General features: G+C 60.1%; 41 protein-coding genes. 12 read left to right on the top strand and 29 right to left on the bottom strand.

All coding sequences use genetic code 11. The features are described from left to right. The first annotated feature begins 10 nt into the window (after positions 1-10). From hisB to hisH, 3 genes are read left to right on the top strand one after another with little or no spacing between them, the layout of a single operon-like run. Positions 11-604 carry an imidazoleglycerol-phosphate dehydratase HisB gene (gene hisB / locus ABIZ35_RS14490; RefSeq protein WP_348220629.1) on the top strand — a complete coding sequence of 198 codons (594 nt, stop codon included), beginning with the start codon at positions 11-13 and terminating at the stop codon, positions 602-604. Positions 605-609: 5 nt separating this feature from the next. After that, positions 610-1,074 carry a hypothetical protein gene (locus tag ABIZ35_RS14485; RefSeq protein WP_348220628.1) on the top strand — a complete coding sequence of 155 codons (465 nt, stop codon included), beginning with the start codon at positions 610-612 and terminating at the stop codon, positions 1,072-1,074. After that, complete coding sequence (gene hisH / locus ABIZ35_RS14480) at positions 1,074-1,688, top strand: imidazole glycerol phosphate synthase subunit HisH (RefSeq protein ID WP_348220627.1); 615 nt, start codon at positions 1,074-1,076, stop codon at positions 1,686-1,688. Before ABIZ35_RS14485 ends, hisH begins: the two co-directional genes overlap by 1 nt. A gap of 299 nt (positions 1,689-1,987) precedes the next feature. On the opposite strand, the gene ftsZ is transcribed toward hisH, so the two are convergent. From ftsZ to ABIZ35_RS14375, 21 genes are all read right to left on the bottom strand, one after another. Continuing rightward, on the bottom strand, positions 1,988-3,154 hold the full coding sequence (gene ftsZ / locus ABIZ35_RS14475) for a cell division protein FtsZ (protein ID WP_348220626.1): 1,167 nt from the start codon (positions 3,152-3,154) through the stop codon (positions 1,988-1,990). A gap of 55 nt (positions 3,155-3,209) precedes the next feature. Beyond that, positions 3,210-4,442, bottom strand: a complete 1,233-nt coding sequence (ftsA, locus tag ABIZ35_RS14470) for a cell division protein FtsA (RefSeq protein ID WP_348220625.1) — start codon at positions 4,440-4,442, stop codon at positions 3,210-3,212. Positions 4,443-4,519: 77 nt separating this feature from the next. Further along, on the bottom strand, positions 4,520-4,954 hold the full coding sequence (locus tag ABIZ35_RS14465) for a small basic family protein (RefSeq protein WP_348220624.1): 435 nt from the start codon (positions 4,952-4,954) through the stop codon (positions 4,520-4,522). Between the two features lie 9 nt (positions 4,955-4,963). After that, a complete protein-coding gene (locus ABIZ35_RS14460; protein ID WP_348220623.1) occupies positions 4,964-5,770 on the bottom strand; it encodes a DUF881 domain-containing protein in 807 nt (268 codons plus the stop codon). 35 nt (positions 5,771-5,805) lie between these two features. Next, positions 5,806-6,633: an FtsQ-type POTRA domain-containing protein gene (locus tag ABIZ35_RS14455; protein WP_348220622.1), complete on the bottom strand. Its 828-nt coding sequence runs from the start codon at positions 6,631-6,633 to the stop codon at positions 5,806-5,808. 29 nt (positions 6,634-6,662) lie between these two features. Next, on the bottom strand, positions 6,663-7,709 hold the full coding sequence (locus ABIZ35_RS14450; RefSeq protein WP_348220621.1) for a D-alanine--D-alanine ligase: 1,047 nt from the start codon (positions 7,707-7,709) through the stop codon (positions 6,663-6,665). After that, entirely contained in the window at positions 7,706-9,100 is a 1,395-nt protein-coding gene (gene murC / locus ABIZ35_RS14445; RefSeq protein ID WP_348220620.1) for a UDP-N-acetylmuramate--L-alanine ligase, read from the bottom strand. Before murC ends, ABIZ35_RS14450 begins: the two co-directional genes overlap by 4 nt. Positions 9,101-9,281: 181 nt before the next feature. After that, positions 9,282-10,472 carry a UDP-N-acetylglucosamine--N-acetylmuramyl-(pentapeptide) pyrophosphoryl-undecaprenol N-acetylglucosamine transferase gene (locus tag ABIZ35_RS14440; RefSeq protein WP_348220619.1) on the bottom strand — a complete coding sequence of 397 codons (1,191 nt, stop codon included), beginning with the start codon at positions 10,470-10,472 and terminating at the stop codon, positions 9,282-9,284. Continuing rightward, complete coding sequence (gene ftsW, locus ABIZ35_RS14435) at positions 10,469-11,839, bottom strand: putative lipid II flippase FtsW (protein WP_348220618.1); 1,371 nt, start codon at positions 11,837-11,839, stop codon at positions 10,469-10,471. Before ftsW ends, ABIZ35_RS14440 begins: the two co-directional genes overlap by 4 nt. Next, the gene (gene murD, locus ABIZ35_RS14430; RefSeq protein WP_348220617.1) at positions 11,839-13,170 is read right to left on the bottom strand and encodes a UDP-N-acetylmuramoyl-L-alanine--D-glutamate ligase; all 1,332 of its coding nucleotides are present in this window, start codon (positions 13,168-13,170) and stop codon (positions 11,839-11,841) included. Before murD ends, ftsW begins: the two co-directional genes overlap by 1 nt. 188 nt (positions 13,171-13,358) lie before the next feature. Then, positions 13,359-14,390, bottom strand: a complete 1,032-nt coding sequence (mraY, locus tag ABIZ35_RS14425) for a phospho-N-acetylmuramoyl-pentapeptide-transferase (RefSeq protein WP_348220616.1) — start codon at positions 14,388-14,390, stop codon at positions 13,359-13,361. After that, complete coding sequence (gene murF / locus ABIZ35_RS14420; protein WP_348220615.1) at positions 14,383-15,747, bottom strand: UDP-N-acetylmuramoyl-tripeptide--D-alanyl-D-alanine ligase; 1,365 nt, start codon at positions 15,745-15,747, stop codon at positions 14,383-14,385. Before murF ends, mraY begins: the two co-directional genes overlap by 8 nt. After that, positions 15,738-17,300, bottom strand: coding sequence for a UDP-N-acetylmuramoyl-L-alanyl-D-glutamate--2,6-diaminopimelate ligase (locus ABIZ35_RS14415; RefSeq protein ID WP_348220614.1), 1,563 nt, complete (start codon positions 17,298-17,300; stop codon positions 15,738-15,740). Before ABIZ35_RS14415 ends, murF begins: the two co-directional genes overlap by 10 nt. Before the next feature lie 56 nt (positions 17,301-17,356). Then, complete coding sequence (locus tag ABIZ35_RS14410) at positions 17,357-19,243, bottom strand: penicillin-binding protein 2 (protein WP_348220613.1); 1,887 nt, start codon at positions 19,241-19,243, stop codon at positions 17,357-17,359. Further along, positions 19,197-19,748 carry a hypothetical protein gene (locus tag ABIZ35_RS14405; protein WP_348220612.1) on the bottom strand — a complete coding sequence of 184 codons (552 nt, stop codon included), beginning with the start codon at positions 19,746-19,748 and terminating at the stop codon, positions 19,197-19,199. The genes ABIZ35_RS14410 and ABIZ35_RS14405 overlap by 47 nt, the downstream gene beginning before the upstream one ends. Before the next feature lie 61 nt (positions 19,749-19,809). After that, a complete protein-coding gene (gene rsmH, locus ABIZ35_RS14400; RefSeq protein WP_348220611.1) occupies positions 19,810-20,745 on the bottom strand; it encodes a 16S rRNA (cytosine(1402)-N(4))-methyltransferase RsmH in 936 nt (311 codons plus the stop codon). Further along, the gene (mraZ, locus tag ABIZ35_RS14395) at positions 20,745-21,173 is read right to left on the bottom strand and encodes a division/cell wall cluster transcriptional repressor MraZ (protein WP_348220610.1); all 429 of its coding nucleotides are present in this window, start codon (positions 21,171-21,173) and stop codon (positions 20,745-20,747) included. Before mraZ ends, rsmH begins: the two co-directional genes overlap by 1 nt. A gap of 615 nt (positions 21,174-21,788) precedes the next feature. After that, complete coding sequence (locus ABIZ35_RS14390; RefSeq protein WP_348220609.1) at positions 21,789-22,160, bottom strand: hypothetical protein; 372 nt, start codon at positions 22,158-22,160, stop codon at positions 21,789-21,791. A 70-nt stretch (positions 22,161-22,230) separates the two neighbouring features. Continuing rightward, positions 22,231-23,097, bottom strand: coding sequence for a 16S rRNA (cytidine(1402)-2'-O)-methyltransferase (rsmI, locus tag ABIZ35_RS14385; RefSeq protein ID WP_348220608.1), 867 nt, complete (start codon positions 23,095-23,097; stop codon positions 22,231-22,233). A gap of 4 nt (positions 23,098-23,101) precedes the next feature. Further along, positions 23,102-24,721, bottom strand: a complete 1,620-nt coding sequence (locus ABIZ35_RS14380; RefSeq protein ID WP_348220607.1) for a peptidylprolyl isomerase — start codon at positions 24,719-24,721, stop codon at positions 23,102-23,104. A gap of 40 nt (positions 24,722-24,761) precedes the next feature. After that, entirely contained in the window at positions 24,762-25,613 is an 852-nt protein-coding gene (locus ABIZ35_RS14375) for a sugar phosphate isomerase/epimerase (protein WP_348220606.1), read from the bottom strand. Between the two features lie 165 nt (positions 25,614-25,778). On the opposite strand from ABIZ35_RS14375, the gene ABIZ35_RS14370 reads away from it, so the two are divergent. From ABIZ35_RS14370 to ABIZ35_RS14360, 3 genes are all read left to right on the top strand, one after another. Then, a complete protein-coding gene (locus ABIZ35_RS14370; RefSeq protein WP_348220605.1) occupies positions 25,779-26,387 on the top strand; it encodes a hypothetical protein in 609 nt (202 codons plus the stop codon). Between the two features lie 591 nt (positions 26,388-26,978). Beyond that, entirely contained in the window at positions 26,979-27,869 is an 891-nt protein-coding gene (locus tag ABIZ35_RS14365) for a DUF1559 domain-containing protein (protein WP_348220604.1), read from the top strand. 140 nt (positions 27,870-28,009) lie between these two features. After that, positions 28,010-29,020 (top strand): glycoside hydrolase, encoded by a 1,011-nt coding sequence (locus ABIZ35_RS14360; protein WP_348220603.1) that lies wholly within the window; start codon positions 28,010-28,012, stop codon positions 29,018-29,020. A 31-nt stretch (positions 29,021-29,051) separates the two neighbouring features. Here ABIZ35_RS14360 and ABIZ35_RS14355 read toward each other — a convergent pair whose 3' ends face one another. After that, on the bottom strand, positions 29,052-29,633 hold the full coding sequence (locus tag ABIZ35_RS14355; protein ID WP_348220602.1) for a Uma2 family endonuclease: 582 nt from the start codon (positions 29,631-29,633) through the stop codon (positions 29,052-29,054). Positions 29,634-29,642: 9 nt separating this feature from the next. After that, positions 29,643-30,629 (bottom strand): aldo/keto reductase, encoded by a 987-nt coding sequence (locus ABIZ35_RS14350; RefSeq protein WP_348220601.1) that lies wholly within the window; start codon positions 30,627-30,629, stop codon positions 29,643-29,645. Positions 30,630-30,773: 144 nt separating this feature from the next. Here ABIZ35_RS14350 and ABIZ35_RS14345 point away from each other — a divergent pair, with 144 nt between their 5' ends. Further along, a complete protein-coding gene (locus tag ABIZ35_RS14345; RefSeq protein WP_348220600.1) occupies positions 30,774-32,948 on the top strand; it encodes a 3'-5' exonuclease in 2,175 nt (724 codons plus the stop codon). Positions 32,949-32,991: 43 nt separating this feature from the next. Here the strand turns inward: ABIZ35_RS14345 and ABIZ35_RS14340 are convergent, their stop codons facing one another. Next, a complete protein-coding gene (locus tag ABIZ35_RS14340; RefSeq protein ID WP_348220599.1) occupies positions 32,992-34,029 on the bottom strand; it encodes an alpha/beta hydrolase in 1,038 nt (345 codons plus the stop codon). A gap of 111 nt (positions 34,030-34,140) precedes the next feature. Here ABIZ35_RS14340 and ABIZ35_RS14335 point away from each other — a divergent pair, with 111 nt between their 5' ends. After that, a complete protein-coding gene (locus ABIZ35_RS14335; RefSeq protein ID WP_348220598.1) occupies positions 34,141-37,236 on the top strand; it encodes a tetratricopeptide repeat protein in 3,096 nt (1,031 codons plus the stop codon). 75 nt (positions 37,237-37,311) lie between these two features. Here ABIZ35_RS14335 and ABIZ35_RS14330 read toward each other — a convergent pair whose 3' ends face one another. The 4 genes from ABIZ35_RS14330 to ABIZ35_RS14315 all read right to left on the bottom strand — a co-directional run bounded on the left by ABIZ35_RS14330 (position 37,312) and on the right by ABIZ35_RS14315 (position 41,314). Beyond that, entirely contained in the window at positions 37,312-38,538 is a 1,227-nt protein-coding gene (locus tag ABIZ35_RS14330) for a hypothetical protein (RefSeq protein ID WP_348220597.1), read from the bottom strand. A gap of 82 nt (positions 38,539-38,620) precedes the next feature. Then, a complete protein-coding gene (locus tag ABIZ35_RS14325; RefSeq protein ID WP_348220596.1) occupies positions 38,621-39,529 on the bottom strand; it encodes an alpha/beta hydrolase in 909 nt (302 codons plus the stop codon). Between the two features lie 50 nt (positions 39,530-39,579). Then, positions 39,580-40,050, bottom strand: a complete 471-nt coding sequence (locus tag ABIZ35_RS14320) for a GNAT family N-acetyltransferase (RefSeq protein WP_348220595.1) — start codon at positions 40,048-40,050, stop codon at positions 39,580-39,582. Between the two features lie 22 nt (positions 40,051-40,072). Beyond that, positions 40,073-41,314, bottom strand: coding sequence for a 1-acyl-sn-glycerol-3-phosphate acyltransferase (locus ABIZ35_RS14315; RefSeq protein ID WP_348220594.1), 1,242 nt, complete (start codon positions 41,312-41,314; stop codon positions 40,073-40,075). Between the two features lie 200 nt (positions 41,315-41,514). Between ABIZ35_RS14315 and ABIZ35_RS14310 the strand changes: the two genes are divergently transcribed. Then, entirely contained in the window at positions 41,515-42,192 is a 678-nt protein-coding gene (locus tag ABIZ35_RS14310; protein WP_348220593.1) for a DUF1559 domain-containing protein, read from the top strand. Here ABIZ35_RS14310 and ABIZ35_RS14305 read toward each other — a convergent pair. Then, positions 42,182-43,474: a M48 family metallopeptidase gene (locus ABIZ35_RS14305; RefSeq protein WP_348220592.1), complete on the bottom strand. Its 1,293-nt coding sequence runs from the start codon at positions 43,472-43,474 to the stop codon at positions 42,182-42,184. The genes ABIZ35_RS14310 and ABIZ35_RS14305 overlap by 11 nt on opposite strands. Before the next feature lie 48 nt (positions 43,475-43,522). Between ABIZ35_RS14305 and ABIZ35_RS14300 the strand changes: the two genes are divergently transcribed. The 3 genes from ABIZ35_RS14300 (at position 43,523) to ABIZ35_RS14290 (ending at position 46,320) form a co-directional block, all read left to right on the top strand. Then, entirely contained in the window at positions 43,523-44,773 is a 1,251-nt protein-coding gene (locus ABIZ35_RS14300) for a tetratricopeptide repeat protein (protein WP_348220591.1), read from the top strand. Positions 44,774-44,857: 84 nt separating this feature from the next. Continuing rightward, positions 44,858-45,172, top strand: coding sequence for a hypothetical protein (locus ABIZ35_RS14295; protein WP_348220590.1), 315 nt, complete (start codon positions 44,858-44,860; stop codon positions 45,170-45,172). Between the two features lie 41 nt (positions 45,173-45,213). Further along, complete coding sequence (locus ABIZ35_RS14290; RefSeq protein ID WP_348220589.1) at positions 45,214-46,320, top strand: hypothetical protein; 1,107 nt, start codon at positions 45,214-45,216, stop codon at positions 46,318-46,320. Positions 46,321-46,389: the final 69 nt, after the last annotated feature.

Below are 46,389 nucleotides of genomic sequence, written 5' to 3'. Positions count from 1 at the left end.
AATCCAAGGCATGACACAGGCACGCACCGCCGCTATCGCGCGCAAAACGCGCGAGACGGACATACAGTTATCGGTCACGCTGGACGGGGACGGCGAGAGCGAGATCGTCACCGGCGTAGGCTTCTTCGACCACATGCTCACCCACATCGCACGGCACGGATTGCTGCACCTATCGGTGCGGGCCGAAGGCGATCTGCACATCGACGATCACCACACCGTGGAAGACATCGGCATTGCGCTGGGAACGGCCCTGCGCGAAGCGTCCGGGGATAAAAAGGGCATCGTACGCTATGGACACGCCGTGGTGCCCATGGACGAGGCGCTTGTGACCTGCGCTCTGGACTGGAGCGGACGCGGGCTGCTCGTGTCCGACTTTGTCTTTCCCTCGGATAAGATCGGGACGTTCGACACAGAGCTCGTCGCCGAGTTCTTTCGGGCGGTCGCCGCGAACGCCGGTCTGACACTGCACTTCGAGCAGCGCCGAGGCGCAAACTCGCATCACATCGCCGAAGCGGCGTTCAAAGCCTTTGGGCGCGCCCTGGACGCCGCCAAGCAGCACGACGCCCGTGTACACGGCATCCCCAGCACGAAGGGGAGCCTGTAAAACCCATGGCTGTCAAAGAACTTCCGGCCATCACCTTCCCGCACTCATTCGGCGCTGGGAACACCTTCCGAATAGGAATGGGGATATTCTCGGTCGTAGGCCTGTACGCGACCGGCGTTTCGCTGAAACACCACGAGTTCAACAATGCCTTCGTGGCGGGCGTGCTCACCGCAGGCTTTGTATTTCTTCTGTTCGCGGTTCTCTCGTTTCGGGTCCGGGTGGACGACACGGGGATCACGCAGAACTGGCTGATTGGCAAATCGTCGGTGACATGGCCGCAAGTCTCTCGGGTGGACCGTTCACGCCGGATGTACTCCATCCACATCAACGACGGCAGCGAACCGATTACGATCTCTTTCTTGTCAACGCCCGCGCAGATCGCGGTCGCGCAGGAAGCGATCCGCTGCGCGGGTCTCAGCCCGACGCGCGGTAAGATCGAATATCCTGCAGTGGAGCGTTGGGACCGGTAATGAAAATCGCGATTATCGATTACGGAATGGGCAATCTGCGCAGCGTCGAAAAGGCGTTTCACAAAATCGGCGCGAACGGCGCGTTTGTGACCTCTGACCCTGCGGAGATCTTCGCCTCCGACAAAGCCGTCCTGCCCGGCGACGGGGCGTTCGACTCGACCATGCAGTCCCTTCGGGACTCGGGCATCGACAAAATCTCGCTCGACTTCATCGCCTCCGGCCGCCCCTTCCTAGGCATCTGCGTCGGCATGCAAGTGCTGCTCACGACCAGCGAGGAAGGCGAGCCCGGCGTGCGCGGCCTCGACGTCGTTCCCGGCCAGGTCAAGCGCTTCATGGGCGAGGGCCTTAAAGTCCCCCAAATCGGCTGGAACAACATCGCATTCACCCCCGGAACCCCGCTCGCCCACGGTCAGCCGGTCGGCGACCCGATGGCCTACTTCCTGAACTCCTACTACTGCGCCCCCGACAATCCCGCCGACATCGCCGCGACGACTGATTATGGCGTGACATTCTGCTCCGCGATCCATCGCGGCAATGTGTGGGCGACACAGTTTCATCCGGAAAAGTCGGGATTGGTGGGATTGGCGATCTTGGAGAGCTTTTCGGGGGTGTGAGGGACCTATTCCCCCGGCGCTTTAGCGCGCTTCCCCCTTTTCCCGGCAAGGCCCTTCGGGCGGGAAAAGGGGTGTTGATAACTATGGGCCAGGCGAATCTTGTCGTGGCCCGCAAAGAATAAGGCCCATCCCCATTTGACTAAACCAAATAGGAATGGGCCTTTATTTTCATTTTACACTGCCGAACACTCGCCTGGATTGCAGTAACTAGCACCCCTTTTCCCGCCCGAAGGGCCTTGCTGGGAAAAGGGGGAAGCGCGCTAAAGCGCCGGGGGAATAGGTCACGAAAGAATAGGTCTCTACCGACGCCGCAGGAACGCCGGGATATCCACGTCCTGGTCCGGCGAGGGGCGCGGCGCGGGGGCCGGGGCGGCAGGCGCGGGAGCGGGCTGCTGGGGCTGCGTCTGAGCGGCCGGCTGTGTCGGCTGAGCGTATGCAGCGGTTTGTGACGGCGGCGGCGGCGCGGACTGCGTGTTGATCGCCTGGCGGGCGTTCACGGAGACGGGCAGGCGCTGGTCGAATCCGGTCGCGAGGACCGTGATGCGCACTTCGTTCTCCATGCGCAGATCCTGGACGACGCCGAAGATGATGTTCGCATCCTCGTGGTCCGTCGCCTGCTGGATCAGTTCGGTGGCCTCGGTCACTTCGGCGAGGGTCAGATCGGCGCCGCCGGTGATGTTGATCAATGCGGCGCGGGCGCCTTCGATGCTGGTCTCCAGCAGCGGGGAGGCGATGGCGGCCTGAGCGGCGTCCACGGCCCGGTTCTCGCCGCTGGCGACGCCGATACCCATCAGGGCCGTGCCGGCGTTCAGCATGATCGCGCGGACGTCGGCGAAGTCCACGTTGATGATGCCGGGGATCGTGATGATGTCGGAGATGCCCTGCACGCCCTGGCGCAGAACGTCGTCGGCTTCACGGAAGGCGTCCACCAGAGTGGCGCGCTTCTCGACGACGCCGAGCAGACGGTCGTTCGGGATGATAATCACCGTGTCGACTTTGTCGCGCAGCGCATCGACGCCCTCTTCGGCCAGACGGAACCGGCGCGGGCCTTCGAATTTAAAGGGCTTGGTGACCACCGCGACCGTGAGTATGCCAAGGTCTTTGGCGATCTCGGCGATCACGGGAGCGGAGCCGGTGCCGGTGCCGCCGCCCATGCCGGCGGTGATGAACACCATGTCGGCGCCTTCCAGCGCCTTCTTGATATCGCCCTTAGATTCTTCCGCCGCCGCTTTGCCGACTTCCGGGTTACCGCCGGCGCCAAGGCCGCGCGTCAGGTTCTCACCCAGCTGCAGCTTGTAATCGGCCGCGCTGATATCGAGGACCTGGCTGTCGGTGTTCATCGCGATGAACTCGACTCCCGTCAGGCCGGCGTCAATCATCCGGTTGACGGCGTTCGTGCCGCCGCCGCCGCATCCGATCACCTTGATGCGGGCGAACGGGGTTTCGTCGCGTATTCCGAGCGCCATATGTGAAACCATCTCCTATAAAAAATATTAAACCGCCGTATCAATAAACACGGCGTTAATGGTCGAAAATCGAACCGGTGATTCGGGCGAAGAACTTTTGGATCTTCTTCATGTACTTACCCATCGGCGCTTGCTCGTGAACGATCTCACGGTGCTGCTGATGGTAGTGCGCCCCGTACTGCACTAATCCCACGGCGGTTGAATAAATCGGTGAGCGCAGCGTGTCGGCCACGCCGCCCACATCGCGCGGGCTGCCCACCCGCGTCGGCATTCCCGTCACCTGACGGCACAGCTCCGTCGCCCCGCGCATCTGTGCGCCCCCGCCAGACAAAATGATCCCCGCCGGAAGCATATTGTAATAGCCCGACCGCATGATCTCCTGCTTCACCATTGTGAACAGCTCATGCATGCGCGGCTCAACAATCTCAGCCAGAATACGGTTCGGTAGGATCCGTGGTTCATCGCTTCCCAGACTGATCACTTCGAACAGCTCATCGCCGGCGGTCATACTCACCATCGCGACGGCCTCGGCGAGCTTAATCCGCTCCGACTCGTCGTGCGAGGTGCGCAGGCCGACACTGATGTCGCGGGTCACATGGTTGCCGCCGACCGGGATCGCCGACGAGTAATAAATATCGCCATCCACGAAAATCGCAATGTCCGTCGTGCCGCCGCCGATGTCGGCGATGCAGACACCTAAATTCTTCTCATCCGGCAGCGTGACCGCTTCGGCGGTCGCGATCGGCTCCAACACGGTCGCCTCGATCGTTAGGCCGGCTTTGTGCACGCATTTGGCGACGTTCTGCAGAAACGTGACGGCCCCGGTCACCACATGCGTCTCCACTTCGAGACGGGCGCCGGACATCCCCACGGGAAAGCGAATACCGCTCTGCCCATCGATCGAATAAGACCTTGGGATCGCATGGATAATCTCTCGGTCCGGCGGAAGAACAATGACGCGGCTCTGGTCCTGGACGCGCTCCACATCCTCCTCGGTAATCTCCCGGTTCGGATGGGTGATAGCGACAACACCGCGCGAATTCAAAGACGCCACATGCTCGCCGGTCACTCCGACAATCACACGGTGGATCTCGTAGCCGGACATGGCGCGGGCCTTCTCAACGCTCTCCGAGATCGCCGCAGCCGCGCTGTCGATATCGATCACCACACCCTTGCGGATCCCCGAAGAGACGCTGTTGCCGACGCCGACGATGTTAATCCGTCCACGCTCTTCTATTTCAGCGACAATGGTGCAGACCTTCGTCGTCCCAATGTCGAGCCCGATCACGCAGTCCCTCGCCACCTCCTACGCCTCCCCATTCGACGCCGCTCTGAAAGCGGCGCGATCTTCTCTTGCCGTTCGCGCTAGTTCCGTGATTCGCCGTCCATGGTCGGCTCGCCCGCATACTGCTGCGGGGATTTCGCCGCCAATTGCGCCGCGCGACGCGTGGAGGAAAGGTCCGCCCGATGATCCAGCCATTGACGCCGGGTAATCGACAAATTGACAAAGATGCGTCCGCCGAGCGCCACCACGGCGGCAAGCGCCAGGTTTTGCCCTAATCGGTCGCCTAAATAAGCGAGAAACGCCGCCAGCAGCGTATTTACGACGAAGCCCGAGACAAAGACATTGCCTCGGAACTTCCCTTCCGTTCCCGCCCGCAGACCGCCGATCAGTGAATCGATCCCGGCCAGCGCCGCCAGTGAGAGATAGGAAGCATCCGCAATCGGAATTGTCGCTCCCTTTGTGAACCAGATCGCCGCGAACCCAATCAGGCCCGACGCCAGCGCTAACCAAATCATAAATTTCTACTAGTTCTTGTTGTCCGCGCCGCTTCGGGCGTTTGTTTCCACGGGCTGCGCGTACCTCGGCTGGGTGGCGCCGGCATAGGCGGGAATGATCAGCTTTTCGGCGTGGGCGATCCGCACCATGGCGGCGTCCATCCGTTGCATCTGATCGTAGGCGCCGTCGGGCAGCCTCAGCGCGGTATCCAGTGTCTTCGCGTCCCCGATGGCCTGAATGACATAAGGAGGCGTCTGCGGCGTATTGTTGATATAGACCGTGGGACCCGCGCACCGGATGGCGCTGTTCGCCACCAAACGCTGATCGTTCACCGAAATCGCTTCGGCGCCCGCCGCCTTCAGTTCGTTGACAAACTGGTTGATATCCACATCGTGCACGATTGTAATCATCTGCACGGCCAGCGGAGCATCCGGAAAGCGCTTCTTGCTATCGTTCAAGGTGACCGTCACGCCAGGCCCCTTGACCGCCGTCAGCCCGGCCAGGGTCTTAGCGCGATTGAGATCGTCCGTCAAGACTTGAAACTGCTTGTTTTGCGACGGCGCGCTGTTCTCAAGATCGCTGATGTTCTGCTGCAGCGACCCGATCGTGCGTTCGTCGTCAGTCGCCTTCTTCTTCAGAATCAAATACTCGTAGCTCAGGCCCTCGTAATTGGCGGCCGGCACGTTACTTTGACGGATCTGATTCTGGGTCTTGAATGAGAGGGCCAGCAGAGCGCCGAGAATGGCGCACAGCGTGCAAAGGCTAACTGCCCAGGACCGTTGCTGGTCACTGGGCGAGGCGGCGGTGTGCGGAGGCGAGTTCAGAGGCAATCCCATCGCTGTTGTTTCGATCCTTTGCGCCCTTGGCGGCGTCAACGACTGGCCGGCCGGGACTGCGGACGCGGCATCAACGCCGGCTGGCTAGGGCAACTGACATCGATATACGCGATTCTGGCGCCTGCATTTTCTCCAGCGGCCGTCACCGTCTCCTGCGCGACCGCGAGTTTTGCCGGCAATTCCTCGGGCTGACCTAGCTTTATCTGTAAATTATCACTTCTATTTAAGCATAAATTCGCGTTTTGGTCAACCTTTATGCTTTTGGCCTCCAAATTCTTTTTGGCGCCAAGCAATGCGATCAATTTATACGACTGAACCAGCCAATCAGCCCCAATCGGCTTTCCGAGCGCCAATGTGCTGGGGTCCATATCTCCCTCCAGCGCAAGCACCGGAACGCCCGTCGGCGGCGTTTCCACTAGCCGGAAAGGAACACGTTTGCGGTCCAGAACATAATAGCCGCCGTTGGCCGAGAGCACCGTATAAGGCTGCCGCTCCACGACGCGCAGAACCAGCGTATGCGGCAGTTCGATGGCCCGGCTCACATGGTCGATCACCGGATCGACTTGAAGCCGCTTCACAAATGGCTGACGCGCCGCCATCAGAAAGATATTCGTCTTCTTAGGAACCTGCGCTTCGGAGAAGATCTGATCGGCGGGAAGAGTTTGCAGCCCCTCGATCCGCACGTGGGTCACGCGCAGATACGGGTTGGCCAGTAAAAGACACGCCGCCTCCACCACGAGCGCCACGGCGCAGACGCGACGAATAGTTCGATGCCAGTTCCGGCGGCGGCGATTGACGCGACGCTTGCCTGGCGGCGTCACCACGATCCGTCCCGTCTGTGATGTGTGCGTACGCTTGTGCAATGGGGGCCGATGTCCTTCCCAAAGATCGCTTAACGCGGTTCCAGCGCAAGTTCGATCAGCCGGTCCAGCAGTTTAGGAAACGCAATTCCGGCCGCCTGGGCCGAGCGCGGCAGCAGACTGGTCGTGGTCATGCCGGGAATCGTATTGGTTTCCAGGGTGTAGATGGCACCGTCCTCGGTGACGATCATGTCCGTACGCGACATCCCCCGGCAGCCCAGCGTCTCATGACAGAGCGCCGCGATACGCCGCGCCTCAGCGGCGATGCTTTCGGACAGGCGCGCCGGCACGATCTCGTCCGTGGCGCCGGGCGTGTACTTCGCCGCAAAGTCATAGAAACCGCTCGCCGGCACGATCTCGACGATCGGGAGTATGTCCAGTTCGGTATTGCCGATCACGGGGACAGTGATCTCCGTCCCCACGACAAACTGTTCGATCAGCGCGGCGCTGTCGTACTCAAAGGCCGTCTCCACGGCGGCTTCCAGCTGGTCAGGATCGGTCACGCGCGTGACGCCGAAGGTCGAACCCTGGGCGCTTGGCTTCACGATCACCGGCATCGGCAGAGTGCGCAGCATCTCCCAATCAATGGGACGGCCACGCCGCACGGTTTCCCCGGCCGGCATCAGGACGCCGGCGCCCGTGAGCACTCGCTTGGACATCACTTTGTCCATCGCCAGGGCGCTCGCCAGAACGCCGCTTCCCGTATAGGGGATCCCGAGCACTTCCAGCATGCCCTGCACTGTGCCGTCCTCGCCGCCCGGACCATGCAGAGCGATGAAGACGACATCGGGCTTGTCTTCGGAGCGTACACGAGAGAGTTCGGGCAGGGCTTCAATCGCCGCGCCGCCATCCATGGGCGTCAGCGCGTGCACGTCGGCGGTTAAGCTCACAACGGGCATCAAGCGGCCGTCTGCGGTTTGGGCGGCCGGCAGCAGACGGTTGCCCGTCGCCGTATCAATCGCCGAAACGATGTACTTATTTGGGTCCAGCGCATTGAGGATCTGCTTGCCCGTGGAAAGGGACACGTCGCGCTCGGCGCTGGAGCCGCCCATCAGGACGGAGACTTTGATTCGGCTCAATGCGCCACCGCCAGGCTCTCGTGGCCCTGCGCGACGAACGCTTCGGCGATGGTCCGAACATCGTGCCCCGCGCCTAAAGCGATCACGACATCGCCGGGCAGGGTGTATTCGCCCAGGCGCGCCGGAATCAGCGTCTTGTCCGCCACATAGGTGACATGCGTCGCGCCGCGCCGATCGGCGGTCAGGGCCGCCAGCGCCGCGCCGGTCACGCCCTCAATGGGCTGTTCGCGCGCCAGGTAGATATCCGTCAGAAACACATGGTCCGCGTCCCGGAAACTCTCGGCGAACTGCTCCTTGAAGTCGTTCGTGCGGCTCGGCAGATGCGGCTGGAAAACGGCGACGATGCGGCGGCCAGGGTAGCCGTTACGCGCGGCGGCCAGAGTCGCGCGAATCTCCGTCGGGTGGTGCGCGTAGTCGTCGATGACTAGCACGCCGCCGGAGGTTTCGCCCAGACGCTCGAAGCGCCGGCCGGTGCCGGTGAACTTCGCCAGACCTTCCGCAATATCCTCAAAGGCGATCCCGAGCTGCAGGGCCAGCGTCACCGCCGATAGGGAGTTGGCGACGTTATGCATGCCCGGAACGCCCAGCGTGATCACGCCAAGGCGCTCGCCTTTGTAATGGACCGCATAAGAGGGCGTGAGACCGTCGAGATTGACGTCCGTCGCGCGGACATCGACATGCTCGTATAGACCATAGTTCAGCGTCTCCGGCAGGCCCGTCTTGTCCATCAGCATCGTCCGGATATTCTCGTCGTAGCCGCAGACGATCGCCTTATCCGACACCTGGGTCAGAAAACGGCGGAACGAGCGCAGCACATTGGCCAGATCGCCGTAATAGTCCAGGTGGTCGGCTTCGATATTGGTGACAACAGCGTAGCGCGGACTCAGTTCCAGGAAGGAGTCGTACGCCTCACACGCCTCGGTCAGGAAGACATCGCTCTTGCCCAGACGGGCGTTGCCGCCGTAGGCCGGCAGATCGCCGCCGATCAGCACGGTCGGATCGAGTCCGGCCTGCTCGAGCACCATCGCAATCATGCCGGTCGTGGTCGTCTTGCCGTGCGTTCCCGTCACGGCGATACTGCGCTTGTAGCCGTCCATCAATCGACCCAGCATCTGCGCTCGGGAGATGACCGGAATGCCCAGCGCGCGCGCTGCAACCACTTCCGAATTGTCCTTCTTTACCGCCGCCGACACGACTACCAGAGTCGCGCCGTTCACATTGTCCGCATGGTGTCCCGCAACAGCGCGTACCCCTTGCTTCCGCAGTGCTTCCAGTGTTTCCGAATCCCGTGCGTCGGAGCCGGTCGCCACGCCGCCTTGCGCTACGACGATGCGCGCGAGGCCGCTCATGCCCACGCCGCCGACGCCTACAAAATGAATCGTTTCGCTCACAGTAATCCCCAGTTTCTCTTTCAAGCTTCCGGCCGCGCATGACGCCAGACAAAGCCGCTCCGCTCTGTTTGCCCGCGCGATATCCTCCGCGCTTCATTCGTCCCTATAGTTTACCCGTTCAACGATCCCGAATGGCCCGAATCCTGACAAAGGGATTCGACTCAAATGCTTTTGATATCCTTCAAACGCTCCCGCGAGCCAGTCCGATGACGGCTTCAGCAAGGTCGCGCGCCGCATTCGGACGCGCCAGGGTCAGCGCCGCCTGCCCCATTGTCCGTAATCGCTCCCGGTCGCCGATCAGCGCCAAAATCTCCGCCGAAAGACGCTCCCCATCCAGATCCACATTCGGCAGGATCACGGCCGCTCCGGCCTCGACCGAGCGCCGCGCATTGCGGTTCTGCTCGTCGCCGCCCGTCGGCACCAAAGGGATCAGCAAAGACGGCTTCCCGAGCGCCGAGACTTCCGTGACCGTGCCGGCCCCGCTGCGGCCGACCACCAGATCCGCGAGGGCGTAGATGTCGCCGATCTCGCTTCCGAGAAACTGCGTCACATAAACACGGCGAGCCTGTGAAGCGTTTAGTTCCTGAACGCGCGCCGTCACCGTTTCGAAGTCCGAGTTCTGGCCGCACTGAAGAATCACGCGGCATTTGTCCAGCAGCGACGGCAGCGCCTCCAGCAGCGAGAGATTGAGTTTGCGAGCGCCGCGCGCGCCTCCCGTCACATACACCGTGGGCAACGCATCGTCCGCCGGATCGAATCCGCAAAGATCGCGCGCCCGCGCGGCGTCGCCCCCAAAGATCACCGTGCGCACCGGGTTTCCGGTGACAAATGCGCGCGCGCGGATACGCGGCGGCAGTTCGTCCAGAGCGCCCTCGAAGCTCAGCGCGATCCGCCGTGAGAATCGCGCGTTGATCTGGTTCGCCAATCCGACCTGCACCGTCTGCTCGTGCGCGAGCACGGGCGCGCGCAGCGACCAGCCGGCGATCACCGGCGGCACGCTGACATATCCGCCTGTGGCGAAGACGACATCGGGCCGAAACTTTCTCACCTCACCCAGCGCCTGCCCCACGCCGACCGGGATGCGAAACAGATCCGTCAGGTTCTTCCATGACAGCATGCCGTACCAGCGCGCGGCGCGCCGCAGCTTGCCGCTCTGGACGCCCGCGAAGGGTACGCCCGCGCTCGCCGCCAGATCCTTCTCCACACCGGCGGCGCTGCCGACATAAAGAAAGATCGGAGTCCAGTCCGCGCCCTCGGATTGCTTGCGGATCGTTTGGATCACCGCCAGGGCCGGCGCAACATGCCCGCCGGTCCCGCCGCCCGTCACTAAGATTCTCAGTTCGCGCTTAATTGCGCCTGGTGTTGTCGTCATTCGTCGCGGTCAATCGTCACGTGACGCTTCTTGGCGCGGTCCACCCGCTTGGGCGCGGGTGCGGGGCCGGTGCGAGGACGCCGGCGATCCGCTTCGGCCTTGGCGCTTGTCCGCGAGGCGTCCCGGCCATACGCCGAGAGGGTTTCCGGGGTAATGCGCGGCGCGTAAGGCGCCCGGTCCCAGCGGCGCTCGAAGGCTTCTTCGCCCGGCGACTGCGCGCGCTCTTCCGGTTTGCCGCGCCCCTCGGGATATTTCGAGATATTCAGCAAAATACCAATGCCGATCATATTCAGCACCAATGAGGATCCGCCGTACGAGATAAACGGCAGCGGCACTCCGGTGTTGGGGATGGATGAGGTTGCGACAGCGATATTGATAACCGATTGCAAACACACCAGCGTCGTCAGCCCCACCGCGAGCAGCGAGCCAAAGGAATCCTTCGTGCCGTGCGCGATCGAGTATCCTCGCGCCCCGAGCAAGGTAAAAATGATCAGAAACGCAATCGTTCCAATCATTCCCCATTCTTCACCAATGACGGCGAAGATGAAGTCCGTCGGCGCCATCGGCAGGAAGAACTTCTCCTTGCCTTCGCCCAATCCCACCCCAGTCAACCCGCCGGAGCCAAGCGCCAGCAGCGCATGCCATACCTGGTAGCCGTCTCCGAACTGATCCGCTTTCGGATTCATAAAGGACGCGAGCCGGCTCATACGATACGGCGAAGTCACCACGTACCCCGTGACGGCGACCGCCACCACGCCAAGCACGGACAGCATGGGTTTTAAGCGGGCGCCGGCGACAAACAGCATCACCAGTCCTGTTCCGCAAAGCACAATCGCCGTGCCGAGATCTGGCTCCTTGGCGATCAGGCCGCAGACAACCGCCATCACGATCAGCGGGGGCAGCACGCCGAGCTTGAAGTTGCGCATGAGTTTGGGGCCGGCGGAGCAGACCTGCGCCAGATAGATCACCAAGGCCAGCTTCGCTAGCTCCGACGGCTGAAACAGCAGCGAGCCGGGACCAAGCCATCGATGAGCGCCATTTTTGGCGTGGCCAATGTGGGGCAAAAACACCGCGATCAGCAAAAGGACACAGAAGCAGAGCACCGGGAAGGCGTTCTTGCGCCAGCGCCAGAATGGGATGTACGCCATCAGCACCATCGCCAGCGCGCCGATCCCGGCGAATAGCGACTGACGCTTTACAAAATAAAAGGCGTCGCTGTTGCGTGTCTCGATCGCCAGCGCATAGGAGGCGTCGAAGACGGTGACGATGCCGAGGCCGATGAGCATCATCGTCACCAGCAGCAGCATCACATCCATCCGCTGTTTGAACGGTCCGGCCAGAACTGGTTTTGTCTTCGCGATATCCATTACGCTTCCCGCTCCAGCCGCCGCACGGCTTCCTTGAACTGGTCGCCCCGATCCTCGAAGTCTCGGAACATATCAAACGAGGCGCACGCCGGAGCGAGGACGACCACGTCCCCCGCCCGCGCCAAATCCCGCGCCAAATTTGTCGCTGCCTGCAAACTCTCCGCGCGATGTGTCTTCGTGTAACCTACACTCTGCAAAGCATCATCGATCTGAGGCGCCGAACGGCCGATCAGAACGACAGACCGCACATCGCTCGCCCGCACGGCCTCCGCGAGCGTCGTCAGCTCGCCGCCCTTGAACACACCGCCCATGATGACGATCTTCGGCTGCTCGATCGCCTCCAGCGAGCGCGCGAAGGCGTCGGCGTTTGTGCACATCGAGTTATTGATGTAACGCACGCCGCCAAACTCAGCCACCGGCTCCAATCGATGCACGACGCCCCGAAACTCGGCCGCCGCCTTGCGGATCGCATCCCCGGGCAGACCGAATGCGCGCGCCATCAGCGCCGCCGCTAAAACGTTCTCCTGATTGTGCGTCCCGATCAATTTCAGTTCGGAGACTGTGACAAACTCAGAAAGGCGCTCGGCGATATTCTCACGACCAAACGGCTCCACGCGGGCCTGGATCTGCTCCGCGCGCGGATCGCCGAGCAACGAGGCGTTCAGCACCGCTGTATCGCCCGCCGACTGGTTCTCAAAGATCCGCCACTTCGCCGCCGCGTACTCCTCGGGCGTCTGCCGATCGCCATGATCGGGCGTGATGTTCAGCAGCGCCGCGACGCGCGGCTGAAACGTGTCGATCCATTCCAGCTGAAACGACGAAATCTCCGCGACGATCACATCCTCCGGCGCGGCTTCGAACGCCGCCTTGATCAGCGGCATTGCGATCTCGCCGGCGGCGATGTTCCCCGCGACAAACGTCATGCGCCCCGCCGCCCGAGCCATCTCGCCCAGCAGCGCCGTCGTCGTCGTCTTTCCATTGGTGCCCGTGATCGCCAGCATCGGCGCGCGCGCCACCCGGTACGCCGCCTCGATCTCGCTCCACACGGGAACACCCGCGCGCACGGCCTCTTGCAGCACCGACGCATCGCGACGCACACCGGGGCTTGTGATCAGACAATCCAATTCCACGTAGTCCACCGCGACGCCGCCCAAACACGGCTCAATCCCCAGCGCCCGCGCCGCCTGGACAGCATCCACAAGCTCAGACTCCGTCTTGCTGTCGTAGAGGCGCACCGTCGCGCCCAGCGCCGTCAGCACCTCCGCGCACGCCATCCCGCTGCGCGCGAGGCCGAGCACGGCGATTGTCTTTCCCGCAAAATCTTTTCTCATAAATCCGTTTAAAGACTCGGCCCCCAGCCCCTTCTCCCGTCGTAACCCACCCCGGCGCTTCGCGCCACCCCTCCCTTGAAGCAGGGAAGGGTCGTTAGGATTTATCGTTGCAGGCGGCTTTCATCCGAGAGTCTCTTTCCAACCCTTCCCTGCTTCAAGGGAGGGGTGGCGCGAAGCGCCGGGGTAGGTCACCAAGTCGCAAAGTGTGGCGCGAGCAGCAGTCCGACGGCCAGTGCGAGAACACCCACGATCCAGAACCGGGCGACAACGACCGTTTCCGGCCATTTCATCTCCTCGAAGTGATGATGGATCGGGGTCCTGCGAAACACGCGGCGCCCGATCGCCTTGCCGCCCGTAAACCGCACGACGCCCACTTGAATAATCACGCTGAACAGCTCCGCCAGGAAGACGAGACTAAACACCAGCAGCAGGATCTCCTGTTTGCCGACGATCGCCATGGCTGTCAGCGACGCGCCGATGGCGAGCGATCCGGTATCCCCCATGAACACTTTGGCGGGATGCGCATTGAACCAGAGGAAACCGAGACACGCGCCCGCGAGCGCATGGCCAAACCAGGGCAATTGCTCGAATCCGGGTGACAAGGTGTAGATGGTCCACGAAATCCCGAGCGCCGCAAACATCGTGAGGCCGCTGAGCAGACCATCCAGACCATCCGTTAAGTTGGTTGCATTCGACAGGCCCATGATCAGCAGCAGCGCGATCGGGTAGTAGACATAGCCAAAATCGAACAAATGCCCGGGCCAAAGCACCACTTCTGTGGTCACCCCCGGTCGGGCAGTCAGATACAGCCAGAGAACGAAGCCGCTGGCGACGATAAACTGCCAGGCCAGCTTGTGCCTGGCCTTCAGCCCTAGCGATTTCCCGCGCTTGACGCTCAGATAATCATCCAGAAAACCGATCGCCGCGTGGCCGAGAAAGACCAGCACCACCGCCAAGAGTTCCGCCCCTAGCGGATGCGGCGCACGGCCCAGCGGCAGTGAAACGATCAGCGAGACCACGACGCCGATCACGATCATGACGCCGCCCATAGTCGGCGTCCCCTGCTTCTTCGCATGCGTACTCGGCGCGTCGGAATTGATGTTCTGCCCGAACTTCAATTTGTGCAGCCACCCAATCACGCGCGGGCCGGTCACGACGACAACGAAAAACGCGACCAGCAGGGCGATCAAATTCTGCGGGGATAACGGCGAGTTAAGCATGGGGCGCCGCCGTTTCCAGATTTTGGATCGCGGCGGCGATCTTTTCCATCGCCATCGCGCGTGATCCCTTCACCAGCACGACGTCGCCGGAGCGCCACGCAAACTCATTCAATGCGTAGGCCGAAGCTTCCGCGCTGTCGGCGAAGCGGCGCTGCGCGCCGGCGATGTCCGCCGCAAGCTCACCCACGGTAAAGAGCGCGTCTATGCCGCCCAGTTCCGAAATCGCTGCTCCCAACCCGATGTGCGCTTCTTTCGACACGTCGCCCAATTCTTTCATATCGCCCAAAAACGCGATCTTTCGGCCGGAGCCGTAGGAAGTCAGCGTTTCCAGAGCGCTGCGCACCGACGCCGGCGCGGCATTGTAACTGTCGTTCAGGACCGTGATCCCTTGGGCGGGCAGCGTCACCACTTCCATACGCATCGGCGGCGGCGCATAGTTCGCCAAAGCCTTCGCGACATCTTCCGGCGCAATCCCCAGCGTCACGCCGACAGCGTAGGCCGCAAGGGCGTTGCCGATATCGTGGCGTGACGGGCTTGGGACTGTCACAGGTGTGACGCCGATTGTGACACGCCATGTTCCATCTTCGAATTGCGCGTCGGTCGCGCGGATATCCGCCCCATCACCGAAGCCATAGCTGACGATGCGCGCTTTGGACTTCGCTTTCAGGCGCTCAAAGAAGGGATCGTCAAAGTTTAGTACGAGAAATCCATTGGCCGGAACATAATCCGCAAGTTCACCCTTGGCGTCGGCGATCGCTTCGCGCGAGCCCAGCAGTTCGCGGTGGTTGTCGGCGATCACGGTGATCAAGCCCGCCGTCGGGTTCGCGATTTGGCATAGATAATCGATTTGCCCGGCGCCGCGCATCCCCATCTCGACAATCGCCGCCTTGTGTTCGGGCGTTAATTGCAGCAGCGCCTTGGGGACGCCGGTTTCGTTGTTCTGGCTCGCCTGCGTTTTCAAGACAAGCCCGAGCGGCGCAAGCGCCGCGAAGAGCATCTCCTTGGTGGTCGTTTTACCGACGCTTCCCGTGACGGCGACGACCGGAATGTCAAAACGATCGCGCCACAGACGCGCGATTTGGCCGTACGCGATCTCCGTGTCCGCGACCACAATCTGGGGCAGCGTACTCTCATCAATCGCTCGCGCGACGACCATGGCGGCGGCGCCCAATTCTTCCGCGCGGGCGGCGTGTGCGTGACCGTCGGCCTTTTCGCTCACCAGCGCCACAAACAGATCGCCCGGCTGCAGCGTTCGTGTGTCGGCCGAGACCCCGAAGAACGACAACGGCTCCTGAGGTTCATGAAGCGTCGCGACCGGCGTCAGCGCCCCCGCGACTTCCGTGAAGGTCAGCTGCATTGGGCCAGCACCTCGCGCGCCACCTGACGGTCGTCAAACGGAATTTTGTGATGGGCGAACTGCTGTCCGCTCTCATGTCCCTTGCCGGCAATCACGACCAAGTCGCCCGGCTGAGCGACCTCGCACAGCGCCTGTTCGATCGCCAGCCGCCTGTCGACCTGGGCGAACACACGCGCGCCGTCCACGCCGCCGGGGATGCCCGTCAGGATCTCCGCGAGAATGGCGTCGGGGTTTTCCGTGCGCGGATTGTCGCTGGTGACGATCGTGATGTCCGCAATCTCGGCGGAGATTTCTCCCATGATCGGACGCTTCTTGGGATCTCGATCGCCGCCGCAGCCGAAGACGCTGATGAGGCGCACTGGATTCAGCGCGCGCGCCGACTCCAGCACGCGCTGCAAACCATCAGGCGTATGCGCGTAATCGACAATCACATGGAAGCCGCGATCGCCCGTTTCCACCGTCTCAAAGCGTCCGGGAACGCCGCTTAGCGCCTCAAGACCATTCTGGATCGCCACGGGAGGCACGCGCGCCGCCAGAGCCGCGCCGGCCGCCGCCAGGGCATTCTGCACGTTGAAGAGACCGCCCAGGCGCAGGCTGACCGGAATGATCACCGTGCTTCCCACCGGCGGCTGATAGAGAATGTCGAACTGCGTCCCACTCGGATTCACCTCGTGGATGCGGGCGCGGATCGTCGCGCTCTCATCGTCCATGGAGTAGCGCAGGACAGATCTGCCTGCCGCTTCCAGCGCCGCGATGATCCTTTGGCCGTACCCATCGTCGCCGTTCACGACCCCGATAAACGTTTTTTCCGGAAACGCGTCGGGATATTCCGTGAAAAGACGCAGCTTCTGCTCGAAATACGCCTCCATCGTGCCATGGGTGTTAAGATGATCCTGGGTCAGATTGGTGAAGACGCCGATATCAAAGGCGCACCCCGTGGTGCGGCCCTGCTGCGCCCCTTCCGAGGAAACTTCCATGACGACACGGCGGACGCCCTGCTCCACCATTTCGGCAAACATCCGCTGCAGATCAGCGGACTCTGGAGTCGTTCGCTCCAGCGCCACGGGCTTGCCGTTGATCACACCGCCCAGGGTTCCGATCATGCCGGTGCGGTCGCCGATGATCCGAAAGATGCTTTCGATCATATGCGCCGTGGTCGTCTTGCCGTTCGTGCCCGTCACGCCGACCAGCTGCAATTGCCGGGAGGGCGCGTCATAAAAGTGAGCGGCGAGAACTGGAAGCGCCGCGCGCGTGTCCGACACGGCGATGACGGGAACGCCCGCCTCGCCATACCAGGCGGTGCGGTCGCTGTTGATCGCCAGCGCGGCGGCGCCGCGCCCCAGCGCCTCGGCGATGAAATCATGCCCGTCGCTCTTCGCGCCCGCGAGCGCGACAAACAAAGCGCCGGGAACTACCTGACGCGAGTCGTAGGCAAGCCCGGCGATCTCCACATCCTCGCCATATCGCTGGCTGTCCGGCAAAAGCGCGGCCATTTCGCTGAGTGTCTTTAATGTCATGATTCCCGTGATCGATCGTTCAATAATTCTGTTCATCTCCGGGGTTTATACCCACGGATTGAATATCCCAGCGGTTTGGTCATTCACCGCATCTAATCTTCCGGCGTGGCGATCGACGAAACGCCGATGGAATCGATGGAGACGTGCGACGGAGCGACCTTCTTCTTGTGATGGTCCGCCCAGTCCACGAGTTCCGGCGCATCAGGCGTCAGGTGCATTTGCAGGACGGCGGTCTTCGCCAGGTTGTGCACGACCGGCGCGGCCACGGCGGCGCCCCAGTGCACGCCCTGCGGCTCGAAAACGGCGCAGAGGATCACCAGGCGAGGCTTGGACAGCGGAACCATGCCGATGAATGAAGCGACATAATGGCCGTTTTCGTAGCCGTGCGGCCCCGATACCTGCGCGGACCCCGTCTTGCCGCCGACGCTGAATCCGGCGATTTGCGCGGGCTTGCCCGTACCTTCCTGTACGACCGTGCCGAGCATGGAGCGGGTTGCTTCCGCCGTCTTGGGATCGACCACTTGCCGAATTAGTTCCGGCGCGATCAGGGTCTCGACATCGCCCTTGCGTGTCGCTTTGATGATATGGGGACGCATCATCACGCCGTTGTTCGCAATCGCGCCGTACGCCGTCGCCATTTGCAAAGGCGTCACCGAAATGCCCTGTCCGAACGAGATATTGGCGAACTGGATCTTGGACCAACCGACGCTTCCCGTATACTTGTTGAACTCATCGGGCGACTTCAGCCATGATTTTTGCTCGCCCGGAAGCCCGCTGTGCGCGTACTCGAAAAACCCGAACGATTGCAGATATTTGTACAGGTTGTCAGGGCCAATCTTTAACCCAAATTGCGCCATACCGATGTTGCACGATTCTTTGAGAACGCCGCGCAGGTCTTCCGAGCCGTGATGTCCATAGTACGGTGGATCCGGAGCGCAATGAATGGTGTGCCCGCCGTACTGCCAGGTGGCGTTACAGTAGACATGGTCATGCATGACATCGAGGCCTTTATTCTGAAGGACCGCCGACGCGGTGATGGTCTTCATAGTGGACCCGGGTTCATACAGATCCGACACAGCGCCGTTTCGCCAGAGCGCCGCCGCCGCCAATCCCTGCTCCTGAGTGAGACGGCCCGGAGGCTTGGGCTGATTGGGATCGAAAGTAGGAGCGTTGGACAGCGCAAGGATTTCGCCGTTGCGCGGATCGAGGATGATCGCGACCCCGCTCTTGGCGTGGTGCGCTTTTACTGCGGCCGACAGCTCCATATCGGCGGCGTGCTGAAGAGCTTTGTCGATTGTCAGCACCAGATCGGCCCCGTTTTCGGGATCTTTCTGAATGATCGTGCCAGGCATAAAGCGTCCGTGCGGATCGACTTCGCCGGTAATCGAGCCCTTTGCGCCCACCAGCATGGATTCCTGGCTGTGCTCCAGCCCCTCCACGCCCTTGGAATCGCGGTCGGTGAAGCCAATCATCTGAGCGGCCAGCGCGCCGTTCGGATAGGAGCGGCGCGTGTCGGGGCCGACGCCGACACCGCGCAGTTTCAGCGCTTTTATCTGGCCGCCCAGCTCCAGCGATGCGTGGCGCATGAGCAGCACATAATGGCGTTTTTTGTTCGTACCGGGGTCGAGGCGCTGTTCGAGGAGATCCGGCTCCATGCCAAGCATGGGCGCCAGCACGGAGACGGCCGCCGCGCGGTCCTCGATTTCCCAGGGGTCGGCGAAGATTTGTTTGGCGGGAACGTTGATGGCCAGAACATCGCCGTTACGGTCCAAGATCTGCCCGCGCTTGGGCAGCAGATCGTTTTTGTTGACCCGGACGGAATCCGCCTGCTCCACATAATATGAGTGCCGGATCGTTTGCAGGTAAAACAAACGTCCGGCTAACAGAAGATTCGCCGCCGCGATCGTCGCGAAGATCGCGATGGCGCGCGGTCTAATGACCGAAAGATGCTGATGCGATGTTGACTGAGTTCGCGCCACTGCTCGTCACCCCTGGGAGCCGTTCGCCCATATTTGTGTTCGCCGGGACAGCCTGGCCGTCTCGCGTAATGTAGCAGACTTGATTGGCGCTGGTCATCATGCCGAGCGTGGTGGCGTGCGCCACGATGCGATCGGGATTTTGAACCTGCGCGAGCTGCGCCCGCAGCGTTTCATTCTCCTGCTTCAGCTGGTGCAAATGGACACGGGCGCTCGACTGCGCCAGACCCAAATTGGTGACGCGGGCGTAGGCGGCGAGGTAGATCACGAGGATCGCGCAGAAGATAGTAGCGCCGGCGCCGGCGACCATGAGCAGACGAGCCTCCGACCGCAGCAGGCGATCGGTGGAATTGCGCTTCCGCGATGGGCGTGTGGAGATCGCGGGCGCTGGCTCCGCCGTCCGATAAGGCGACGGCGCGGCGACCGGCGACATGGATAAAGATCGTTCCGCTCGCCGCGGCGTCGCTGTGACATCGCGCGGTACTGTCACGACTTGCGTTTCCAGCATAGCGTACTCCCTGGCGCCCCGTCCCAACGTGGCAGGTTGTTCTTCAGTCAGCGGCATTGGTTTACAGTCGTCGAGCCACCCGTAGTTTTGCGCTTCTCGCGCGCGGGTTGGCGCTGATCTCGCCGGCGGACGGCGTTACGGGCTTCTTCGTCACCAGCTCCACGATTGCGGGAGGCCGCAGGCCATACGGTCCCTCGCCGGCTCCTCGCCCGGAGAGCCTCGTGAATAACTGCTTGACGATTCTGTCTTCGAGCGAGTGATAGGAAAGCACCGCGATCACGCCGTCTTTACCGAGACGGTCTATTGTGCTTTCCAGCGCATGTCCGAGAATGGACAATTCGTTATTTACAGCAATGCGTAGCGACTGAAACGTGCGGGTCGCTGCGTGCGTATCGGGTGGCCGGGCCGCCACGGGGATGGCCGCATGTACGGTCTCCACCAGTTGCCCCACCGTCAGATAAGGCTCTTCCGCCCGGCGCTCTACGACAAAACGTGCGATCCGGGACGCCCACTTCTCATCCGAGTTGTCACGAATAAGTGTGGTCAGCGCCCGCTCATCCAGCGTGTTCAGCAGATCCGCCGCCGTCCGCCCTCCATGCGCCGTATTCATACGCATGTCCAAAATTGCCGATGGATCTTTAAACGAAAATCCGCGTTCCGGCGTATCTAATTGATGAGAGGAGACGCCCAGGTCGAATAAAGCGCCATCGATCTTATCAATTCCGAGCCGATCCAGAGCCTGCGGGATCTCATCGAACCGCGCGTGGACCGTCGTCACGATGTCGCCAAACTCCGCCAGGTTTCGTCCGGCTTCCGCGAGCGCCGCCGGGTCCTGATCGATTCCGATCATCCGCCCGCCGGGGGCCAGATGCGCCGCCACCGCGCCGGCGTGTCCGCCGGCGCCGAGGGTTCCATCGACAAAGATCTTGCCCGGCCCCGGGGCCATCAGCTCCACGACGGCGTCGCGCAGAACCGGAATATGGTACGGCAGGTCCATTAAGCGATCCCGACCTCACGCGCCGAGAAGCTGATCATTTCATCGGTCAAATCTTCGTTGTACTTATCCCAGGCGATGCGCGCCCAGATTTCAATGCGGGCGCTCGCGCCGACAATGACAACATCGCCCTGTTCACCGATTTTCGCCCAGTCGCGCAGTTTGCTTGGGATAGCGACGCGCCCCTGCCCGTCCACGCTGGACTCCGTCGATGTAAAAAACCGCTGCAGCCTTATGGTGTGCTCGTCGAGCTGGCGCTGCTTATTGAGCGTATCGCTCAGCTGTTTGTATGCGGCTTCCGTATACACGAAGATACAGCCGCCGACTCCCTTAGTCATGTAGAAGCGTTCGCCCAGGGAAGATCGAAACCTGGTCGGAATGATCACGCGTCCTTTATCATCGACGCTATGGTCAAATTCCCCCTGAAACACCACAATCCTCCACTAAGTCACCACTTCCCACCACTTTCGTCACAATCATACGGTATATCAAGGAAAATTGTCAAGGCGTGTTCAGAAATATTTTTCAAGATATTGGGGGCAAATTTTAGCTACATTTCGTTTTACGCACATATGTTCTCCACTAGATATTGATAAATTATGCGAATGACGCCCATATGCAGAACGATTTTATTTTCATGGCGCGTTGCTACAGCGAAATTATAAAATTGGGACGCGCCACCACCGTCACGCCTCAAACGATTTCTGCTATGTATGACAAGAAGTGTGATGCTTCGAAATTCCTTCCCAGCTAAGAGTGAAATGTTTGCCCCCTCGCAAGGGGATCGTGTTATTTACTTTTAAAGCAGGCAGGCAAATGAAAATCGAAGTGAAATTTTCGCCACAAAAATCAGTGCGTATGCGTAATTGCAAGCCCGGTCGCCAGGAAAAATGACGCCATGTCTCGCGAATCGGTTTCGTTGAGACAAATTGTTAAGAAGATTAAAAAAAATTAAATTTTCAACGAAACGGGGATTATCGACGCAATGCAAAAGGCCCTCCCCCATTTGCTGGGAAAGGGCCTTGAACTTTGGAGCTTGTCTTGGGTTAGTGATGGGAGACGGCGTGCTGCGCGCGTTCGATCTGGCGGCGCCGCTGGCGCTGAACCTGGAGCGGCTGAAGATCGACGCATCGCACGGTGACTTCCAAACCGCGAGCGCGGACAGCTTCCGTGACGATCGGCAGAAGCTTCTGCTCGATATAGTCGGCGTACAGTTCGTTGTAGTTGGCAGTCTCCACGGCGGCGGTCCACTTCACGCCGAAGCGGCGCTCGCCCTCAGGAAAGACAAAAATCGTCGGTCCGGTGCCCGTGCTCCACTCCACAACGGCGTGACTGGCGTTGCGCCCCTTCCACGAATCCGCCTTGGCCCGCAGCGCCTCAATATCGTAAACTGGCTCCTGGTGTAACTTTCGCTCCATGCGCGCTTGTTTCTCCTGCAAAAAGTTTTGACGGAGAGTATCTCTCCATCCCGCCCATATTATAGCACACTCACGCTTCGTTTTTGAGGGCGAGCGCGGCAGCGTAGACATCGCGCTTTGAGAGTTTCAAATCCATGCTGACCTGACGGACGGCGTCCCGCTCGCTGACGCCGGCTTCCAAACACGCCCGCAAAGCCGCGAGCATCCGCTCTTCGGGAGACAGCTCGATCTCATCCGGGGCGGTTACCGTGGCGGCGTCCCGGCCGGCGACGACGATGGTGATCTCACCCCGCGCTTCGTTTTTGGTGAAGTGCGCCAGAACATCCCCGAGCGGACCGCGGACGAACTCTTCGAACTTCTTCGTCAGCTCGCGCCCCACGGCGGCGGGCCGGTCCGCGCCGAAGATATCTCGCATGTCCGTGAGGGTCTCGCGGGTTCGGTTCGGCGCTTCATAAAAAACGAGGGTCCGCGTTTCTTCGGCGGCGAAGGCGGCGAGCTTTTCACGCCGGTCGGATTTCGTGCGCGGGAGAAAGCCTTCGAAAGCAAAACGGGCCGGGGGCAGACCGCTTCCAACTAAGGCGGAAAGAACGGCGCTGGCGCCGGGGATGGGAACGACGGTCACGCCGGCCGCAATGGCGGCGCGGACAAGTTCGACACCGGGATCGGAAACTCCGGGGGTGCCGGCGTCGGTCACCAAGGCGACTGACTTGCCTTCCTCGGCTATTTTGTAAACGAGGTGGTCCGCGCGGTCCGTGTCGCTGTGCTGGTGGAAGGAGATCAGTGGGGTTGTGATCTCAAAGTGCGCGAGCAGCTTGAGGGTGTGGCGGGTGTCTTCGGCGGCGACCAGATCGGCTTCCTTAAGAATGCGCAGGGCGCGCAGGGTAATGTCCTCAAGGTTGCCGATCGGGGTCGCGACGATGTAGAGAGTTCCTGGCAAGGCGTTACTGCGCCGGCTTCGGTGCGGGAGCAGCCGGGGCGCCGCCCACGTGGATCTTACCGGCGGGACCGCCCGACGGCGACTGGACGGTGATGGGCGTACCGCCAGGAGCACCGGGACCGCCGAGGTTCATTGCGGGCTGCGGATGGCTCTTCTGATAATCCGTCATCCACTTCTGCTCCTGAGCGACCAGGTCCATCCGCTTCATTTGCAGGTAGCTGCCCATGAGCATCTGGTGGACCTGCTGATCGTCCCACGCTTGCTTCGACGCCGCCTGGAACTGCTCCACAGCTTTATCGTTGTTCTTGTCTTCCATGTACGCCTGACCCAGAGCCATGTGAAGCTGCGCGTCATCCGAGGTCGCCAGCGCCGCAGTGTAGTATGCGATGGCGTCCTTGTTCTGTTTCATCTGCGAGGCGATCTGGCCCAAAAGTACGTTGATCCCCGATGCGCGCGCGCCTTTCGGATCTTTGGCGAGGGCCTTTTTGTAGTCGGCCATCGCTTCCTTCATCATCGCATCGCGCCCGGCCTGATCCTTGGCGCTGCTCAGGCGCGCCAGGGTATGGCCGCCCTCCAGCGCAGGATCGTTGAACGTATACTTGACGGTAGGATCGTCTCTCAGTGTCTTTTCATAATCCTGCCACGCCTTGTCCTGCTGGGTCTGCGTGTACTGAGCGATCAATTCCGTTTTCTTCTTGTCGAAATCCTTCGGGACGTTATCCCGAACACCGTCGAGCTTGATAATGAAGTATCCAAACTGAGGCGACTTCACCAGATCCGGCGTCACTTGACCCGGTTGCAGCGAGAACGCCGCCTTCTTGAACTCTTCCACGTAATTTTTGTTTTGGTCGATCCAGCCATCATCACCGCCGCTGGATTTGGACGCCGTATCATCCGTGTACTGCTTGGCGAGTGCGCCGAAATCGGCGCCGGGCGCCTTGGCCTTCGCCAAAATTTCCTGCGCCTGCTTTTGCGCCTGCTCGTCGCTGCGCTTTTTATTGTCGACCAGAATATGGCGGGTGTGATACTGGCGGTAGGAGTTGCGGACATCCTGCTCGGTGACGGGAGCCTGCTTTTTAACCTTATCCTGGAGCTTTTTCAGAAGAATGGACTGGCGCACGGCGTCTTTGTCCATTCGCTGAGTAAACGTTGGGCCGCCGTTCTTGGCGAACGCGGCGTCGATCTCCGACAGGGTGGCAGTTTTGGAAAGCCCAAGCTTCGTGCGGACGTCGAGCTGCGTGGCGCGCTCTTCCAGTTCCTTCGTCACTTCGTCGTCTGAAACCGTCAGCCCCTGCTTTTCCGCCGCCTGCATCTCAATCTTGGCCTGCGCAAGCTGCTCAAAGCTTTGGACACCCATAATGCCGTCCTGCATGATGCTGGCGGGCTGTCCCATCATCACCTGCTGCTGACGAAGGTTGTCAATTTGCTTATCGTACTCGGACTGCTTGACCTCAAGACCGTTGACGGTCGCGACAACATCATCATCGTTAGAGGCGTCCGAGGAGATCGCACGATTATTGTTTCCGAAACCGCTGAAAGTCGTTATCACCATCGCCAAGGTGACGGCCCCCATCACCCACGGGCCCGTGCGCTTAAACGACTCGCGCATCGTATTCAAAGACATCTTTATTCTTCCTACTTCAGGCATCGCCGCCTATTCGAGATTAATGATTCGGTCCCAGAAGCTTGATCAAGCCTTCCAGGCACTTGCGAGACGCCGCTTCCTTCGTTCCATCTTCATAATGCGTTTCCAGCGAGAGATATCCCTCGTAGCCAGAGTCGCGCAGGGCTTGCACCTGACCGGCCCAATCGATCGCGCCTTCGCCCACGACGGTCCACGAAGGCGTCAGTTTCCCCGTGGGAACAAAGGCGTCCTTTACATGCACGTGCACGATGAAGTCCTTGATCGATTCGTATCCAGTCGGGAAGGGCTTTTCGCCGTCAAAGAAGGCGTTGCCTGGATCCCAAATCGAGCGCAGCGATTTCGAACCGATCTCTTCCAATACGCGCGCGGTCTGCGCGCCGGTTCCAAGATAGCACGAGTGCTCGTTTTCCAGGCCAAGAATGACGCCCTCGCGCTCCGCAAGCGCCACCGGCTCGGAGAACGCGTCGACAATCAAGTCTTCCACCATCGGTGTCAGCGTTCCGCGCTTCCAGAAAGAAAACACACGGATCAGGTTGGTATCGAAGAACTTCGCGGCCGCAATCGCACGCTCCAGCACGCTGATCTGATCGCCCAGGCCGCGCGCCGAAGCGCTGTGCATGGCGCCGAGAGGCCCATCGACTTCCTCGCCCGGGAGGTCGCATTTATAGAATGGAGAAGCGATTCCGACCACATGCATGCCGCGTGCGTCGATCAGATCCTTGGCTCGGCGCCAGTAATCCTCCGGCGCATCCACGATGTTCTTATCCCAAATCTGCCGCAGCTCCACGCCTGTGACGCCGTACTCGGCCATCACTTCCAGCGCATGGCCCAGATCGTTGTCAATTTCATCCGTAAGGACTGCCAGCTTCATTTCTTTCCCTCCGTCCACGACTGCTGTGTTCGGGGCTTCAGCGTCTTTGATCACGGAAAGCGCGCCCGTAAAAACTCCTAATTTTAGCCGAAAGGGAGGTGTTTGTCAACTTACGGCGCTTGGGTACAATTGCAGGAAAGCATGAAGGGAGCAAACGGCTTCAAAATGAGCGATCCAAGACTAGACAAACATAATAAAATCCACCATGAGTTGTTCGATGAAGACACCGCGCAAGTCGGAGCGCTCGGCGATATCGTGGAGGCGCACGCCGGCGACGCCGTCTTCCTGACGCCGGCGGAAAAGAGCGTCGGCGGCGCAGACGGCGGTGAAAGCGATTTTGAAAGCGAAATGCTCTCCACGGATCCGGACGAAGACGCCGGCAACGATCCCTCGGACCGTTACTCCAGCGCCGTGGACGAAAGCGCCTGGGGCACGGACCAGACGGGAACCGTCGAAGGCATCGCACGCGGTTTCGGAACGCATCTACCCCAAGACCTTGGCCGCGATGGATTCCAAGTCGAAGAAATCCCCGACCAGGCACTGCAATATCAAGGCCGCGCAGTCGCCGACGGCGAAGAACTGGACGATTACGATGATGAGGATGAGACCAACGGCAAGTTCGACTCCGAAGAAGCCCTCGCCCGCGCCTCGGAACCCGGCGTGAATGTTGTACAAGGCGCCCCGAACGAAGCCTTCCCTGAGCGTATCCCCATCGCGCAGCGCCATCCCGATTCCACGGACGACGCACTGGACGCCACGCGCCAGATCAAATAAAACTCAGAATATGAACGCCCACAGCCGGAATGCTGTGGGCGTGCGCGCCTTCGTCATTATCACTCCATCCCATCAATCAAACCAGGCCCAATCCATACCTCTCCCAGATGGGCAGTCCTCTGTCTTTGTGCCCATAGTGGTCCAAAATATAAAATGCACGGTCCATAAATCAAATATGGAGCCAAGGCAAAAGAAATTTTACTTGACAGATGGCTCCCTCCATGCTAATATATGAGACATAAGAAGTGACGAGATTACGATACATTTAGATATGAATTGTATTGTTTCGTTATGAATATATCCAAGTATTCCTTATGAATACGATTACAGTCGATTTTTTGTTTTGGTACGCACAAAAATCGTTTAGATCATCGAATACAGACCGTTTGTCCTCTTATGGTCTCACGGAAGGCATCATGGCTAAAGGAGGGCTCATCTATCATATTCGCAAGTAAGAGTTTTTATATATTCGCATGAATAGCAATCTATATATTATCGTCTGATCGTTACGTTTTGAATTGCTGCTGCTAAGTTACTATTTGGCAAACCTGGTTTGACCTGGTATAAAATCAATGGGGAGAAATAAAAAAGATGTTTCGTAAAAAATCCAATTCGACTGCCGGTTTTACTCTAATCGAATTGCTCGTCGTTATCGCTATCATTGCGATTCTGGCTGCAATCCTATTCCCGGTCTTTGCACAAGCGAGAGAAAAGGCGCGCATGATCTCCTGCCTCTCAAATCAGAAGCAGTTGGGACTGGGATTCATGCAGTATTTCCAAGACTACGATGAGAAGGGTCCTTTCAACCGCGTGTTTGTCGCCGGGGACTTTTCCGCAAAAAACCTGACCTGGAAGGACGGCATCTATCCCTACGTGAAAAACGGAGGAATGGCTTACAACAATGGTCAGCCTTACACCACCCATAGCACAGGCGGAGTATTTGTCTGCCCGGATAATACCTCCGTTTGGTCCGACCAATCTCCTGTCTGGTGGGGTATCAACAATCCCAGCTTTACCGGGGGCGCCGGTGGGGATGAAACAACACGGTTTCCCCGCTCTTATGCTGTTAACGGATGGGCGGGTCTTAATGAAACCGGCAACACGGGTAACGGTGGCCGGTTCTGGCCATGCGTCGGAGATGGCAGCTGCGATAAAAATTCGGGCGCGATTTCCATGCTCGACAAACCCGCAGGGACGATCATGATGGCGGAGACGCGTGTCATGTTCCCCGACACTGCTCCCATCTATTTGGGTTACGGCTGTACCTCCAGCGGTATTCCGCAGGGCGGCACTTCCACCTCCTGCATTCAGGGCCATGGAGGCGGAATGACGAACTTCCTGTTCTTCGACGGCCATGTCAAATCGATGAGACCGGCGGCTTCGATCACCCAGGACTACTGGGACGCATACGGCCCAAATGCTTATGCGGCACAGCAGGCCAGTGACGCCGCTTCCGTCGGCAATATCCCGGAATGGAAGTAACAAATCTCAACGGTCACCGGCCGTAACCATGAACACTGGCTGCCCGAGCGATGATGATTGCGGGCAGTCAGTGTTTATTTTATTTCCAATTTAGTATATATGCTATAAATACAATACAGTCCATCTGATAAGGAGCTTCCATGTTTAGAAACACTGTCGTTCTTAACAAAATGCAATCGACGGCTTTGGCGGTGATCTGCACGCTCTCCTGCGCGATCGGCGCACACGCAGCCGGCCCAGACAAAACGCTGGCGATGGATTGCTACAACAATGCGTTTTACAACAGCAACGGAACCTTTTACAACACCAACACCCATTCGACTGGGAATCAGTTCTGGCACTACGCTGAAGAAATCGAGCTGATGGAGGACGCCGCCGCAGTCAACAGCAAATACAGCGGCGCCGTGACCGCGCTGTGCAACGGTTTTCTCGCAACATACGGAACGGACTGGTCCGGCAACACCTTCAACGACGATATCCTCTGGGCCTGCATTGCCTTTGCCCGCAGTGGCAACGCCACATTCAAGTCGTACGCTCTCAGCAATTTCAACAAAGTCTGGGCGCGCGCCTACGACACCAACGTCATCCCCGGCCTGTGGTGGACCACCGCGAAGACATCGAAAAACGCCTGCGTAAACGGTCCCGGCGCGATCGCGGCTTATTTGCTGGGAAACACAACCGCCGCCAACACCCTCTGGACCGGATTCCTCTCCAACTCCCGTGTTTGCGACCTCTCGAAGTATCGCATCGCCGACAACATCAGCAGCAGTGGCGCTGTTGGCTGGGCGGAGTTCACATATAACCAGGGCACATTGGTTGGCGCCGCGACTCTGCTCGGACATCGCAACGAAGCCAAGATGGCGATCCAGGAAACGCAAAGCGCGCTCTGCACGAACGGGATCTTGAACATTGAGGGAACTGGGACAAACGATGCGGCGGGTTTCAAGGGAATCTTCGCCCGGTGGGCCGGCAAGTACGCCGTCGGCGATTCGACATTTAACATCTGGCTGGACACCAATGCGAATCAAGCGTGGGCGGAGCGCAACTCGGCAGGCCAGGTCTGGGCGAACTGGTTCTCCCGAACCTCCGACGGAACGATTTATTCGTGGGAGTGCTCTTCGGGAGCGGCGATGATTGTGAACGCGCCGTAAGAATGGGGAATAGTCGATGGGGAGAGTGGCGCTAGGATGTCAGAGGGTCCGGTTCCAGCGCCACATCTTCGTAAAGGTCGGCAAGTGAAAGCGTCACGCCGATCGCGGAGAGTGTAAATTGTCCTTCAAGCCCCGTCTCTGTATGCACCAGCCAATCGACATCAGCGTGCCGCGTATAAATTTCAACACACGCCGTGATTTGATCGACAATTACATAATGCTCTAATGATGGAATTTGCTGATAAAGGCGCCATTTGACGCCGTGATCTCTGTCCTCGGTCGTTTTCGAAAGTATTTCGAATATCACTGTGGGGTTGAGCAGCGTGTCGTCATAACCGTCGTCCACGAGTTTTATAGCGCCGCAGATAACGGTCAGATCTGCATAAAGATAATTCGCCTCTCGAATGCGAATACGCAGGCCTCCACCTAACGGACGACATGACGTCCGCCGCAGCTTATTGCTAAGTTGTCCCGCAAGATTTATCACGATGGTTTCATGACGATTGCTTGCGCCGGCCATGGTCACGACTTCGCCGGAGATATATTCACTCCGGAGATCTGATGCTCGCTCTGTGGCAAGATATTTATCCGGCGAAATCGTTAGGCTCGACATGATTGTCCCCTATGCGAACCCAAGCACCGGGTGCGGGGTATATGGTTCTTCCAGCGACTGAATCTCTTCCGCCGTCAGTGCGATTGAAAGCGCGGCGACGGCGTCTTCGAGATGGTGTGGCTTGGTGGCGCCGACAATCGGCGCGATGACGCCGGGCTTTTGCAGCAGCCAGGCGAGGGCGATCTGGGCGCGTGGAAGGCCGCGCGCTTCGGCGATGGCGCCGACGCGGTCCACAACCTTATGGTCATCTTCTTCGGTGCGCTTGTAAAGGGTTTTGCCGAATTCGTCGGTTTCGCCGCGCGACGTGCTGGGCTCATCTTCCCAGGGACGCGCCAGACGGCCGCGAGCCAGCGGGCTCCAGGGAATCACGCCGATGCCTTCGGAAATACATAGCCCCATCATCTCCCGCTCTTCCTCCCGGTACAGCAGGTTGTAGTGGTTCTGCATGGAGACGAACTTCGTCCATCCGTTCTGCTCGGACAAATAAAGCGCCTTGCAGAACTGCCAGGCGTACATCGACGACGCGCCGATGTAGCGCGCCTTGCCCGCCTTCACCACATCGTGCAGCGCTTCCAGGGTTTCTTCGATGGGCGTGTCGTAGTCCCAGCGATGCGTTTGATAGAGGTCCACATAGTCCGTGCCGAGGCGCTGAAGGCTGGCGTCGATCTCCGCGAAGATCGCCTTGCGCGACAGGCCCGCGCCGTTCACGCCGGGGCGCATGCGGCCATGGACTTTGGTCGCAATCACCAGTTCTTCACGCGGCGCAAGGTCTTTGATTGCGCGTCCCAAAATCTCCTCGCTGGAGCCCGCCGAATAGACGTTCGCCGTATCGAAGAAATTGATTCCAAGTTCCAAAGCTCGCGCGAGAAACGGTCGGCTTTGCTCGTCGTCCAGACTCCAAGGATGCGCCCCGCGATTGGGATCGCCGTAGCTCATGCAGCCCAAACAGATACGAGACACTTTGAGGCCCGTTTTCCCGAGATTGACGTACTCCATATACCAGTGATCCTTTATCGAGAGATGGGGCTAACGAAAATTCTTGCGTCAGTAAATGAACGCCCCCGCCGCCAAGTTTGTTCCTAGCGATTGCTGTCAATGGACACGGACTGACACATCCTCCATCCGGGTACACTCAATCCAATGAGCGATGCAAAGTTTGACCAAATTCTGCGAGGCGCGGATCCGCTGGAGCGCATCGTGGCGCTGGAGACCGGCGACCGGGATGCGACCCTGTTTATCCGAAACTCCGACGGCGTCTCCCAAATCAGCGCCCCATTTGTCCCCTGGCTGATCACGGACAGCGAGCGTTCGTTTCCCGGCGCCGAGGTGACGGAACTCGAAGGCGAGGGCCATCGCTATCTGACACGCTTTCCCAATGGGTGGCGGGCTTATCAGGAGGCGAAGCGCGCGCTGCGCGATACGCCACAGGTCTCTGTGATGCAGTACGGCAGCGCGGCGAAGCAGTTCCTCATTGCAGGCGGCTATACGCTGTTCAAGGGAATGGCGTTCGACGACGTGGTTCGCATGCAGATCGACATTGAGACGACGTCGCTCGATCCCATGGCTGTCGGCGCCGGCATCTTTTTGATCTCGGTTTCGGACACGCGCGGCTTTCAGACCGTTCTGAGCGGGACCGAAGCGACGATGCTGCGTGACCTGCTGGCGATTGTCGCCGAACGCGATCCCGATGTCATTGAAGGGCACAATTTCTACTCGTTCGACGCGCCATACATCCTGGCCCGATGCGCGGACCTGGGGATCTCCCCCACGTTTGGAAGGCTTGGTGTTCCGGCCAGCGTCGGCATGGAGCGAAACGTCGCCATTGGCGGCAACTCGCGTCCGTTCACTCCCATCTACTTTCATGGCCGGCATATTTTAGACACGCTGTTCCAGGTGCAGCGCTTTGACTGGGCGAAGGCGCAATTATCTTCCTATGGCCTGAAGGAGTGCGCGCAGGTTTATGGCATCGCGCCGCCGGATCGCGTGTATTTGGATCGATCGGAGATTGTGGGGATTTACAAGCAAGATCCGGAGAAGGTGAAGACTTACGCGCTTCAGGATGTGCAGGAAACGGGGGCGCTCGCGGCGCTGGTCGCGCCGACGGAGTTCTATCAGACACAGATGGTCCCGGATACTTTCCAGAGCGTCGCCGTGACGGGCAGCGGCGAGAAGATCAACTCCATCTTCGTCCGCGAGTATCTGCGGCAAGGCCGCGCGATCCCCAAGCAAAAGCCATCCAAGCCCTACCCCGGCGGCTACACCGAGATACGCGTCACGGGAGTGATCCGCCCGATCGTCAAAGCCGACGTCGAGAGCCTCTACCCCAGCCTCATGCTGGTGAACAAGATCGCGCCCGCGTCGGACACCCTGGATATCTTCCTGCCGCTCCTCGCCGAGCTGACCACGCGGCGTTTGGAAGCCAAGCGTAAGCTCAAGACGGCCGGCGAGGATACGCACGAACACCACTACTGGGACGGACTGCAAAACTCGTTCAAGACGCTCATTAACTCCTTCTATGGCTACATCGGCGGCCCGTTCTACTTCAACGACTTTGACGCCGCCCGCCGCGTGACCGAGGCGGGCCAGGAAATCGTCAAGCAAATTGCCGCTGACCTGGAAACGTACGGCTCGCGCGTCATCGAAATCGACACCGACGGCGTGTACTTCCAGCCGCCGGCCAATGTCCGCACGCCCGACGAAGAATACGCCTACGTCGATAAAATCGGTAGCGCCCTCCCCGAGGGCATTCGCCTGGCGCACGACGGCTCCTACGCCGCCATGATCTCGCTGAAGATGAAGAATTACGTGCTGGAGGAGCACGGCGGCCGCAAGATCTTCAAAGGCTCTTCGCTTCGCTCGCGCTCCGACGAGCGCTACGGCCGCCGCTTCCTGAATGACGCCGTCGATCTCTTATTAGCCGACCGTCTCGACGATCTTGCGCGCCTTTACAAAGACCTGATCACAAAGATCGAAGCCGATGAGATGCCGATCGACCAGCTCGCCAAACGCGAGCGCGTCACCGAAAAGTTCTTAAACTCAGAAATGCGCAAGCGCGCCGCCGAGGCCATCAAAAACGCCGATATCAAGCAGGGCGATTTCGTCGCCCTTTATCAAAGATCGGACAAATCCCTAGCACTCTTAGAAGACTACAACCACGACGCCGACACCGAATACTACGCCGCCAAACTGCACAAATTCGCCTCCCGATTGCGCGAAGCCGTCGGCGAAAACCAGTTCGATCTGCTGTTCCCGAAGCCGCTTCCAATCAAGAAGCGGCCCGATCCGACGCAGATGACAATGGATTTGTTTGGGTGAGACGCCGCCGGAAGAAAATATCGCGTCCGGCGGCGCATCGGTTTTAATGAAAGGCGCCGTCCGGCGCGCGGAAGAACTCGCTGAGCAGGTTTGTCGTCACGACCGGCTGCTCGTCGAGGAAGTAGTGGCCGCTGTTCTCGATCTTCAGGATTCGGAAGTGCTTTACCTGGGCGGGCAGCGAAAGCTTCAGCCACTCATAGCCGACCGATCCCAGGCCAAGAACCGGCATCTTCAGATTGACGTATTTCTTGTTGTCGATGATGTCCTTGGGAAAGTTCTGGAACCATGCGCTCCCGGCGTGGATACCGCCTCTTTTCGCATATGCCGCCACGAATACCGCACGGTCGCGGGCGTCGATGGAATGTGAGTCTTTGGTGAGATAGTCGAACGCCCAGTTCTGCACCATGCCGTATCGACCGTCGAGCATCTTCTCCGGCAAATCGGGGACCTGGGCAATGGCGAACCACCAGGGAAAAAGCGGGTGCTGGGCGTCGATCTTCTTTCCGAACTTCCCATACTCCGGGAGGATCGAGATCTTTCCGAACAGTTCGTTGGCATGCGGCACATCCATCACGGCCAGTTTTCGCGTCGCTTCGGGATGGTTTGCAGCGAAGCTGAAAGCGACCATGGAGCCGATGTCGTGGCCGGCGATGTTGACTTTCTTGTATCCCAGGTGGCGCACGAGCTGGTAAACGTCCTCAGCCATCGTCTTTTTATCGTATCCGCCAGCGGGCTTGTCCGTCGCCCCCATGCCCCGGATGTCCACGACGATCACTCGAAATCGACGCGACAGCGCCGGCATTACTTTATGGTATTCCCACCAGGTCTCCGGCCATCCCGGCAGCAGCACCAGCGGAGCGCCCTTGCCGCCCGCGACATAGTGCATCTGTATTCCATTGACTTTCGCGTAGCCGTTTTCGAAGCCCGGCAATGTCTTTACGAGCGCCGCGTCGGAGGTGTCGTAGCGCGCGCCGGCCGCCGCCCCCTGCCCTGACGCGGGGCCGAGCCCCGCAAACGCGAGCGCCGCCGTCAGCAGCACGCCGACGATTTGTTTGCTTCCCAAGAGTTTCCAGTATCCCATGATGTTTCCTTTCGTGGTTTCCACACGCCATCAGTATCCCGGACAGGTATTATCAAAGCATTAGATTTTCGGACCGATGCATTCGTAAGCCCAGGAAAAGGCCATTCCGTCATGACGACTCCGGAAGCCGGCGCGCCGCCGCTCACAATCACCTTCTTTGGCCCAATGCGTGTAATGACGCATGGGCGCCCCGCCCCGCGCCTGCGTTCCCGCAAAACCCTCTGGCTTTTGGCGCTTTTGACCCTGCGCCACGGACGACCGGTTGAGCGGGAGTGGCTTGCGGGAGCGCTCTGGCCGGACGCCGGACGGGACCAGGCGTTCGCCGGACTGCGGCCGATCCTCACCGAACTGCGGCAAACTCTCCAAACAGAAAGCAGCCGTCTGCAGTCCCCAAGTCGCCATACCTTGCTGCTAGACTTAACCGGAGCCGATGTCGATCTCCTCACGTTCGATGCGGCGATGGCGTCCGGCGATTTGCAGGCCATGGAGCGCGCCGTCGATCTTTATCGCGCTCCTCTGCTGGAAGGCTGCGCCGAGGAATGGGCGGAGCCGGAGCGCACTGACCGGGAAACGCGGCTTCTCCACGCTCTGGGCTTACTGTCGCAAAACGCACTTGCCATGGGGAGTCCAGAGGTGGCGGCAGAGTTTTGCCGCCGGGCAGTCGCCATCGATCCCTGGCGGGACACGGCCCAGCGCGAATGGATGGAGGCGCTCGTTCAAACGGGAGACAGCAACGCCGCCCTCCAGGTATACCGAAACTTCGTCGATCTTCTCCGAAGCGATCCTCTTGCAGCGCCCGACGCGCAAATCAGCGCGCTGTACGCGCAGCTTCGTAAGGAAGGACGCCAGCGGCGCGAACCGATGACGGCGGAGCAGAGTGACAAGCCAAAGACACTTCTCCCACAAATCTCAGGATATCTGCCCGTTCCTCTGACCGATCTGATCGGGCGGGATACGGAACGTCGCGAGTTGGCGGCGGAACTGGAGCGATCCCGATTGGTGACAATCACGGGGCCGGGCGGGGTCGGCAAGACGCGTTTGGCAATCGAGGTCGCTTCGGAGATCGCCGCCCGTTTTCCCGATGGCGTGTGGATGGCGGCATTGGAAACTCTTACCGATTCAACCATGACGACGGCGCGCATCGCCTCTCTTCTGGGAGTGCGGGAAGAACCGGGCCGCGCCACCCTGGAAAGCATCACCGATCACTTAAGGCGCAAAAGCCTTCTTCTCGTGCTCGACAACTGCGAGCATCTTCTGGATTCCTGCGCCTGGATCGCCGCGCATCTGCTTCGCGAGTGCGCCGGCGTCCGGATTCTCGCGACGAGCCGCGAATCGCTGGGCGTCGTAGGCGAAACCGCCTGGGCGGCGCCATCATTGTCCATCCCACCCCCGGACGATTTTGGCGGGGAACATGCATCTCCGAAAATACTCTCCCAATACGACAGCGCCCAGCTGTTTGTCGAACGGGCGAAGGCCGCCAAACGCACCTTTACGCTGACGGAAGCAAACTTGCGCTCCGTAGCTCAAATCTGCCGCCGAACCGAAGGTATTCCACTCGCCATCGAGCTGGCCGCCGCTCGTATCCCGTCCATGACGCCCAGGCAGATCGAAGAGCGACTGTCCGATTATCTCGGGCTGCTGACTATGGGCGGCCGGACCTCGCCGTCGCGCCAGCAGACGCTGCGAGGAACACTGGACTGGTCCTATGCGCTTCTGGGCGAACAGGAAAGGCTATTATTGGGGCGTCTTTCCCTATTCGCCGGAGGATGGAGCCTCGAAGCCGCACAGCGCGTTCATCCAGAGGATCCGCGCACGCCGGCTCTTGTCCTCGACCTGCTCAATGCTCTCGTCGGCAAATCGCTGGTCGTCTTCGAGGAAAACGGTCGCTATCGCCTGCTGGAGATGGTGCGCCAGTACGCCGCCGAGCATCTTGAGGCGAGCGGGGAGGCAGCGGAAGTCAAGAACAGACATTGCGATTTCTTTCTCGATCTCGCGGAAGAAGCGGAGCCGTACTTGCAAGGGCGCGATCAGGAAACGTGGATGCGTCTTCTGGACTGCGAGCATGGCAACCTGCGCGCGGCGCTGTCGTGGGCGCGGGACGCCCAAACCCTCCTGCGCCTGACAGGCGCGCTCGCTCGCTTCTGGATTGTGCGCGGATATTATCTGGAAGGCCGCGAACACCTGCGCGCCGCGCTGGAGCGCACCGGCGCACCGGAGGCAACCTCGGCGCGAGCGAAGGCTTTGACTGGCGCGGGCGCTATTTCCTACTTTCAGGGAGATCACACCGCCGCACGAGCGCAGTACGAAGAGGCGTTAGACATTTATCGGAACCTGGGAGACAATCTCGGCGCTGCCAGCGCACTCGCCGGCCTCGGAAACGTGGCCGGAGCTCAGGGACATCATGCAACGACACAGCAGTGCTATGAAGAAACACTGAGCATCCGCCGCGATGCTAACGACAAGCACGGGATTGCGAATGCACTGAACGCGCTGGGGTCCGTATCCCTGGTGCAGGGCGATTACCCCAACGCAAAGACGCGCTATCAGGAAGGGCTGAGCATCTACCGGGAACTTGGAGACAAGTATGGGGCGGCGGCGGCTCTGGCTCATTGCGGCGATGCGGAGTACGTACAGGGAAAATATCCAGAGGCGCGAACGCTCTATGAAGAGAGCCAGACCATTTATCAGGAACTGAACCACCGGCGCGGCGTCGCCGATGCGCTCGGCAGTCTTGGAAATGTGGCGCACGAGACGGGCGACTACGTCTCCGCGCGCACGTTATACGAAGAAAGCCTACGCCTGCGCCGGGAGCTAGGAGAACGGCGCGGTGTCGGCACGCTGCTCAGCCGTCTCGCCGATGTCGCGATCTCCGAAGGCGACGGCGATTCCGCGCGGCGGCTGCATCGGGAGAGCCTGCGGATTCACCAGGAAATGGATGATTGGGGAGGAATGGCGCAAAACCTGAATGGCCTGGCGGCGGCCATGCTGATGCAGTCGCAGGCTTTTCAGGCCGCCAAATTTTTGGGCGCCGTGCATGAACTCCTCGGTAATCGCGGTTCGGCCCCCTCGCTTTATGAGCAGCGAACATACGCGCTTCAAATAGAAGAAACCCGGCAGGCGCTGGGGCCTTCCGGGTTCTCCGCCGCCTGGGAAGAAGGCCGCACGCTCACCTGGGAGCAAGTGACGGCGCTTGGGCTTGAGGATTGAGATTACCAATATTACACACAATGCGCCCGGCGACTGAAGTCGCCGGGTATAAGCTTACGTGAGATCGGTTAATCCCTAGTGATCCGGCGGCTCGTTGGGATCGCCGTACTCGAACTCGGTGGTGGGATTGAAAACGCCCACTTTGATGTGTCGCTGGAATGTCGCGCCCAGATTGACTCCCTCCGCCGTCACATCATAAACGAACTGCTGCATCGTGCTGAGGCGCATTCCGCCGAGAGTGACGGGACGAGTAACTGTGTAGACCGGCCCCCATGGACAGCAAAAGAAGTGACCCAAGCGGGCGCCATGGTTGTCCGTCGTGTATTTGAGATCGCCGCGCGCGAACGCCTCGTCGATTTCCTGCTGGATCATCACGGTCTTTTCCGGATTGGGGTCCAGTTTCCAGAGTTCCTGAATGGCGAGGCGCGCTTTGGGGTCGGCTTTGAACCGATCCCGGCTCGATGGATCCGTCAGAATCCACGGATCGAAGCCAACCTGCCCAGGAAGATAAGGCCGCTTGGTCTGTGGGAGGCTCGGCGGCGAGACGGCGGGCTTCTGAGTGACAAGATCCACCAGCTGCGGCATCGCGATAAACTGCCCGAGACGATAGAATCCTTCGATCGCCTCCTTGATGAACGGCTCGACGCGCTCATGCACTTCCTGTGTCGGGTTGACGCCGTGCAGATCCTCGGCGTACCCCGCCTTGGAGACGGATGCGGCAAGGAGCTGCTGCATGTAATATCCCTGCGACTGCTGCTTGGGGTCCGTCAGCTTGCTCACGTCCGGCAGGAACACCATGGCGGCCTGCGCGTGCTCACGGACGGCGCGCATCGCTTCCAACATGGCGTGCAGGTGCGCGTTTGGACATGGCTCGACTTCGCTCCACGGCGGTAGGTCTGCGGGAACGGCAACGCTCAGCCGGTAGTTCGGGTTGGAGTGCGCCTCCTGCGCCATGCCCACCCAGCCGGCGACCTGGCCGTAGAAGGCCAGGATCTGGTCGGCGGTGATCGGCGGAACAAAACCGACGGTAGCGGGATTGGCCTCGTAATCGGCCTGCAAAAACCGATCTCCCAAGTGCTGAAGCACGAACGCGTTCCAGGCGCAGAGCATTTCCGCCTGCATCGCCGGCAGAACAGTCCAGGGCGTTAAGCCCTCCGCCTTGCACTCCAAACGCCGTGTTTCGATCTGGTCCAGCAGCTCATAAACCGGGCGGCTGGCGCGGCGGTACGCTTCCAATGTATCGGCGGGGATCTCACCGGACAAACGGCTCAGTAACTTTCCCCACACAGAATGCTGTGTCATCAAGAATTCCTTCAATTAATATCTTCACGCATAAGCGTGTGAATTCAATATGACAGCCAGGCGTCATAAAAGTTGCATTTTGTTATTTGGCGACAGGCTTGTTAAACCCCTGTTCGCCAAGCCAGTAGAGAAGATCGGCCGTCCACGGATGCGCATGCGCAAATGGCGGCGTATCGTCACCGAGTCCCATGCCGTGGCCGCCGCGCTGGTAGACGTGCAGGTCGAACGGCACATGGTTCTTTCGGAGCGCCTGCGCGAACATCAGGCTGTTTTCCACGGGGACAACCGTATCTTCCATCGTGGACCACACAAAACATGGCGGCGTTTGCGGAGTCACTTGCAGTTCGCTGGACATCCGCTCGATCGCCGCCTGGTCGGCGCCAACGCCCAGCAGGTTGTCACGGCTTCCTTCATGGGCGAAAGGCTTGGTCAGGGTGATGACCGCGTAACACAGAACACCCAGATCGGGCCGGGAGCCTTGCTGCTCAATCGGGTCCTTGGACTTCGCATCGCCGCTGTCGAAGTGCGTCAGAAGACTGGAGGCCAGATGTCCCCCGGCGGACGATCCCATCACCCCTACCCGATGCGGATCGACTTTCCACTCCACGGCGCGTGAACGGATCGTGCGGATGGCCCGCGATGCATCCCCCAGCTCAATCGGATCGTGGTAACCATGCGATCCCACGCGATACAGCAGCACGAACGCCGCGATCCCGTGCTGGTTGAGCCACTGGGCGTACGCCTTCCCCTCATGATCCATCACCACGCCGCTGTACCCGCCGCCGGGCAGGACCAGCATGGCGGCGCCCGTCGCTTTGTCCGCATCCGGCAGGTAGGGAGTGAGCGTCGGAATGTCGTCCGGCGTCTTCCCGAGCGCCCCCGGCGCATCGCCGGTCCACAAGCGCATCGGCGTTTGCGCCTGCGCGCCGGTCATCAGATTGGTCATGATCAGAAGTCCCACAATCGAAAGAATATGTTTTTTGAATTTCACAGGTGATGGCTCCTCCAAAGATCAGTTTAGCCGGCGCATTGTGCGTAACATTAATCAGCAATCATTAGACGGTAGAGATACCATTCGCTCATTCGCTTGGCGCCGACGCTTTCTTCATACACTTTTTGGGCGTTGACGTTCCAGTCCAGGCACGTCCACTCCATCCGGCCGCAGCCGCGCTCGTGGGCGAGGGCGATACAGTGGCTGAGCAGCGCCTTGCCGACACCCCGCTTGCGATAGTCGGGAAGAACGAACAGGTCTTCCAGGTACAGCGTGGGCTTTGCGAGAAACGTAGAGTATGTCTCGAAGATAAACGCGTAGCCGACGGGGCCGGGCGCGTCTTCAACTTCGGCGAGGTACGCCTCGAATTTGGGACGGTCGCCAAAGCCGTGTTCGATCAGCCGGGCGCGCGCCGCATCGTCGGGCGGCGCCAGGTTCTCGAAATCGGCAAGCGCCGCGATCAAGCACAACAACGAATCGGCGTCGGCGCGCTCGGCGCGCCGGATGAGCGGGGTTTGCATGGGATGGTTGTACCCGAAAGAGTCAACGGCAGGAAGACGAATCCAGCAGCGCCTGGACGGCAAGTTCTAAATCGTCGGTGCAGCGAGCCACCGTGGCGCGCCGGCTCGCGCGGTAGGTATCCCAGTAACGGGCGAGATCGATCGGCGCGCCCACGCGAACGATGGCGCGCCGGCGGCCGCGCAGGCGCGCTTCGCCGAAGACTTCGATCTCCAGGCGACGGATATTATCCGCCATGCGTTCGGGCGTCGGTTTTGAGCGCACATAGTTGTCCTCGACGGCGATCCAGTTGGCTACCCGGTTCAGATCGCGCATCAAGGGTTTGACGCGCGCCGCCTGTTCACGATGCAATTGTTCGCGGTATTGCGTCCGCTCGGCATGCGGATCCTCGCTGGTCACTTCATAAACGCGGTTCATCATCGCACGCATCCGCTCCGGCAGCGTCATCTCCGGCGAAAACTCGTACCCCGTCAGCGCGGCCGCCCGGTCCAGCAGCAGCGTCTTCATGGTTTCCATCCGCCCTGTCAGATCCGCTCCGGGACGCATCCGCTCGGCGGGATCGACTTTGACGCCGTATTCGTCCTCCAAATCGCCGAGCATGGCGATCCCGATCCGCCGCAGACGGTCGTACGAATTACCGGTCGCCGACTCGCGTCCCAGAACCGCGCGCTCCAGCCCCGTCAGCGCTCGATCGATCGGCACGGTCATATCGTCGACGAAGCAGTACCGGACGGCGACGGGAAGCAGCGACACGGTCTCCCCTTCCCGACCCTGCTTGCGCAGATCATCCATCGCCCAGAACGCCAGCTGCGCGACGCCCGACTGGAATGGCAGCAGGCTGTCGTTTTGCGAGTAAACCTCGCCTTCCGGGAAAATCACGACCTTGCCGCCGGTTTCGGCCAGCAAGTCGCGGGTCATCCGGAACGACTCCCGGTCCGCCGTCCCGCGCACCACGGAATACGCGCCGAGCCGCTCGATGATCGTTCCCCACAGCCCGAATAAGCCACTGAAGGTCTCGCGGCAGGCGAGATAATGAAACGGAATATCGGCGGCCTTGGAGAGCGCAAACAGCAGCGCGGGATCGCAGTTCGTGGGGTGATTGGGAGTGATCAGAAGACGGCGGCCGCTCAGGGACCGAAGCAGGGCGACGTCGGCAGCCGAAATATCTACAGTGGACACGTCGCAGCCCCAGCGCAGCAGCGCGGGCAGCAGGCGATACGTCAATCGCAGAAGCGTAGGGTTCAGATGGGGGGGACGAAAATCCATCCCTCCCTCCGCGCGGCGCGCCGCGGCGGGATTGGAGGACCCTGAAAGTGTCATATGGAATTCATTCGCGAATACAGCACGGAGTTCCTTCCGAAATCATGAAATCGTATGTTTTTTGCTGTAAAATACACTACAGAAAAAATTATGTACAAAAATCATAAATGGCGTCTACCGACGGCTTGCCATGAAAGGATATTGATATGACAGCGATTCGCAAGGGAGCGGGGTTTACTCTGATCGAGCTCCTCGTCGTCATAGCCATCATCGCGATTCTCGCCGCGATCCTGTTTCCCGTCTTCGCTAAGGCCCGCGAAAAAGCCCGCCAGACGGCCTGTATGAGCAACCTGCGCCAGCTGAGCCTGGGCTTTATGCAGTATATCCAGGACAATGACGAGATCCTGCCGGGCTCCACGGATATTGGCGGAGGCGGCAATGGGATCGCCGGCGGCTGGACATACTTCGCCACAGTCCATAACTTCGATCCCACGCGCGGCAGCATCTATCCCTACGTAAAAAATGCGCAGATCTACATCTGCCCGAGTGACTCCGACGGTCAAAACGGCCACCAGAGCTACGCGATCAACTCCTGCACCCAGACATCCGCAATCGCTAATGTCAACCAGGGCAAATCCCTGGCTGCGTTCGACAACCCCTCAGACTATATGCTGCTGGGGGAAGAAGCGGATCAAAACAACCCGTCGAAATCCACCGATGACGGCTATCTTTACGGCTCCTCGAACTTCTTCTCTCCGCGTCATACGAACGGCTCGGATGTCTCCTTCATCGACGGCCACACCAAATGGATGCACTACGACACTCTCAACAAGCGCCGCATTATGGACGGAGCCGACGGAACATCCGGGTGCGCTAGCGGCTAGGGAAAGGGACCTCATCTTTACCCAATGCAAAGTCGATACGCTCCTGCAAGGGCGGGTGCGAGAACAGCCAGAACTTGATAAACGGCGGTGGATTGGGATCGGAGAGGTTTTGCTCGGACAGCGAGACAAAGCCGCGCGCCATCGCCGCGCGATTTCCCGTGACCTGAAGTCCGTAAGCGTCCGCCGCGTGCTCCACACGGCGCGACTGCCAGTTTACGATTGGCTCGGAGACGAAGCTGAGGACGCCGAGGATGAAAAAGAGCGCGGGGATTGCGGCAAAGTCACGCGAGTCGCGCAGACGCCAGCGGGCGCCGTAGCGCGCGATCCAGCGGTCGTAGAGCCAGCGCCCCAGCGGCAGCGCGATCAGCAAGCCGACGATGCTTTCCAGAAATCCCCAGTACAAGTGCTTCAGCACATAGTGCCCCATCTCGTGGCCGACAATCGCCAGAACTTGATCCGGCGGCATCTTTTTCAGCGTCGTGTCCCAGAGAACGATCCGCGCTGAGGAGCCGACACCGTTCACGTAGGCGTTCGTCTCATTGGTCTGACGGCTCTTGTCCACCACAAAAATCGGCGCGTTCGGGATCCCAGCTTTCGCCGCCAGCGTTTCAATTTGGGCTTTCAATGGACTGGCCGCCATCGGCGAGAATTTGTTGAAGATCGGGTCGATCAGGATCGGCGATAAGAACATGCCGGCGGCGATCAGGGGAACGCACGCCAGCCACAGAGCCAAAGGCCAGCGGCGCGGGATGCGTCCCATCAGCCAGAAAACCAGCCAGAGAACGGGAACGGTGGTCGCGATATCCACCAGATGCGCCTTCGCGACATCGCCCATCCACGCCCCAAAACTCTGCTGCGACAATCCATAGGCGTGGCTCAGCCAGTAGCCGCTATACAAACTGAGCGGCAATCGCACGATCCAAAGCGTAAGGGCGAACAGGACGTAATACCAGAGAAGGGTAAAAAACCGTCGCTGGGAAAGACGTTCGGCGACTTGCCGCAGACGCGCGGACAGCCCCGTCGCCAGGAGCGCCCAGAGAGCCAGCAATCCGTACGCCGTCCCCACAAAATAAAGGGTGTATCGAATGCGCGAGTAACGATGCATGGCGGGCGTCACATTGGGCGGGCGTACATCTTCGATTGTGGCCGCCTCCGCCGGGGTCAATTTCCCGGATAGGTTGGCCATCTCTGGCGGCGCGGGCCGCATGCCGTTGTGTGACTGCGCGTGGACGGGAATAGCGATACACGCCAGCAGCAGCAAGAGCGCGAATACGATACGCATGGGAGACCTTTCGAACGCGGAGCCGAGCCTTCGGGTACAATTCTACCTATGAATACGACGGAACGGAAATTGGTGTTCGCACCGTGGGGTTCGGATACGTACGGCGATGATATTTTGCTTTTCGAGCACGGCCTGATCTTCGGCCTGGAGATGGCGGTCGAGACCACCGGCGGCATGAGCTTCGCCGATGTTCACGATGTCCTCGGCGGCGCCGACAAACGCGAGCGGCCCGTCCCGGCGATGCACGAGGCTGATGTGCGGATGCTCGCGGCGAAGGCGAAATGCGATGTCTTTGTCGACGGCATGCTCCAATCCAAGCGCGATCCCGAGACCGGCGGCCTGACCGAAGTCATCGTCGCCCTGCGTCTCTTCTTCCCGAAAGAAGACAAGTTTGAAGCGCCCGACGCCCTGCTCTTCCATTCGTTCGTCCCGGGCGGAACGCCCTCCAAGCTGACGCCCGATTACGATATCTTTATCGCGCTGCAATACCAGCTCAGCGAAGCGCTGCTCGCCGCGATGAGCATCGAACCGCCGATCTCGTTCACCACGGACACGCTTCAGGTGACGCCGCGCTGGGACGCCTACGAGCTTTTGCTCAAGGGCAAGCGCCTGACCCAGATCGCCGAAAACAAGCTGGGCTACTACGAACAGGCCCTCCAGCGCGATCCGCAATTTTTCCTGGCGCTCTACAACAGCGCCATGCTTTACAAAACCCAGACCGATTATCATAGCGAGCGCAACCGCCTGATGCGCGCAGCGTCCACGACAACCGATCCACGACTGCTCGGTGACGTCTACTTTGAGCTCGGCCTTTCCTCCATCTACCTTGGCGACACCAAAACGGCACGCAACTTCTGGGAAAAAGCGCTGGAGTACGGCGGCGATAACCCCTCGCTGTATGTCAACATGGCCGGCACCTACGAGCAGGAAGAAAAGTGGGCGGAAGCGCGCCAGCTCAACGAAATGGCGCTGGAGAAGTTTCCCGACTTCCACAAAGCCATCGTCAACCTGGCTCGCCTTCACGCCATGATGGGCCAGCTCGACCAGGCGATTCCCCTCTACGAACGCGCCCTGGAACTCCAGCCCGGCGACGCCCTCCGCCACTCCGTCCTCGGCGGCTGCTACCTTGCCGACGATCGCATCGAAGACGCCCGCGCCCAGTTCGAACTCGCCGTGGAGATCGACCCGGAAAGCGACCCCGGTAAGTACGCCCAGCAGGAACTGGACAAGATGGGACCGGCAAAGGGTGAAAACGGAGATGACGAGGGAAAGAAAAAGAAACGATGGGGGCTGTGGTGAGGCAGATGTAAAATCGCTTACACAGTGCAATCAATTTGTCAAAATCCTCGACTTCATGCCGGACTTACGATATAATTAGAACAGATGCATCCGCCAAATCGCTTTCAAGTCGCGATCTTCCTCCTCGTTGTCTCTCCCGGCGCGATCCTCACCGCAATCTGTGGCTTCTATGTGTTTCAGGACTGGGCGGCGCTGAGCCACGCGTTCCGCAATTTTGAAACCGTGGCCGCCGGACATGGCGATCTGCGTTCGGTGTTTGTTGCGGAGGCGACGCAGAATGTCTACCGGATTAATTGTTTCGCCGATGGGGTTGGCGCGATGATGGGCGCCATCATCATGGCGATCGGGATCGTCGGAATTTGTCTCTGCGGCCGCCCGCATCGAAATGAAATCAAATAAAGAACGCTCACACGCCGCAAACGGGTTTTAAAGGATAATTCATGCAGAAACAGATCAAATCGACCGGGACGCGACTGATGATTGTCGCGGCGGGATTGGGATATATCGCTTCGACCGCAGCTCACGCCGAAGAATGGAAAGCCAGCGAGAAGGCGGCCGCCCAGCTCCAGCCGGCGCAGACGTTCGACGGGTTCTCCGTGCGCCTCCCCGCATCCGCCGCTTCCCCCAAAATCGCTGGGAGCGTCAAGGAAGCCAGCAAGACATACGCCTGGAGCCTGAGCCCATCCGATGGCAAGGGCGGCCTGTTTACCATCAGTACGCGCCCGGCGCCCGGCCAAACGCCGGATCAAATTTTGACGGAGTGGACCGCGCAATCGGTTCTGTCCCAGCTGGATGAAGTCGGCAAATCTCCGGTGCAGACGGGCACGATCGGATCGGATGCTTTTACCCGCCTCTACTATCACGGCCGTGAAAAGTCGGGGGCGAAAAGCATCGTACACGGCTTCGTCTACATCGGCGTCGCGCAGGGACGCGCTTTTATCATCGAAGCGCAGGATCCCACCGATAAGTTCGCCGTGACGCTGCCGAAGACCGAAGCGGCGGCGCTGACCCTGAAGCCCCTGATTGTCGAAGCCGCCAAGCCGGCGGACGGCGGCAAGGAGCTGTCCAGCGACGCGCATGCGGCGGATCTGGGCGACGCCGCCACGGTGGAAGGCTACACGCTGCGGCCGCCCAAGGGATACACCAAGGGCGATCTGCCCATGGGCGATCAGGGCGCGATGATGACGGCGTGGCAGGGGCAGCCAAACGAGATGGGCATGCGCCCGATGATGATCGTGCAGACGGCGGCCGTCAAGAAGTCGAGTACGGCTCCCGTCGAGGACGGCATGGACGCCGCCGTGGAGATGCTGCGCCGCTTCATGCCGGCGGTACAGGTGGAGGCCATGCAGTACGGGACGGTCCACGGCCTTGAATGCGCGCATACGTCGTACACCGCCGCCCAAAACGGGATGAACTTCCACGGCGTGATCTACTCCATTCATGACGGCGATAAGCTGGTCATCGTCGGCGGCATGGACGCCGCGCCCAATTCGGACAAAAGCATGCCGATCATGGAAGCCGCGTGCCAGTCGATTAAAAAGTCCTAACGGCCCGAGCGAGATGATTTGAGCACGCGCGCTCTTAATGGCGATAAAGTAAATATCAACGCCCTTTCC

It is taken from the genome of Capsulimonas sp., from assembly GCF_039929585.1.
GTDB lineage: Bacteria > Armatimonadota > Armatimonadia > Armatimonadales > Capsulimonadaceae > Capsulimonas.
Note: the sequence above shows the minus strand (reverse complement) of the source record. Positions and strands in the feature narration are given on the sequence as shown.

Excerpts from the sequence above, each read along its gene's own strand:
- ABIZ35_RS14365 (WP_348220604.1), top strand. The coding sequence starts at position 26,979 with ATGTTTCGTAAAAAATCCAATTCGACTGCCGGTTTTACTCTAATCGAA.
- ABIZ35_RS14375 (WP_348220606.1), bottom strand. The coding sequence starts at position 25,613 with ATGAAGCTGGCAGTCCTTACGGATGAAATTGACAACGATCTGGGCCAT.
- ABIZ35_RS14355 (WP_348220602.1), bottom strand. The coding sequence starts at position 29,633 with ATGTCGAGCCTAACGATTTCGCCGGATAAATATCTTGCCACAGAGCGA.
- ftsZ (WP_348220626.1), bottom strand. The coding sequence starts at position 3,154 with ATGGCGCTCGGAATACGCGACGAAACCCCGTTCGCCCGCATCAAGGTG.
- ABIZ35_RS14485 (WP_348220628.1), top strand. The coding sequence starts at position 610 with ATGGCTGTCAAAGAACTTCCGGCCATCACCTTCCCGCACTCATTCGGC.
- mraY (WP_348220616.1), bottom strand. The coding sequence starts at position 14,390 with ATGCTTAACTCGCCGTTATCCCCGCAGAATTTGATCGCCCTGCTGGTC.
- murF (WP_348220615.1), bottom strand. The coding sequence starts at position 15,747 with ATGCAGCTGACCTTCACGGAAGTCGCGGGGGCGCTGACGCCGGTCGCG.
- ABIZ35_RS14330 (WP_348220597.1), bottom strand. The coding sequence starts at position 38,538 with ATGACACAGCATTCTGTGTGGGGAAAGTTACTGAGCCGTTTGTCCGGT.
- ABIZ35_RS14315 (WP_348220594.1), bottom strand. The coding sequence starts at position 41,314 with ATGGATTTTCGTCCCCCCCATCTGAACCCTACGCTTCTGCGATTGACG.
- ABIZ35_RS14405 (WP_348220612.1), bottom strand. The coding sequence starts at position 19,748 with ATGCTGGAAACGCAAGTCGTGACAGTACCGCGCGATGTCACAGCGACG.
- ABIZ35_RS14440 (WP_348220619.1), bottom strand. The coding sequence starts at position 10,472 with ATGACGACAACACCAGGCGCAATTAAGCGCGAACTGAGAATCTTAGTG.
- ABIZ35_RS14305 (WP_348220592.1), bottom strand. The coding sequence starts at position 43,474 with ATGCGTATCGTATTCGCGCTCTTGCTGCTGCTGGCGTGTATCGCTATT.
- ABIZ35_RS14310 (WP_348220593.1), top strand. The coding sequence starts at position 41,515 with ATGACAGCGATTCGCAAGGGAGCGGGGTTTACTCTGATCGAGCTCCTC.
- ABIZ35_RS14370 (WP_348220605.1), top strand. The coding sequence starts at position 25,779 with ATGAGCGATCCAAGACTAGACAAACATAATAAAATCCACCATGAGTTG.
- ABIZ35_RS14415 (WP_348220614.1), bottom strand. The coding sequence starts at position 17,300 with ATGAACAGAATTATTGAACGATCGATCACGGGAATCATGACATTAAAG.
- ABIZ35_RS14320 (WP_348220595.1), bottom strand. The coding sequence starts at position 40,050 with ATGCAAACCCCGCTCATCCGGCGCGCCGAGCGCGCCGACGCCGATTCG.
- ABIZ35_RS14360 (WP_348220603.1), top strand. The coding sequence starts at position 28,010 with ATGTTTAGAAACACTGTCGTTCTTAACAAAATGCAATCGACGGCTTTG.
- ftsW (WP_348220618.1), bottom strand. The coding sequence starts at position 11,839 with ATGGATATCGCGAAGACAAAACCAGTTCTGGCCGGACCGTTCAAACAG.
- ABIZ35_RS14380 (WP_348220607.1), bottom strand. The coding sequence starts at position 24,721 with ATGTCTTTGAATACGATGCGCGAGTCGTTTAAGCGCACGGGCCCGTGG.
- ABIZ35_RS14290 (WP_348220589.1), top strand. The coding sequence starts at position 45,214 with ATGCAGAAACAGATCAAATCGACCGGGACGCGACTGATGATTGTCGCG.
- ABIZ35_RS14465 (WP_348220624.1), bottom strand. The coding sequence starts at position 4,954 with ATGATTTGGTTAGCGCTGGCGTCGGGCCTGATTGGGTTCGCGGCGATC.
- ABIZ35_RS14335 (WP_348220598.1), top strand. The coding sequence starts at position 34,141 with ATGACGACTCCGGAAGCCGGCGCGCCGCCGCTCACAATCACCTTCTTT.
- hisH (WP_348220627.1), top strand. The coding sequence starts at position 1,074 with ATGAAAATCGCGATTATCGATTACGGAATGGGCAATCTGCGCAGCGTC.
- ABIZ35_RS14300 (WP_348220591.1), top strand. The coding sequence starts at position 43,523 with ATGAATACGACGGAACGGAAATTGGTGTTCGCACCGTGGGGTTCGGAT.
- ABIZ35_RS14345 (WP_348220600.1), top strand. The coding sequence starts at position 30,774 with ATGAGCGATGCAAAGTTTGACCAAATTCTGCGAGGCGCGGATCCGCTG.
- murD (WP_348220617.1), bottom strand. The coding sequence starts at position 13,170 with ATGAGAAAAGATTTTGCGGGAAAGACAATCGCCGTGCTCGGCCTCGCG.
- ABIZ35_RS14295 (WP_348220590.1), top strand. The coding sequence starts at position 44,858 with ATGCATCCGCCAAATCGCTTTCAAGTCGCGATCTTCCTCCTCGTTGTC.
- hisB (WP_348220629.1), top strand. The coding sequence starts at position 11 with ATGACACAGGCACGCACCGCCGCTATCGCGCGCAAAACGCGCGAGACG.
- ABIZ35_RS14350 (WP_348220601.1), bottom strand. The coding sequence starts at position 30,629 with ATGGAGTACGTCAATCTCGGGAAAACGGGCCTCAAAGTGTCTCGTATC.
- ABIZ35_RS14340 (WP_348220599.1), bottom strand. The coding sequence starts at position 34,029 with ATGGGATACTGGAAACTCTTGGGAAGCAAACAAATCGTCGGCGTGCTG.
- ABIZ35_RS14460 (WP_348220623.1), bottom strand. The coding sequence starts at position 5,770 with ATGGGATTGCCTCTGAACTCGCCTCCGCACACCGCCGCCTCGCCCAGT.
- ABIZ35_RS14390 (WP_348220609.1), bottom strand. The coding sequence starts at position 22,160 with ATGGAGCGAAAGTTACACCAGGAGCCAGTTTACGATATTGAGGCGCTG.
- rsmH (WP_348220611.1), bottom strand. The coding sequence starts at position 20,745 with ATGGACCTGCCGTACCATATTCCGGTTCTGCGCGACGCCGTCGTGGAG.